This window comes from Nocardia grenadensis NBRC 108939 (genome assembly GCF_001613445.1).
Classification (GTDB): domain Bacteria; phylum Actinomycetota; class Actinomycetes; order Mycobacteriales; family Mycobacteriaceae; genus Nocardia; species Nocardia grenadensis.
The window spans coordinates 115,344-173,014 of record NZ_BDCJ01000025.1; the positions used below are offsets into that span (position 1 = coordinate 115,344).

At 68.2% G+C, this 57,671-nt stretch carries 52 protein-coding genes and 1 pseudogene (2 of these 53 cut by a window edge); 29 read left to right on the forward strand and 24 right to left on the reverse strand.

Features of this window, described 5'->3' with window-relative positions; translation table 11 throughout:
- Positions 1-556 carry the 3' portion of an NYN domain-containing protein gene (locus NGR01S_RS24930; protein ID WP_063040915.1) on the forward strand. 173 nt of this gene lie to the left of the window's left edge, so only the last 556 of its 729 coding nucleotides appear in the window; the start codon falls outside the window, past its left edge; it ends in the stop codon at positions 554-556.
- A complete protein-coding gene (locus NGR01S_RS24935) occupies positions 557-4,198 on the forward strand; it encodes an MMPL family transporter (protein WP_063040917.1) in 3,642 nt (1,213 codons plus the stop codon). It begins immediately after the preceding gene.
- Between the two features lie 18 nt (positions 4,199-4,216).
- On the opposite strand, the gene NGR01S_RS24940 is transcribed toward NGR01S_RS24935, so the two are convergent.
- Together NGR01S_RS24940 and NGR01S_RS24945 are read right to left on the reverse strand one after the other, a co-directional pair.
- Positions 4,217-4,867 (reverse strand): DUF1707 SHOCT-like domain-containing protein, encoded by a 651-nt coding sequence (locus tag NGR01S_RS24940; protein ID WP_157107433.1) that lies wholly within the window; start codon positions 4,865-4,867, stop codon positions 4,217-4,219.
- Positions 4,868-4,989: 122 nt separating this feature from the next.
- Positions 4,990-6,306, reverse strand: coding sequence for an AI-2E family transporter (locus NGR01S_RS24945; RefSeq protein ID WP_063040919.1), 1,317 nt, complete (start codon positions 6,304-6,306; stop codon positions 4,990-4,992).
- 335 nt (positions 6,307-6,641) lie between these two features.
- On the opposite strand from NGR01S_RS24945, the gene NGR01S_RS24950 reads away from it, so the two are divergent.
- The 3 genes from NGR01S_RS24950 (at position 6,642) to NGR01S_RS24960 (ending at position 9,790) form a co-directional block, all read left to right on the forward strand.
- The gene (locus NGR01S_RS24950) at positions 6,642-8,120 is read left to right on the forward strand and encodes an adenylate/guanylate cyclase domain-containing protein (RefSeq protein WP_063041033.1); all 1,479 of its coding nucleotides are present in this window, start codon (positions 6,642-6,644) and stop codon (positions 8,118-8,120) included.
- 143 nt (positions 8,121-8,263) lie between these two features.
- A complete protein-coding gene (locus tag NGR01S_RS24955) occupies positions 8,264-9,367 on the forward strand; it encodes a lysylphosphatidylglycerol synthase transmembrane domain-containing protein (RefSeq protein ID WP_063040921.1) in 1,104 nt (367 codons plus the stop codon).
- Between the two features lie 54 nt (positions 9,368-9,421).
- On the forward strand, positions 9,422-9,790 hold the full coding sequence (locus tag NGR01S_RS24960; RefSeq protein ID WP_063040923.1) for a DUF3054 domain-containing protein: 369 nt from the start codon (positions 9,422-9,424) through the stop codon (positions 9,788-9,790).
- A 15-nt stretch (positions 9,791-9,805) separates the two neighbouring features.
- Here the strand turns inward: NGR01S_RS24960 and NGR01S_RS24965 are convergent, their stop codons facing one another.
- A complete protein-coding gene (locus NGR01S_RS24965) occupies positions 9,806-11,401 on the reverse strand; it encodes an NTF2-like N-terminal transpeptidase domain-containing protein (protein WP_084481684.1) in 1,596 nt (531 codons plus the stop codon).
- 388 nt (positions 11,402-11,789) lie between these two features.
- Here NGR01S_RS24965 and aroQ point away from each other — a divergent pair, with 388 nt between their 5' ends.
- The gene (aroQ, locus tag NGR01S_RS24970; RefSeq protein ID WP_063040927.1) at positions 11,790-12,254 is read left to right on the forward strand and encodes a type II 3-dehydroquinate dehydratase; all 465 of its coding nucleotides are present in this window, start codon (positions 11,790-11,792) and stop codon (positions 12,252-12,254) included.
- A gap of 22 nt (positions 12,255-12,276) precedes the next feature.
- Here aroQ and NGR01S_RS24975 read toward each other — a convergent pair whose 3' ends face one another.
- The gene (locus tag NGR01S_RS24975; protein WP_063041035.1) at positions 12,277-12,732 is read right to left on the reverse strand and encodes a nitroreductase/quinone reductase family protein; all 456 of its coding nucleotides are present in this window, start codon (positions 12,730-12,732) and stop codon (positions 12,277-12,279) included.
- A 264-nt stretch (positions 12,733-12,996) separates the two neighbouring features.
- Between NGR01S_RS24975 and NGR01S_RS24980 the strand changes: the two genes are divergently transcribed.
- Together NGR01S_RS24980 and NGR01S_RS24985 are read left to right on the forward strand one after the other, a co-directional pair.
- Positions 12,997-14,094 (forward strand): zinc-binding dehydrogenase, encoded by a 1,098-nt coding sequence (locus NGR01S_RS24980; protein WP_063041037.1) that lies wholly within the window; start codon positions 12,997-12,999, stop codon positions 14,092-14,094.
- A 53-nt stretch (positions 14,095-14,147) separates the two neighbouring features.
- On the forward strand, positions 14,148-14,459 hold the full coding sequence (locus NGR01S_RS24985; protein WP_063040929.1) for a GNAT family N-acetyltransferase: 312 nt from the start codon (positions 14,148-14,150) through the stop codon (positions 14,457-14,459).
- A 505-nt stretch (positions 14,460-14,964) separates the two neighbouring features.
- Here NGR01S_RS24985 and NGR01S_RS24990 read toward each other — a convergent pair.
- Positions 14,965-15,726, reverse strand: coding sequence for a lysophospholipid acyltransferase family protein (locus NGR01S_RS24990; protein ID WP_063040931.1), 762 nt, complete (start codon positions 15,724-15,726; stop codon positions 14,965-14,967).
- 127 nt (positions 15,727-15,853) lie between these two features.
- Between NGR01S_RS24990 and NGR01S_RS24995 the strand changes: the two genes are divergently transcribed.
- A complete protein-coding gene (locus NGR01S_RS24995) occupies positions 15,854-16,513 on the forward strand; it encodes a YqgE/AlgH family protein (protein ID WP_063062330.1) in 660 nt (219 codons plus the stop codon).
- A gap of 35 nt (positions 16,514-16,548) precedes the next feature.
- On the opposite strand, the gene NGR01S_RS25000 is transcribed toward NGR01S_RS24995, so the two are convergent.
- The 3 genes from NGR01S_RS25000 to NGR01S_RS25010 form a co-directional block, all read right to left on the reverse strand.
- Positions 16,549-17,010 (reverse strand): nuclear transport factor 2 family protein, encoded by a 462-nt coding sequence (locus NGR01S_RS25000; RefSeq protein WP_063040933.1) that lies wholly within the window; start codon positions 17,008-17,010, stop codon positions 16,549-16,551.
- Between the two features lie 103 nt (positions 17,011-17,113).
- Positions 17,114-17,722: a pyridoxamine 5'-phosphate oxidase family protein gene (locus NGR01S_RS25005; RefSeq protein WP_063040935.1), complete on the reverse strand. Its 609-nt coding sequence runs from the start codon at positions 17,720-17,722 to the stop codon at positions 17,114-17,116.
- A gap of 2 nt (positions 17,723-17,724) precedes the next feature.
- A complete protein-coding gene (locus tag NGR01S_RS25010; RefSeq protein WP_063040937.1) occupies positions 17,725-18,114 on the reverse strand; it encodes a hypothetical protein in 390 nt (129 codons plus the stop codon).
- Positions 18,115-18,317: 203 nt separating this feature from the next.
- On the opposite strand from NGR01S_RS25010, the gene NGR01S_RS25015 reads away from it, so the two are divergent.
- Both NGR01S_RS25015 and NGR01S_RS25020 read left to right on the forward strand, forming a co-directional pair.
- Positions 18,318-18,860 carry a TetR/AcrR family transcriptional regulator gene (locus tag NGR01S_RS25015; protein WP_281179803.1) on the forward strand — a complete coding sequence of 181 codons (543 nt, stop codon included), beginning with the start codon at positions 18,318-18,320 and terminating at the stop codon, positions 18,858-18,860.
- A gap of 506 nt (positions 18,861-19,366) precedes the next feature.
- The gene (locus NGR01S_RS25020; RefSeq protein WP_063040941.1) at positions 19,367-19,864 is read left to right on the forward strand and encodes a hypothetical protein; all 498 of its coding nucleotides are present in this window, start codon (positions 19,367-19,369) and stop codon (positions 19,862-19,864) included.
- A 189-nt stretch (positions 19,865-20,053) separates the two neighbouring features.
- On the opposite strand, the gene NGR01S_RS25025 is transcribed toward NGR01S_RS25020, so the two are convergent.
- The 3 genes from NGR01S_RS25025 to NGR01S_RS25035 are packed head-to-tail and all read right to left on the reverse strand — an operon-like array spanning position 20,054 to position 22,176.
- The gene (locus tag NGR01S_RS25025) at positions 20,054-20,401 is read right to left on the reverse strand and encodes an SCO6045 C-terminal-like domain-containing protein (protein ID WP_174551746.1); all 348 of its coding nucleotides are present in this window, start codon (positions 20,399-20,401) and stop codon (positions 20,054-20,056) included.
- Positions 20,398-21,258, reverse strand: coding sequence for an MbnB/TglH/ChrH family RiPP precursor modification enzyme (locus tag NGR01S_RS25030; protein WP_063040943.1), 861 nt, complete (start codon positions 21,256-21,258; stop codon positions 20,398-20,400). Before NGR01S_RS25030 ends, NGR01S_RS25025 begins: the two co-directional genes overlap by 4 nt.
- 3 nt (positions 21,259-21,261) lie before the next feature.
- Complete coding sequence (locus NGR01S_RS25035) at positions 21,262-22,176, reverse strand: TIGR04222 domain-containing membrane protein (RefSeq protein ID WP_157107428.1); 915 nt, start codon at positions 22,174-22,176, stop codon at positions 21,262-21,264.
- 400 nt (positions 22,177-22,576) lie between these two features.
- On the opposite strand from NGR01S_RS25035, the gene NGR01S_RS25040 reads away from it, so the two are divergent.
- Positions 22,577-23,281: a glycoside hydrolase family 25 protein gene (locus tag NGR01S_RS25040; RefSeq protein WP_063041041.1), complete on the forward strand. Its 705-nt coding sequence runs from the start codon at positions 22,577-22,579 to the stop codon at positions 23,279-23,281.
- Positions 23,282-23,301: 20 nt separating this feature from the next.
- On the opposite strand, the gene NGR01S_RS25045 is transcribed toward NGR01S_RS25040, so the two are convergent.
- Entirely contained in the window at positions 23,302-25,341 is a 2,040-nt protein-coding gene (locus NGR01S_RS25045) for a PhoX family protein (protein ID WP_084481696.1), read from the reverse strand.
- Positions 25,342-25,471: 130 nt separating this feature from the next.
- Positions 25,472-28,366 (reverse strand): leucine--tRNA ligase, encoded by a 2,895-nt coding sequence (gene leuS, locus NGR01S_RS25050; RefSeq protein ID WP_063040949.1) that lies wholly within the window; start codon positions 28,364-28,366, stop codon positions 25,472-25,474.
- A 343-nt stretch (positions 28,367-28,709) separates the two neighbouring features.
- On the opposite strand from leuS, the gene NGR01S_RS25055 reads away from it, so the two are divergent.
- Positions 28,710-29,135, forward strand: a complete 426-nt coding sequence (locus NGR01S_RS25055; protein ID WP_063040951.1) for an SdpI family protein — start codon at positions 28,710-28,712, stop codon at positions 29,133-29,135.
- Positions 29,136-29,140: 5 nt separating this feature from the next.
- On the opposite strand, the gene ggh is transcribed toward NGR01S_RS25055, so the two are convergent.
- Entirely contained in the window at positions 29,141-30,478 is a 1,338-nt protein-coding gene (ggh, locus tag NGR01S_RS25060; RefSeq protein ID WP_063040953.1) for a glucosylglycerate hydrolase, read from the reverse strand.
- Positions 30,479-30,709: 231 nt separating this feature from the next.
- On the opposite strand from ggh, the gene NGR01S_RS25065 reads away from it, so the two are divergent.
- Positions 30,710-31,411 carry an SDR family oxidoreductase gene (locus tag NGR01S_RS25065; RefSeq protein WP_063040955.1) on the forward strand — a complete coding sequence of 234 codons (702 nt, stop codon included), beginning with the start codon at positions 30,710-30,712 and terminating at the stop codon, positions 31,409-31,411.
- Between the two features lie 204 nt (positions 31,412-31,615).
- Here the strand turns inward: NGR01S_RS25065 and NGR01S_RS25070 are convergent, their stop codons facing one another.
- Entirely contained in the window at positions 31,616-31,912 is a 297-nt protein-coding gene (locus NGR01S_RS25070; RefSeq protein ID WP_063040957.1) for a hypothetical protein, read from the reverse strand.
- A gap of 378 nt (positions 31,913-32,290) precedes the next feature.
- Here NGR01S_RS25070 and NGR01S_RS25075 point away from each other — a divergent pair, with 378 nt between their 5' ends.
- A complete protein-coding gene (locus tag NGR01S_RS25075) occupies positions 32,291-32,941 on the forward strand; it encodes a DUF8020 domain-containing protein (RefSeq protein WP_063040959.1) in 651 nt (216 codons plus the stop codon).
- 117 nt (positions 32,942-33,058) lie between these two features.
- Here the strand turns inward: NGR01S_RS25075 and NGR01S_RS25080 are convergent, their stop codons facing one another.
- The gene (locus NGR01S_RS25080; RefSeq protein ID WP_063040961.1) at positions 33,059-33,853 is read right to left on the reverse strand and encodes an LLM class F420-dependent oxidoreductase; all 795 of its coding nucleotides are present in this window, start codon (positions 33,851-33,853) and stop codon (positions 33,059-33,061) included.
- Between the two features lie 256 nt (positions 33,854-34,109).
- Between NGR01S_RS25080 and NGR01S_RS25085 the strand changes: the two genes are divergently transcribed.
- A complete protein-coding gene (locus tag NGR01S_RS25085; RefSeq protein ID WP_063040964.1) occupies positions 34,110-34,937 on the forward strand; it encodes an alpha/beta fold hydrolase in 828 nt (275 codons plus the stop codon).
- A gap of 71 nt (positions 34,938-35,008) precedes the next feature.
- Positions 35,009-35,983, forward strand: a complete 975-nt coding sequence (locus NGR01S_RS25090; protein ID WP_063040966.1) for a hypothetical protein — start codon at positions 35,009-35,011, stop codon at positions 35,981-35,983.
- Positions 35,984-36,215: 232 nt separating this feature from the next.
- Here NGR01S_RS25090 and NGR01S_RS25095 read toward each other — a convergent pair whose 3' ends face one another.
- From NGR01S_RS25095 to NGR01S_RS25110, 4 genes are read right to left on the reverse strand one after another with little or no spacing between them, the layout of a single operon-like run.
- A complete protein-coding gene (locus tag NGR01S_RS25095; protein WP_063040968.1) occupies positions 36,216-37,652 on the reverse strand; it encodes an MmgE/PrpD family protein in 1,437 nt (478 codons plus the stop codon).
- Complete coding sequence (locus NGR01S_RS25100) at positions 37,649-38,488, reverse strand: cyclase family protein (RefSeq protein WP_063040970.1); 840 nt, start codon at positions 38,486-38,488, stop codon at positions 37,649-37,651. The genes NGR01S_RS25095 and NGR01S_RS25100 overlap by 4 nt, the downstream gene beginning before the upstream one ends.
- A complete protein-coding gene (locus NGR01S_RS25105; RefSeq protein WP_063040972.1) occupies positions 38,485-39,327 on the reverse strand; it encodes an HpcH/HpaI aldolase/citrate lyase family protein in 843 nt (280 codons plus the stop codon). Before NGR01S_RS25105 ends, NGR01S_RS25100 begins: the two co-directional genes overlap by 4 nt.
- Positions 39,324-40,118 (reverse strand): IclR family transcriptional regulator, encoded by a 795-nt coding sequence (locus tag NGR01S_RS25110; RefSeq protein ID WP_063040974.1) that lies wholly within the window; start codon positions 40,116-40,118, stop codon positions 39,324-39,326. The genes NGR01S_RS25105 and NGR01S_RS25110 overlap by 4 nt, the downstream gene beginning before the upstream one ends.
- Before the next feature lie 243 nt (positions 40,119-40,361).
- Here NGR01S_RS25110 and NGR01S_RS25115 point away from each other — a divergent pair, with 243 nt between their 5' ends.
- The 4 genes from NGR01S_RS25115 to NGR01S_RS25130 are packed head-to-tail and all read left to right on the forward strand — an operon-like array spanning position 40,362 to position 45,784.
- Positions 40,362-41,729 carry an FAD-dependent oxidoreductase gene (locus NGR01S_RS25115; protein ID WP_063040975.1) on the forward strand — a complete coding sequence of 456 codons (1,368 nt, stop codon included), beginning with the start codon at positions 40,362-40,364 and terminating at the stop codon, positions 41,727-41,729.
- 38 nt (positions 41,730-41,767) lie between these two features.
- A complete protein-coding gene (locus NGR01S_RS25120) occupies positions 41,768-43,228 on the forward strand; it encodes a dihydroorotase (RefSeq protein WP_063040977.1) in 1,461 nt (486 codons plus the stop codon).
- An 11-nt stretch (positions 43,229-43,239) separates the two neighbouring features.
- Positions 43,240-44,448, forward strand: a complete 1,209-nt coding sequence (locus NGR01S_RS25125) for a CaiB/BaiF CoA transferase family protein (protein WP_063040979.1) — start codon at positions 43,240-43,242, stop codon at positions 44,446-44,448.
- A 31-nt stretch (positions 44,449-44,479) separates the two neighbouring features.
- A complete protein-coding gene (locus NGR01S_RS25130; RefSeq protein WP_063040981.1) occupies positions 44,480-45,784 on the forward strand; it encodes an MFS transporter in 1,305 nt (434 codons plus the stop codon).
- A 117-nt stretch (positions 45,785-45,901) separates the two neighbouring features.
- Here the strand turns inward: NGR01S_RS25130 and NGR01S_RS31190 are convergent, their stop codons facing one another.
- Together NGR01S_RS31190 and NGR01S_RS25140 are read right to left on the reverse strand one after the other, a co-directional pair.
- Positions 45,902-46,753 (reverse strand): class I SAM-dependent methyltransferase, encoded by an 852-nt coding sequence (locus tag NGR01S_RS31190; protein ID WP_157107429.1) that lies wholly within the window; start codon positions 46,751-46,753, stop codon positions 45,902-45,904.
- Positions 46,754-47,247: 494 nt separating this feature from the next.
- On the reverse strand, positions 47,248-47,991 hold the full coding sequence (locus tag NGR01S_RS25140) for a helix-turn-helix domain-containing protein (RefSeq protein ID WP_063040985.1): 744 nt from the start codon (positions 47,989-47,991) through the stop codon (positions 47,248-47,250).
- 565 nt (positions 47,992-48,556) lie between these two features.
- Between NGR01S_RS25140 and NGR01S_RS25145 the strand changes: the two genes are divergently transcribed.
- From NGR01S_RS25145 to NGR01S_RS25160, 5 genes and pseudogenes are all read left to right on the forward strand, one after another.
- Positions 48,557-49,630 carry an ABC transporter ATP-binding protein gene (locus tag NGR01S_RS25145; RefSeq protein ID WP_063040986.1) on the forward strand — a complete coding sequence of 358 codons (1,074 nt, stop codon included), beginning with the start codon at positions 48,557-48,559 and terminating at the stop codon, positions 49,628-49,630.
- Positions 49,631-49,777: 147 nt separating this feature from the next.
- Positions 49,778-49,896 (forward strand): annotated as a pseudogene (locus tag NGR01S_RS30515) (steroid 3-ketoacyl-CoA thiolase); the annotation flags it as partial.
- A 140-nt stretch (positions 49,897-50,036) separates the two neighbouring features.
- Positions 50,037-51,014 carry an o-succinylbenzoate synthase gene (locus NGR01S_RS25150; protein ID WP_373861462.1) on the forward strand — a complete coding sequence of 326 codons (978 nt, stop codon included), beginning with the start codon at positions 50,037-50,039 and terminating at the stop codon, positions 51,012-51,014.
- A gap of 204 nt (positions 51,015-51,218) precedes the next feature.
- A complete protein-coding gene (locus tag NGR01S_RS25155; RefSeq protein WP_157107430.1) occupies positions 51,219-51,458 on the forward strand; it encodes a hypothetical protein in 240 nt (79 codons plus the stop codon).
- A gap of 336 nt (positions 51,459-51,794) precedes the next feature.
- Positions 51,795-53,030, forward strand: coding sequence for an epoxide hydrolase family protein (locus NGR01S_RS25160; RefSeq protein WP_084481688.1), 1,236 nt, complete (start codon positions 51,795-51,797; stop codon positions 53,028-53,030).
- 112 nt (positions 53,031-53,142) lie between these two features.
- Here the strand turns inward: NGR01S_RS25160 and NGR01S_RS25165 are convergent, their stop codons facing one another.
- The gene (locus tag NGR01S_RS25165) at positions 53,143-53,664 is read right to left on the reverse strand and encodes a TIGR04338 family metallohydrolase (protein WP_063040990.1); all 522 of its coding nucleotides are present in this window, start codon (positions 53,662-53,664) and stop codon (positions 53,143-53,145) included.
- Positions 53,665-53,670: 6 nt separating this feature from the next.
- Positions 53,671-54,531, reverse strand: a complete 861-nt coding sequence (locus NGR01S_RS25170; RefSeq protein WP_063040992.1) for a DUF2786 domain-containing protein — start codon at positions 54,529-54,531, stop codon at positions 53,671-53,673.
- 263 nt (positions 54,532-54,794) lie between these two features.
- Here NGR01S_RS25170 and NGR01S_RS25175 point away from each other — a divergent pair, with 263 nt between their 5' ends.
- The 3 genes in view from NGR01S_RS25175 to NGR01S_RS25185 are tightly spaced (at most 44 nt apart) and all read left to right on the forward strand, a layout consistent with a single transcriptional unit that may run on beyond the window.
- Positions 54,795-56,078: an ABC transporter substrate-binding protein gene (locus NGR01S_RS25175; RefSeq protein WP_063040994.1), complete on the forward strand. Its 1,284-nt coding sequence runs from the start codon at positions 54,795-54,797 to the stop codon at positions 56,076-56,078.
- Positions 56,079-56,122: 44 nt separating this feature from the next.
- On the forward strand, positions 56,123-57,157 hold the full coding sequence (locus NGR01S_RS25180; RefSeq protein WP_373861463.1) for a carbohydrate ABC transporter permease: 1,035 nt from the start codon (positions 56,123-56,125) through the stop codon (positions 57,155-57,157).
- Positions 57,157-57,671: the 5' portion of a carbohydrate ABC transporter permease gene (locus tag NGR01S_RS25185; protein ID WP_084481689.1), read on the forward strand. The gene runs 370 nt beyond the window's last position; the window shows 515 of its 885 coding nt (coding positions 1-515); the start codon lies at positions 57,157-57,159; its stop codon lies beyond the right edge, outside the window. Before NGR01S_RS25180 ends, NGR01S_RS25185 begins: the two co-directional genes overlap by 1 nt.

Below are 57,671 nucleotides of genomic sequence, written 5' to 3' on the forward strand. Positions count from 1 at the left end.
CGCCTACCGGCCCCGCTTCGACGCACTCGGCCGGTGGCTGCTGGCCCGCACCGCCGAACTCTCGGCCGGCGAGAAGAACCGGCTGGAGCCCGAGGCGACCGTATTCACCAATATCGCCCCCGGCACCGCGGATGTGGTCCGGCCGTGGGTCGAAGCGCTACGTAATGTCGGTTACGCCGTTTTCGCCAAGCCGAAGATCGACGAGGATTCCGATGTCGATTCGGACATGCTCGGCCATATCGCCCAGCGCACCCGGGGCGCCGGCCTGGCCGGGATCATCGTGGCCTCGGCCGACGGCCAGGCCTTCCGCGAGCCGTTGGAGCAGCTCGCCGCCGACGGCATCCCGGTTCAAGTGCTCGGCTTCCGCGAGCACGCGAGTTGGGCAGTAACATCCGATACTCTCGAATTCGTCGACCTCGAGGACATCCCGGGAGTTTTCCGTGAACCGCTGCCGCGGGTGAGCCTCGACTCGCTGCCCGACGAGGGTGCCTGGCTGCAGCCGTTCCGGCCGCTGTCGGCGCTACTCACCTCTCGCCCCGCACAAGGAGTCGCTTAAGTGTTCACCCGCTGGGGCGATCTGGTCCATCGGTTGCGATTCGCCGTCATCGGAGTTGTCGTCGCCGGGATGCTGGGCCTGGGGGCCTACGGTCTCGGCCTGGCCGACCATCTGAGCTCCAGCGGTCTGTTCGATCCGAACTCCGAATCGGTGAAGGCCGCCGAACTGTCCGATGAGGCGTTCGGCCGCGACCACAATGCCGATGTGCTGGTGCTCTACACCGCACCCGAGGGCCAGACCGTCGACAGCGATCCGGCCTTCCGGGACAAGATCGTCGACAGCCTGAACCGGCTGCCCAGGGAACATCCGGACCATATCGCCAAGGTGAACGGCGCCTACTGGAAGACCGAGACCGGCGAAGCCCAGCCCGCGGTGTTCGGTTCGCAGGACAAGACCAAGACCTTCGCCTCCATCGCGATCGTCGGCGACAACGACACCGATATGGTCCGCAACTATCGCGCGGTCAAGGACGTCTTCGATATCGAGGGCGTGAATGTGCAGGTCGCGGGCCTGCAACCGGTGGCGGGCACCCTCAACGACACCATGGCCCACGACCAGCACCGGATGGAGATCCTGGCCATCCCCGCCGTGGGCATCCTGTTGTTCTTCATCTTCGGCGGCGTGGTCGCGGCGGCGCTGCCGCTGATCATCGGCGGCCTGACCATCATCAGCGCCAACGGCATCATCATGATGCTGACGAAGGTCACCGAGGTGAACACGTTCGTCGGCGCGGTGGTCTCCATGATCGGCCTGGGCCTGGCCATCGACTACGGCCTGTTCATCGTCAGCCGGTTCCGCGAGGAATTGGCCGAGGGTTACGACACCCGCGCCGCGGTCCGCCGCTCGGTGGTCACCGCCGGACGCACGGTCGTCTTCTCCGCGACCATGATCATCGCGAGCCTCGGCGGCCTGCTGCTGTTCCCCCAGGGCTTCCTGAAATCCATGGCCTACGGCACCATCGCGACCGTCGCGCTGGCCGCACTTGCGTCGATCACCCTGCTGCCCGCCATGCTGAGTGTGCTGGGCAAACGGGTGGACATGCTCAGCTTCAAGCAGATCCGCAAAACCAAATCCGCCGAGGAGGTGGAGGCCAGTTTCTGGGGCCGGGCCACCACCTGGGTCATGCAGCATCCGCTCAAGATCGCCATTCCGATCTGTGTGCTGCTCCTGCTGCTGATCATCCCGGTGAAGAACCTGGCCTTCGGCGGTATGAGCGAACGCTATCTGCCGCCGGACAATGCCACCCGCGTCGCGCAGGAGGAATTCGACAAAACTTTCCCGCTGCGCCAGTCCGACCCCATCCAGCTGGTGTTCGTCAGCGAGGACACCCGGGCCATCGCGAAGGTGGTCCGCGAGGCCGACAAGGCGCCGGGCCTGGCCGACGCGTCCGGTTTCTCGGTGCCGTCGGAATCCACGACCCATTCCGGGGTCTTCCGCAGCAGCGCGACACTCCTCGATTCCGAGGACTACCGGCCGACCGTGGAGTATCTGCGGGCGATCGACGTACCCGACGGCGTGACCATGTATGTCGGCGGGCAGCCGACCCTGCAGGGCGACAGCATCGACGCGCTGCTGGACCGGATGCCGCTGATGATCGCCCTGGTGCTGCTGGTCACCACGGTGCTGATGTTCCTCACCTTCGGCTCCCTGGTGTTGCCCATCAAGGCGGCGCTGATGAGCGCGCTCGGCCTCGGCTCCACCCTCGGCATCCTGACCTGGATCTTCGTCGACGGTCACGGTGCCGGCCTGCTGAACTTCACGCCCCAGCCGATCATGTCGCCGGTGCTGGTGCTGATCATCGCGATCATCTACGGCCTGTCGACCGACTACGAGGTGTTCCTGCTCTCGCGGATGGTCGAGGCCCGCGCCATGGGCGCCTCGACCACCGAGGCGGTGCGGATCGGCACCGCGCACACCGGACGCATCATCACCGCCGCGGCATTGATCCTGCTGGTGGTGACCGGCGCGTTCGCATTCTCCGATCTGGTGATGATGCAGTACATCGCCTACGGCATGATCGCGGCGCTCATCATCGACGCCACCATCCTGCGCATGCTGCTCGTGCCGGCGACCATGAAGCTGCTCGGTGACGACTGCTGGTGGGCCCCGGCCTGGATGAAGCGGATCCAGCAGAAGATCGGCCTGGGCGAACCGATCCTGGCCGATGAGCGTCCCGGCGGCGGCGATGTGGTCGACCTGGTCAAGACCACCCCGGTCACCGATCCGGTCACCATGCAGATGCCGGCGCTCGGCGCCGAGAAGCAGCGCAAGACGCCGGTGCTCAAACGCACCCGCGAGGAGATCGAGGCCGCCGCGCCCACCGCGCATATGCAAACGGTCTCGAAGGGCCCGCGCAAGGCCGCGGGCAAACAGTCATCCGCCGCACCGTCGGCACCCAAACAGCAGATGCCCACCCCGCCGGACCCGACCCGTCCGCGCGCCAACCCGCCCGCCGACGGCCCGGGCGAACCCGGCCGTGGAGCCGAGGAAACGCGCGGTCCGCGGCCCGCCGCGGCGCAACCGCCCACGGAGAGCCCGGCGTCGCCGAACCGGAACCCGCAACAGCCCGGCGCGGAATCCGGCCCGGCGCCGAGCCGTCTCCCGGGCCGGGCCCCCGAACTCGGTCGTGGTCCAGGCGGCCCCGCCCCCGATCCGGGCCGTGCTCCCGGCCCGCGCAACGACTTCCGGCCGCTGCCCGGCCGTACCCCCGGTAATCAGCCCGGACCCGGCCGCCCGCAACCGAGTCAACCGGGCCCGGAGCAGCCCACTCCGCCGCCGGAGGCGCAGCGCGCCCCGGGTGGCCCGGCCGGTTCGTCCCGGCCCGGTTTCGCCACCCCGAACCTACGTGGTCTGTTCGCCTCCGAACCGACCGAGGACGGCGAGCCGCAGAACGTCGGCGGCCGCACCGTCTACCCGAGCCCCGCCGACGCTCCCCCGGTACCGCCCACCTCGCAGCCGCCCCGGCCCACCGGTGGCGCGGCCCGCCCCCGGCCGGACAGTTCGACGCGGATCCCCGGCCAGCCCGGTGGCGCGGCCCGCCCGCCCGTACCGCCGCGTCCCGCGGCGCCCGAGGGCCGCCCGCCCGGCCGTCCCGGTCCCGGTCAGCCGGGCGGATGGGCAGGCGACGGTAACCGCCCGGCACCCGGCCAGGGCGCGGCGCGTCCGCCGGCCCCGCCGCGCCGCCCCGGACCGGACGGACAGCCGGGCCCGGCGGACCCACGTCTCCGCCAGGACCAGGGTTCGCAGCCGCGACCGATTCCCCGGACTCCCGAACCCGGTAACCCGGGCCCGGCCGGACGCGCCCAGGGCCTGCCCGAACTCCCGCGCCGGGTACCGGGCGCCCAGCCCCCGGCGGTGCCCGGCCTCTACCCCACGCCGGAACCGCCGACCCGGCCCGCCGAGCGTCCGGGCCCCACCGCAGCGCGACCCGACAGCTTGGCCCAGCAGTCCGCCGGTGGGGTCGGCCCGCAGCAGAACGCGGACCCGCGCGAACGCAACAGCATCGAATCGTGGATGGCGGGACTGCGGTCCGCGCGGCGTCAGCAGGCCGGGACACCGGTCGACGACTCCGGCCGTCACCAGCAGAGCGAGGGCCGTTCGGTCAGCGTGAACGAGCTGCTGCGCCGCCGCGAACAGGATTGACGCCGCCGGGAGGACCGCTCAATGCCCGAGCAACCGGCGCCAATGGGCGGCGAAGGGTTGTTTCGCGGTGACCGAGCCGAACCGGACCCGGCCGTGTACCAGCAGATGCAGCGGTCCGATCGGCGGGCCGCTGCGCACCTTGTTGTTCACGCTGGACCCGACCAGTTCGAGGCCGTCCAGGTCGACCGTGGCCTCTTGCGGCACCACCAGGGTCAGGGAACTCGCGTAGTCGTCGACCTGGATCTCCACCACCTGGGTGGTCATGGTCGCCTGGGTGAAATCCAGCGTCACCCCGGACAACCAGCTGTTGACCCGCAACATCGGGGCGACCTGCCAGTTGCCCCGGCGGTTCACCCCCGACATCCGCGGCCGGATGACCCCGCCCTGCACTACCCCGGACAGCCCCGTGCGGGCGGCGTCCCCGGGTTGCGGTAGCGGTACCGGCTTACCGTGACCGGCCCGCTCGGTGGTGGGTTCGCCGATCAACCGGACGCCGGGCAGGTCGACGAGCACCGAGTTCAGTTCGCCGCGGGTCCTGGCGGCCAGCGCGGTATCCATCCGCTCGGTGAACTCGCCCAGGGAGAGCATGCCCAGACCCACCGCGCGCTGCAGGAGTTGCCCGACATGTTCCCGTTCGGCGTCGGATACACGCAGGTTCCGGTCGCCCACTTGGCCACCGGAACCCGCACCGTCGAATACCGGATCGGGGCCGTTCATAGGACTGAGGTTACCCAGCACCGCCTGGAGCCCGCATCAGGGCATTCCCCGATGCGGGGGTGGCAGGCGCCACGTCAGACCTGCTCATCTCCGGTTTCCCGCCGGGTGGCGGAGACGCTCGGCCCGGGGTCCGTACCGTCGCGGCGCGGCTGCGGATCGGCGGGCCGGGCCAGCGGTAGCCGGCGCTGCGCCTCGGCGAGCAGGGCCCCGATATCGAAACGGCCCAGGATCTGGGGCCCGCCCAAGGTATGTTCGCCGTCCTCCGGCGCATCCGGTTCGGCGACATAGATTCCTTTACGGTCCGGTGCCGATTCGTCGAGCAGCTCCTCGGGATCCGCGGCGAGCAGCGAGCGAATGGCGGTGTTCAGCACCGCGACCAGCGGTACTGCCAGCAGACCGCCCGCGATCCCGCCCAGCACCACACCCGCGGCGATCGCGAGTACCACCGCCAGCGGATGGATCCGGACGGCCCGGCCGAGCAGCAACGGTTGCAGCACGTGCCCCTCCAGCTGCATCACCGCGACGATGATGCCGAGCACGATGAGCGCGGTCACGAAACCCTTGGTCACCAGCGCGATGAACACCGCCACGAAACCGGCCAGGAACGCACCGATGATCGGGATGAACGCGCTGATGAACACGAGCGAGCCCAGCGGCAGCGCGAGCGGCACACCGAGCAGAGCCAGCCCGGCCCCGATCCCGATCGCGTCCACGGCGGCGACCACGACGGTGGCCCGGACGAAGCCCACCAGCGAACCGAATCCGAGTTCCCCGGCGGTGCGCACCCGTTCGCGATGCTCGGTCGGCACGACACGGGTGACGAAACGCCAGATCTGGTCACCGCTGTAAAGCAGGAAGATGAGGATGAACAGGGTGAGGAAGGTGCCGGTCAGGATATGGCCGATCATGGTCGCGGTGGTCAGCGCACCGCTGGTGAGCGTGTCCTGATTGGACTGGATGGCGCGGACGGTGGCATCGCCGGCATTGCGGATCTGGTCGTCACTCAGGTGCATCGGACCGTTGATGGCCCAGTCCTGGACCTTGTGGATGCTGTTGGTGAACTCGTCGGACAGCTGCGGCACACCCACCACGAACTGCTCCACCACGAAGGTCACCACACCGGCGACCAACCCGAGCGAACCGACCAGCGCGACGAAAACCCCGAGCCCGCGCGGCACCCCGCGACGCTGCATCCAGTCCACCAGCGGTGCGAGCAGCGCGGCCGCCAACATGGCGATGGCCAGCGGGATCACCACGGTATCGAGTCGCCGCACCGCCGCCGCCAGCACCGCGACCAGGGCGAAGATCACCAGTAGCCGCCAGGCCCATTCGGCGGTCTGCCGGACGATGGGGTGAACGGCGTCTGCGGCAGTTGGTTTCGGCTCGGTCACCCGGCCGAGCCTAGTGAGCGCGGCCGGGCCGAGCCCACCAACAGGCCGCGTACGTCCGGAGCAAAGGCAGCGGCACACACAAACATGCACATCCGAACCGGCTGCGGAGGTGAGCAGTACATGCACGTCCGCAGCGAACGCGGAGGTCCGTAGTACGCGCCACGGCCGGAGCGGAGTCCAGCCGACGCGCCACGGCCGGAGACACGCCCAACACGCCACGCTCGCAGTGGACCTGGAGCGACGTCTATCACGCACAACCCGGGAACATGGGGCGGTCGGCACCGGGCGCTAGATTGGTACGCGTGTCAGCGCCATTGGAAGCGGTCAAACAGACCATGCATACGCGCTGGCCCCTGTATCTCACCTCGATGCTGCTCGCGAATGCTTTCGGTGCGGTATTGGTGTGGGCGTTCATCCAGTACGGACTGCCGGTGCCCGAAGGTGAGGAGCCCGGTACCCGGGAGATCGGACTGCTGGTCCCGGCCGTCGTCTTCCTCACCGGTGGTTTCCTCAGTGTGGCGGCCTCGGCCCTGATGCTCCGGCCGGTGATGCGCTGGCAGGTGCGCGGTGGCCCGCCCAGCCGGCAGGAACAGATGGCCGCCCTGCACGCGCCGCTGCGCCAGGCGATTCTGCATCTGGCCCTGTGGATCCTCGGCGGCGGGGTGCTGGGCGCGGCGATCATCTCCGAGACCCCGGCGCTGGCCGGCACTGTGATCATCACCGAATGTATGGCCGCGACCATTGTGTTCGGTTTCACCTACATGCTCGGTGAACGTATCCTACGACCGGTAGCGGCCGAGGCCCTGACCGCCGGGCGTTTCGACCACACCCTGACTCCCGGTGTCGGTACCCGCATGGCGATGACCTGGGGGATGGGCACGTTCGCCCCGACCATTGCCATCGTGCTGCTGTGTGTCACCCAGATCTCGTCGGATGTGAAGTTCTCCGCGCAGTCGCTGGCGGTATCGATCCTGCTGCTGTGCGGGGTGGTGATCATGCAGGCGCTGGCCCTGTCCATGCTCACGGCGAGCAGCATCTCCGACCCGGTCCGCCAGCTCAGCCAGGCCATCGACCAGGTGCAGAACGGTGCCCGGGATGTGCAGGTGGAGGTTTTCGACGGGAGCGAGATCGGGCTGCTGCAGGTCGGTTTCAATCGCATGATGGAGGAAGCGGCCACCCGGCAGCGGCTGCAGGAGTTGTTCGGCCAGCATGTGGGCGCCGAGGTGGCCCAGCGCGCCCTGGACTACGGCACCGAACTCGGCGGGGAAACACGATTCGTGGCAGTCCTGTTCGTGGATATGGTCGGCTCCACCGCGACCGCCGCCGAACACCCACCCACCGAAGTGGTGAGCCTGCTCAACGAATTCTTCCGGGTCGTGGTGGATGTGATCGACCGCCACCACGGGTTCGTCAACAAATTCGTCGGTGACGCCGCGCTCGCGATATTCGGCGCGCCGCTGGACCGTCCGGACGCACCGACGGCCGCGCTGGCCGCCGCCCGCGATCTGCGCGAGGCATTGCGCGCGGTCGCCGGACTGGATATCGGTATCGGAGTTTCGGCGGGATTGGCGGTCGCGGGGAATATCGGTGCCGCCAACCGCTTCGAATACACCGTTATCGGCGATCCGGTGAACGAGGCTTCCCGGCTCACCGAACTCGCCAAGGACCATCCGGGCCGGGTGCTGGCCTCCGGTTCGGCACTGTATTTCGCCGAGGACAGCGAGCAGCGGCACTGGACGGCCGGCGAAGAGGTGCAATTGCGCGGCCGGCGCCGCAAGACGCGGCTGTCCTGGCCCAGCGAAACCGTGGACTAGGCGTACCTCCGCATCCGCTCCGGCCGTGCGCGTCACCATGCCGACCCACCGCCCATCACACCGACCCGAGCCGACCTCGTCGGCCGCGGCGGTATCGGGCCAGGCAGCGGACTTCGGCGGAAGGTGTCCATTAGGCTGGGCCCGTGACGGCCAACGGTGAAGCAGCGGGCACCGCTGCTGTGCCCGGGGCCGGAGCGCCGGAACCCGCCGAGAATCGCCGCCACAAATTCCGCTGGCTCAAATGGCTGGCCGTTTCGATCGTGCTTCTCCTGCTGATAGGCGAAGCGATTTATCTGTGGCCGCGATTACACGAGTCATGGCACAAACTCACCGAAATCCATTGGGGCTGGGTCGCGCTGTGTATCGCGGCGCAAATGCTTTCCATGACCGGGTTCGGCCACATCCAGAAACAGCTGCTGCGGGCCGGCGGTGTCGAGGTGAGCCAGTATCGCTCGGTAGCGGTCGTTTACGGCGCCACCGCCATGTCGGTGACCCTGCCCGCCGGTCAGGTGTTCTCCACGGCGTTCACCTACCGGCAAACCCGGCGCTGGGGCGCCAGCCCGGTGGTCGCGTCCTGGCAGCTGGTCTTCTCCGGGGTGGTCTCCGCGGCGGGTCTGGCCCTGATCGGCGTGCTCGGCACCGTGCTCGCGGGTGGCCGGGTGGGTCCGGTGAACCTGATCGTCTCGGTGGCGGCGGTGATGGCGCTGGTCTGGGCGGGGAACTACGCCTCACGGCATCCGGGCACGCTCGAGAAGGTGCTGCATCGCGCGCTGCTCACGGTGAACCGGGTGCGCAAACGGTCCGCGGATACCGGTATCGACAAGATCCGGGAAATGCTCGACCAGGTCGAATCGGTGAAACTGGGCACCCGGGACGGCGCGTGGGTCACCTGGTGGGCGGTGATCCACCGGCTCGCCGATATCGTCTGCCTGGGCGCCGCCTGCTATGCCATCGGCGGCGACCCCCGGTGGGCGGGACTGCTGATCGCGTTCGCGGCGGGTAAGGCCGTCGGTTCGATCCCGTTCGCGCCGGGTGGGATCGTGTACGTGGACGCGACCCTGATCTACGGTCTCACTGCGGCTGCCGGACTGCCCGCGGCGCAGGCGGTCGCCGCCGCGTTCGTGTACCGGCTGGTTAGTTTCGTGCTGATCGCGATCATCGGCTGGATCGTCTTCGCGTTCCTGTTCCGTACCCGTAATGCCGAGGACGACGAGTACGAGAAGGAATTCTCCCAGCGCAACGCCTGAGCCGGCAGCGCACACCGTGGCCACGGTGTCGCGGCCGCGACTAGGCTGCTCGGAGTGAAATGGATCGTTGCGATCGGTGTCGACTTCCTCCTGGTGGTGTTGTTCTGCGCCATCGGCCGCCGCAGTCACGACGAGGCCGTGCTCACCGGTCTGCTGCATACGGCCTGGCCGTTCGTGGCCGGACTGGCCGCGGGCTGGGTCGTGGCGGTGCTGGTGGAGCGCGGCCGGACCGGCACCGAACCGCTCGACGGCTCGCGCCTGTGGCCCGCCGGTGTGGTGATCTGGTTGTGCACCCTGGTGATCGGCATGCTGTTGCGAATGGTCGCCGGTCAGGGCACCGCCGTCAGTTTCATCGTGGTCGCGGCGCTGGTGCTGGCGTTCTTCCTGCTGGGCTGGCGGGGGGCCGTCGCGGCGATCAGGTGACCACCCGGCCGCCGCTCATTCGTCCGGCTTGGCCAGCGCCTGCAACATCCGCTCGCCCATTCGGACGACCATATCGCCGCTGTCGACATCGGCGATATGGATGGCGAACGACAGATCACCCATACTCGCGATCAGCCAGCCGTCCTCACCGGCTTTCGCCGAGAACCCGGTGACGTCACGGAATCCGCGCAGCCGAGCCATCTGCGGCGCGTTCATCCCCTCGCGCATCGCCGCGCGCAGCGCCGCGTCGACGGGCCCGGGCAGTGGACCCATGGGCGCGTCGGTTTCGCTGGGCCGGCCCCGTTCGAGCATCGGCGGACGGGTAGTGCCGTTGGTGATGGCCGCCGCCGCGATCGCCATGCCGAACGGGCTGACCAGCAGCGCATCCGTACCACCGCCCTGGCGAACCGGTTCCGCGCCGCCCGCCCCGGCCGGGCGCCCGGTCACCTCCTCCAGCCCCGGGACCCGGAAGTCCACGCCGACGCCGAGCATGGCGGCCGCCTCGATCACCTCCTGGTCGGTGACGTCTTCGGGTGCTTTGCCCTTGGCCGCCCCGGCCGCCTTCTTGAACAGTTCGATGGCACCGCCCACCGGGTACAGCCCGGTGAACGCGACCGGCCCCTGCGCGCTCGAGTAGTTGTTCTGCGCCGCTGCCACCACGGCTCCGGTGGAGGGCTGGGTGACCACGATGGAGGCGGGTGAACCCACGCTGACCACCGCGTCCTCGGCGGCACGCTGCAACCGCTGGTCCATGGTGCCCGCGATATCGGGACCGGCCGGGCCCTGGTTGCCCGCCAGCTGTTTGATGAAGCGGCCGTTCTCGAACAGCTGCACCGCCCAGCCGGAATGCTGGTCCTGGCTCTGTTCCCAGACCTTCTTCATGGCGTCGAGCATCGGCGAGAAGATCCGGCGATCGGCGACGATGAGCCGCGGTTCCTGTTTCATCACCACGCCCGGGATCGGCGCCATCCGCGGTTCCAGGATCGCGAAATCGCCCTCGCGCAGGCTGACCGCCGTGATCGGCTTCCCGCCGGCGGCGGCCAGATCGTCGCGAAGCGAGGCGCCGGTGATGAGGGGCGCCACCGGTTCGATGGCACGGGCCAGCGCGTCGGTGGAGGCCACCGGGTCCGGCATCCGCGTCGGATCGAGTTCGACGACATTGATGATCTGCTGGGTCATCAGCGGTTTACCGATATTGTCGACGACCTTCGGCGGCGGATCCGGGGTGGTGCGCACCAGCTGCACGGTGCGGTTCTGGCTGAGTTCGGGCATGACCACGGCCGGGTCCCAGGAGATCCGCCAGCCGTTCGCGAGTTTGCGGACGGTGCCCTCCAGCCCGTAGGACCAGTTCTTCTGCTCGCCGAAGCTCCATTGCACATCGAGACTGAAGATGCCGGATTCGGCATCGAGTCCGATGAATTGCGCCTTCTCGTAGTCGACGGTGCCCGATTCGAGGCCCTCGAACATTTGCTGAAGGGTTGCCGAAGCCGCGGAGGGATAGGAGGTCAACTCCGCCGCGGCGGCGTAGTCGTGCTCGTCGAGTCGCTCGGTGAATCGGTCGACGACCGCTTCGGGTCCGGTTACCTCGGCCCCGGACCCACACGATCCCATCGCAATTGCCAGAGCCGCCACCCCCGTAAGGGCGATTGCGCCCCGGAAGCGAAAGCGGCGGGATCCCCTCACGTCCATGTCGCCCACTCTTCACTCTTGTCACACCGGTAACAAGACCACCGTACCTGAAAAATGCCTGCTTGCGAGTGATCGCAAACCCGAAACCATACCCTGCCCCACCGTGTGCGGTTGCGGCCGAGCCCAACTCGTCGCACAGCGGACCATGATCAATTATCGGGGCGCCCGAGAACACCCGGCGACGCTACGCTACCGATCGATCAGAAGCGGTGCGCCGTTACCCCGCAAGTCCGCATTCATCGAAGAGATACCCCGTCACGGTAGCTCAGAATCATCCGCCCGCGCGGGAGGTGTCGGTAGGGTTGCTGTCATGTCCGATGCCGCCGTCCCGCAAACCTCGAGCAGCCCGATTCTGGTCCTCAACGGGCCCAACCTGAACATGCTCGGCACTCGGCAACCCGAGATATACGGGTCGGAGACCCTCGATGATGTAATCGAATTGTGTCGTCGGGCCGCGGCGGCGCACGGGTGGGAGATAGCTCATTTCCAGTCGAATTCCGAGGGCGCGCTGATCGACCGGATCCATGAGGCGCGCGGCACCGTGTCGGCGCTCGTGATAAATCCCGGCGGCCTGACCCACACCTCGGTGGCGCTGCGCGATGCGCTGGTCATCCCGGAGGTGCCGATCGTCGAGGTGCACATCAGCAATGTGCACGCCCGCGAGGAGTTCCGCCGGCACTCCTACGTCTCCCCCATCGCGGACGCGGTCGTCGCCGGAATGGGTATCCAGGGCTATGCCGCCGCGATCGAATACCTGCTGACCCGGCGGTCCTGACACCCCCGCACCGGCCCCTGCCTCAACTCGCCTTCTCGATCCGGAAAACCGGGAAGCCCGGGGCGATCTCGGCGAGTTCGGCATCGGTCGAGTCCTTGGTGATGCCTCCGAAGAAGCGGCCGACCTCCCAGCCCCAGCGCTCGAGGTAGAGCCGCAGCAGCGGCACCTTGTCCGCGTCGGCGATCTCGACCGCGGTGAACACCTCGGTCCGCCGACCCAGCCGCAGCTCGCCGGTACCGGCGACCCGCAGATTGCGCACCCACTGCGTGTGCCCACGCGGAGCCACGAGATAACGCTGCCCGTCGGCGGCCGTCATCAGGTTGACCATGGTGGTCCGCCATTCCCCGGACTTGCGCCCGCGCACCGCCAGCAACCGGGAACCGGCGACGCTGATCCCGAGCTTGGGCAGCAGGTTGGCGAGCCGGTTGAAGATCGGGTCGAAACCGGTGGGGGCGAGGTAGCGGGTCGCGGCGGTCATCATCTTCTCCTTTGTGAGCGATGCTCTCTGTTGTGAACAACAATCGCACTCTTCGGGGCCCACGTCAAGAGCAGCGCTCTCTCTTTTTCGAATATGCAGGTAGATCTCGGTAACAGAGCACGCGAGTGCCCCAGGTCGGGCGGCGATTACCGGCCGGACGGCCGAACCCGCTCCCGACAGCACCTTTTTCTGAGACGGTGGTCGGGGCCCGGCTGCTCCGGACATCGGGCGCGAGTGCTGGAACGAATGACGGAGGAGAGTGGCGTGCGGGCCGCAGTTTTCCACGGAACCGAACCCCGACTGGTCATCGAGGACATCCCGGTGCCGGTCCCTCGGCGCGGTGAAGTCCTGTTACGCGTCACCGCCTGCGGGGTCTGCCACACCGACCTGCACGTCCTGCGGTCCGAGGTGAGATTCCCCGCACCCGCGGTACTCGGTCACGAGGTGTCCGGCGTAGTCGAACAACTCGGCGAAGGCGTGGAAGCCATTACGGTCGGCGACAAGGTGGTCTGCAGCTTCATCATGCCCTGCGGCGACTGCCGCCACTGTGTCCGCGGCGCCGAGGACCTGTGCGAGAAATTCTTCGCGCACAACCGGCTGAACGGCACCCTCTACGACGGCACGACCCGTCTCGCCCGGGCCGACGGCACCCCGCTGGCCATGTACTCGATGGGCGGACTCGCCGAATACTGCGTGGTACCCGCCTCCGATGTCTTTCCGGTACCCGCCGATGTCGGGCTCGAGGCCGTATCGATCCTCGGTTGTAGTTCCTTCACCGCCCTCGGCGCCGTGCACACCGCCGAACTCGGACTCGGCGACCGGATCGCGGTGGTCGCGGCCGGCGGCGTCGGGTCGTCGATCGTGCAGTTCGCGGCCGCGGCCGGGGTCGCCCGGATCATCGCCATCGACATCAGCGACGACAAACTCGCCGCGGTCGCGAAACTCGGTGCCACCCATACCATCAACTCCCGCACCGAAGACGTCGCGGCCCGGGTCCGGGAACTCACCGGCGGACATGGCGTGGACGTGGCGTTCGAAGCGCTGGGCAGCGCCGACACGTTCGCGACGGCCTTAAACGTGCTGGACGACGGCGGTCGGGCGGTGGTGGTGGGCATCGCGCCGGCCGGCGCCACCGGCGCGGTGGACCTGGCCCGGCTGGTGCGCCGCAAACTGCAGATCCGCGGCTCCTACGGCGCCAAAGCGCGCACCGATATGCCCGCCCTGCTGCGGATGGTCGCGGCGGATACGGTCCGGCCACAGGAAGTCATCACCCGCCGGTACCCGCTGGACCGGGCCGACGAGGCATACAGCGCACTGGCCCGCGGCGAGATCGTCGGACGGGCGATCATCGAGATGTACTGACCCGCCACGCGTACCGATGCGAAAATTCACCGCCGAACGAGTAACGTCGAGCCATGCCGACGGAGGTCCGCAACAACACCGCACTGGAACGCTTCGAGATCACGGTCGGGGGCGAGGTCGCGGGATACACCGAATATCAGGACACCGCCGGCGAGCGCGCATTCGTGCACACCGAGGTCGACCCGCGCTTCGACGGCCGGGGTTGTGCCCGGGCCCTCGTAGCGGCCGCCCTGGATGCTACCCGCGCCGAAGGGCTGGGTGTGCTGCCGATGTGCCGGATGGTACAGCACTTCATCGAGAGCAGCCCGCAGTATCTGTCGCTGGTGCCGCACTGGGCCCGGGATCGGCTGGGGTTGCCGCAATAGGCCGCGCGGCTACCTATACGGGATTGCGACAATCCAGCGCCTGAAGAGGCGGACTCCTCCGCGAAACATCCCCGCACAGGGCCGCGCAGCTACCTATACGGGATTGCGACAATCCAGCGCCTGAAGAGGCGGACTCCTCCGCGAAACACGCTACGCGGGTCCGGGTCTCCTTTTCGGAGAGGCGGCGCACAGGCCGCACGCACCTTCGCCGCGTACACATCCGCTCGGAAGAGGGACCGTTCAGCGCGTGTGAGGTGGATCTTCCTCGAGAACGCCCTTCCCCAGATCCCGCGGGGGCCGAGTGCGCCGCGCGCACACTTGCTCGGGAAAGCCGGCCGTCCAGCGTCACCGAGGTGAATCCCCTCCGGAACGGCCTCCACCACTGCCTCTGTAGGGGGCGCGCTGTTGCCTGTGCAAGAGGTCGATGGACCGGCGCCGCGGGAAGGGGGACTTTTCGCGGAGGAACACCGCCCACAGCACGCCCCACAGCGCCGCGGACGTGATCTCAGTAGGCGGCTACGGCGGCGTCGAGGGCCTGCTGCAGGTCGGTGCGGACCAGGCGGGCGATCTCCGCCGGTCGGGTCGGGAGTTCGGTTCGCGGCATTCCGAAGTGGAAGCTCGCGGCTTTCGCCTGTTCCTTGGTCGGCTCGACCGCGGGGTCGGCGCGCGGGCCGTAACTCAGGCCGAGACAGACCAGGGCGGGCCGGGCGCCGAGTTTGCCTGTCCGGAACGCGATATGTCCGATGCCCGTACCGATCGCCTGCACCTGTGCCGGGTCGACGTCGTTGCAGGTGCCCTCCGGGAAGATCGCCAGGCTGTCACCGCCGGACAGGCGTTCGGCGCAGATATCCATCATCTGCTGCCCGGCCGCGTTCACCGCCCGCAGCCCGTGGTCGCTGCCGCGGAACACGGGGATACCGCCCATCATGTCGATGCGGCGGCGCAATTTGGCCCCCTCGAACAGTTCATCCTTGGCCAGGACCCGGGTGCGGCCGATGATAGGCCGTAGTTCGCTGCGCCAGGCGGCGGCCGCGAGGGTATAGGGGTCCAGCCGGGACAGGTGGTTCACCGCGATCAGCAGCGGGGTACGGGAGCGGATGAGGGCACCGATCGCCTCACGCGCCCCGGTCGCGTAGCCGACCCGCGGCCGGTAGCGCCGCCCCAGCAGAGCGTAGGCGCCCATCGCCTGCAGGCGGTTCTGCCGGTGTACGCGATAGAAAGCGTACACATCGTCGCTGTTGTCCAGGAGCACCTCGGGGGGACGCATACGGCTGACTTTACGAGGCTGTCGCGGTATGTCCAGATGGCGCGAAAACGGCGGCCGGGCGAACTTCGCGCGAAGTGAACAGTTGATCAGAGCGGCACAGTCGGGCAATAACTGCGATGATGGCCAGGTGGCGCAGGCAGATGACCCCGATGATCGCAAGACCCGGGGCGGCCGCGGTGACGGGCACGAGCCCGAACCTGGTCGTCGCGGTAACCGGCAGGGTGAGCAGACGGTGCGTGCCGGGACACTACTGGTTTCCTCGACCGACCTGGCCGAGCCCACGTTCCGCCGCACGGTGGTCTACATCATCGAGCACAACGACGCGGGAACGCTCGGCGTGGTGCTGAACCGGCCCAGCGATACCCCGGTGCACGATGTGTTACCGCAGTGGGCGGAGCTGTCGGCACGGCCACACACCCTGTTCGTGGGCGGGCCCGTCAAACGGGACGCCGCGCTGTGCCTGGGCACTTTGCGGGTGGGCGCGTCGATCGACGGGGCGCCGGGGCTGCGCCGGGTGGACGGCCGGGTGGTGCTGGTCGATCTGGACGCCGAACCGGACCGGATAGGCCCACTGGTCGAGGGTGTCCGGATCTTCGCCGGGTACGCGGGCTGGACATTCGGCCAATTGGACAGCGAACTGGCCAACGACGACTGGATCGTCGTATCGGCCCTGCCCAGTGACCCGATCGCCGGGCGGCGCACCGATATGTGGGCGGAGGTGCTGCGCCGGCAGCCACTGCCGCTGTCGCTGCTGGCCACCCATCCGATCGAGGTCGAACGCAACTAGGCCTGGGGCCCGCCCTCACCACTCCGAGACACCGACTAGTGGAGCGGAATGTCCACTCCGTGTTCCTGCTCGGTCCGCGGCCCACGGATTCTGCGTTCGGAGTCGCGAATCGCGACGTCGTTGATGCTCGCTTCCCGGCGTCGCATCAGGCCACGATCGTCGAACTCCCACAGCTCGTTGCCATAGCTGCGCCACCACTGTCCGCTGGTGTCATGCCATTCGTACTGGAAACGGACCGCGATACGGTTGTCGTGGAAACTCCACAGGCTCTTGCGGAGTGCGTAGTCCAGCTCGCGCTCCCACTTGGCGGTCAGGAACGCGACGATCTCGTCGCGCCCGGTGACGAATTGATCGCGATTCCGCCACTCCGAGTCCGGTGTGTAGGCGAGGGCCACGCGCTGTGGGTCACGGGTGTTCCACGCGTCCTCGGCGGCCTGGACCTTACGGAGCGCGGTGTCTGCGGTGAAGGGCGGATACGGTGGTCGGGCGTCGGTCATGGCAACCTCTCATAGGGGTGGGGCGTTCTCGGCGGACGCTTCTCGATGACCCTCGATCGTTGTCGCGAGAGCAGGGCGCGAGGTATTCGTCCGGTCGACTCGGTCACGGGGAGAGCGGGACGGGAATTCCGTTGTCCGCCAGCGCGGTCTCGAGGTGGCGGATACGTTCCCTCAGTGGTTCGGTGGCAGCCCGCAATTCTTCTGCGGTGAAGCGTGGAGTGATGAACTTGGGACAGTTCCAGTCGAACGCGACGACCTCGACCGTCAGCAGGCCTTCGAGACGGCCGCTTATTCCGAGCTGTTCGAGCGTTTCGGGAGCGGGCTCCGGATCGAACCGCGCATGACCGAGAAGCTTGAGCCGTTTCCGGTTCGGGTAGTCCACGGCGATGACCGCGACCCGGTCGTCGTGGTCGAGGTGACCTGCGGTGATGTACTGACGGTTGCCGGTGCTCTCGGCCCACACCAACTGCGTCGGGCCGGTCACTTTCACAAAACCCGCCGGCCCGCCGCGGTGTTGCACGTAGGGCCAGCCGTTGCTGCCGGTGGAGGCGAGATAGAAACTGTCGCGGCGCTGGAGGAACTCGGCTTCCGCCGCGCCCATGCCGGTCGGCACGGGCGCGGCGGAAAGCGCATCGTAACGGTCGAACGAACCTCGCCGGCGCTGATGCGCCTGCTCGTCCGCGCCGAATGTGAGCGCGAAGAAATGTTCCATGGTCAGAAGGACAGGATGGAGTACCCGTTATCGACGAGGGTGCGTACGCTTGCCACCCCCGAGGTACCCGGCAGCGGGTTGTCCTTGATCAACTCCAGGCCGGAGGCCTGGGCGCCCTCCTTGCCGCCGAACAGATCGCCGCATCCACACGAGATCCCGGCGACCGTGTGCCGCACTGCCTGGTAGACGTCGTAGGCGGGGTGTCCGGGTGAGTTCAGGAGTTCGGGCCAGCGGGTTCCCGCGCCCTGGAATTGCAGCCGGACCTCGTCACCGGCCTGATCGAAATCGTAGGCGGCGGCGAGAGCGTTGAATACGCGGCCGAGTGCTTCGTCGCCGCCGTTGGGGTCGCTCAGCACGAGAACGGCGGTCTTGCTCGCGGTGTTTCCACTCATTTTCTGCTCCTCGAGAGGGGCGACCCCGGCCTGCGGTCGGGGGCACCCGGGCGCGACTCCTGGAACTGGGCGGGTCTGCTCAGACCGATGTCGTGCCGGTCGAACCGAGAGAACGGACGTTCTCACCGGTACCGGTAGTCTAGGAGAACGGAGGTTCTCAACGCAAGGAGGTCGCGGTGCCGGATGGACCCGAGGCGCTACAGGTGGTCGCCGCGGCCGATCGGCTGTTCAACGACCGAGGTGTGCAAGCGGTCGGAATGGACGACATCCGCGATGCCGCAAACGTGTCGCTTAAGCGGCTCTACCGCCATTTCCCTTCCAAAGCCGATCTGGTGTGCGCGGTGTTGGAGCAGCGCGACCGCGATGTGCGCGGTGCGATCGCCGAATACGTGGACGCACGGGCCGGGACGCCACAAGAACGGATCCTCGCCGTATTCGACTACTTGCTCGACTGGTTCGCTCAACCCGATTTCCGGGGCTGCCTGTTCATCAATACGATCGGGGAATTGGGCGGCACCTCCGACGACGTCGCTCGTATCGCGCGGCGCCACAAACTCGCCGTGCGCGACTATCTGGCCGAACTCGTCGCCGCAGGCTCGTTTCCCGCCGGCGTGGCCGATCAGCTCATGATTCTCGCCAATGGCGCCATGGTCACCGCGGCCATCCACGAGGACCCCCGGGCGGCACGCCACGCGCGCGACGCCGCCGAAACCTTGCTTTCGGCCATCGAGCGCAGCGCCGGGTAGAACTCCCCTTCCACTTGCCCGGACCCACCCCGACGGGGGCACCGCCCGCCCTGTGCGCGCCCGGCTCGCATCCCCCGTCGGCATGGTGCCGGTGGAGGCCGGGCCGCAGCCGACAGTTCGCCGGCGCTCTCCGGTTCGCTGCGATCAGCCCGCACACGACCGACAACCAGGTCTCGACACCCGCCCCCTTGTCGCGGTGCGGCGCTTCGGTATTGGTCAGGGCCGTTTTGGTTGCGACGGTTCAGATGTCGAGTTCTTCTACGGGCGGACAATCGGCGGTCCCGGCGACCCGCCGGTAAAGCCGGTCCCGAATCCGGCCCCGCAATTCTTCGAGGTTATCGACCACCGTGAAGACCGACACCGGGGGGCGATCACTCCCCTTGACGATTGCCTATTGAACGTACCGTTACATAGCGGTACGGTAGGTGTTGTTCCGATAAAGCACTCCAACGAGTGCGACCGCCCCGGATTCCACGCGAGGGGCGCGACCGAGTGAGGACCCGCCGATGAACCCGAACCCCGCACAGCGCACCCGCCGCCTCGCCGCGCGAATCGCCGCGATCGCGGTCATCGCCCTCGCACCACTGGCCGGCACCGCCGCTGCCCTCGCCGACCCCGGCCAGGCGTCCCAGATCAGCGATTCCCACGATTCCGGCAACAGCTTCGGCGATAGCGACAGCTGGAACGGCAACGGCGATTTTGGCTGGGACGACAACGGTCAGTACGGCTATGTCGATCACAACCGGCAGAACTACGACGGCTACGAAGACCACCTCAACAGTGGCGGGAACCAGTACCCCGGCCGCGACTCACACAACGACAACAGCTACGACCAGCCCGCGGATTGGGACCGGGCGGACCACGGCGGCGGCACCCAGAGCCCAGCCGTCTGGAACACGCCCAACCCCTACATCCCGGCGCCGGCCCCGAGCCTGCTGCCGGCGGTCCACCTGCCGCTGCCGCAACTGCCGTTCGCGCTGCCCGGCCTGCCGCCTCTCCCCTGAGCCGGCAGCACTGACATACACGTCAGTATGTTGCCGTTGGATAGCGGTTCATTGTCTGGTGAATCGTTGAGTCGAGACATTGACAGGTTTCCGCACCGGTGTGTCCGGCTCTGACACCGACCACGGACCGCGCGAACGGACCGGCCCGCCACACCGGACCACGCGCGTGGCGGGAACGATGACTTCGGATCACCGCGAGCGAAGTCGCCGTAACAGCCCGGACATCGCGGCGCGGAGACCTGGGCGCGACGGCGGCCAGGGGATACCGCACTCGCGAGCGAAACGCAGCGCGTCGGTAGCGGTTCCGTCCTTCGGGCGGTTCCGCGCCCATGCGACGAATCGCTCGGTGAAATCCGGGCCGGTGGCGTACACCAATTCGGGGTGCCGGGCGGCGACTTCCCGGGCCCGCTTGTGCCGCAGTGCGTGTGCCGCCGCGCCCACGGCAGCCGGATCGAAACCCGCCGGGACCGCTTCCCCCGTCACCAGGGCACGCACCAGAGCCGCCTGCCGATCCGCCAATCCGGGCGCGTCCGTCACCGCAATACCGCCCGGGCAGCCGCCGTGACCGGTGCCCGGGCCGCGGCGTTGGCTATCGCGTCCAGCTCGTCGAGCAGCTCGTGCCCAGGCGGGTAATTACCGTCCCGCTCGAGCATGAGCGGGACCGGGTGATCGTGTACGAACTCGGTGACCAGCGTGAGCACCTCCGCGGGTATCGGATGCAGATGGGTGTCGTAGTAGCGACCGCCGGATTCGTGGCCGCCGGCGATATGGCAGTAGGCGATCCGCTCGGTGGGCAGGCGCCGCAGCTCGGTACGCGGGTCACGGCCGCGGTTGCGCGCGTTCGCGTACACATTGGCGATATCCAGCAGCAGATACACTCCGGTGCGTTCGACGATCTCGGTCAGGAACTCCGCTTCGCTGAATTCGTCATCGGGCCAGTCGAACAGCGCCGCGATGTTCTCCACCGCGAGCGGGACATCCAAGCCGGCGCGGGTCCGGGTGATATTCGCGGACAGTACGTCGAGTGCTTCCCGGCTACGCGGTACCGGCAGCAGATGGCCGGCCTCGAGACCTCCGGCCCGCACGAAGGCGATGTGCTCGCTCACCAGCGGCGCCGATACCGCCCGCGCGCAGGCGGCCAGATGTTCGACGCGGCGCCCGTCCACCGGTTCGGCACCGCCCAGCGACAGCGAGATCCCGTGCGGTACCACCGCGGTACCCCGGTCGCGCAGTGCCGCCAGCTCTACCGGCACCTCGACGCCACCGTATGCGCCCGGACGTAGCGATTCCGCGATGACCTCACAGAAATCGAGCCGGTCCAGCCGGTCGATCACACCGCAGATCTCCGGTCGCCAGCCGATCCCGAGCGCGGTTTCCGGTAGCGGGCCGGTCACCGGTCAGCCACCGCAGCCGCCCCCGCCACAACCCCCACCGCAACCGCTACCACCACCGCAACCGCTGCCACCACCCGCGTCGCCCGCACCGGAATCGCCGCCGGACACACTTTCCGCGCTGTACCCGGACATGGCGGAGTTCAGCGCGGGATCGAGCAGCACCAGCGCCTGCACCCCGAACAGGGCCACCGCCAGACCGGCGGCCCCGGGCCCATAGGTCCGGTACGACGGCGAGTTCTCCGGGCGCAGATAGCGATTGCCGACGGTGGCCTCGGCCAATGCCGCCCGGCCCGCGGGCGTGACCCGCACCGGTGCCGCCACCCGCCATCCGGCGATACCCAGCGCGACCAGCGCGAGCAGGAGGAAGAGCACCGGCTTGCCGTCGACCAGACCGGTGACCAGCCGGGCCACCCCGAAAAGGGCGACGACCAGAATCGGCAGCGCGGCCTCCCGCAACTGCCGGGCGTATCGGCCGTCGGCCAGGTAGCCGCGATCGACGAGCGTCTTACGCATCCGGTCCAGTTCGGTCCGGAGCCGATGGGTCAGCAGGGTGATGCCCGCCGCCGACTCACCGAGCCGGTCGCGCACCGCAACGGTGAACGGATCCAGCGCGACCGTCGGGGCGGCGGATCCGACCGGGCCACCACCGGCATCGATGAGATCGTGCCCGCGCAACAGCGCGACCGAAGCCATCACCGCCCGCCGGTCGCTCGTCAGCAGACCGAGTTCGGGTGCGGTCAGTTCACCGGGCGGCGCCGACGCGGGCGTGTGCACGATCCGGTGCCGTAACCGCCATCCGATCACCACGGCGGCGACCGCGATCGGTATGTAGAGCAGCAGGAACGCGGGACCGGAGACACCCCAGGTCTCGTCCGCGAGAAGCTGTGATCCCGCGGCCGGCCATCCGACAGTGCGCATACCCACCTCCGGCTCCGCACAGTATTGAAACCAGTATCCGGACCGGATCCCGGCCGCGCCAGGACGATTCGAGGCCGGATCGTCGCGCCTACGCCGGGCGAGACCGGGACCTCGGTGGCCCGGGTCTTGCACGCCGAGCGGATATGCGGGGCCTCGGCCGTCAATGCCGACCACCCGGAGTAGCCGGAAGATGTACATGGATGTACACCTGAACCAACCTCGGTAGGGCCGCGGCGCATCACCTCCGGACACGGCGGCGCAATACCGGGTAGTGCCGGTCCGCGTGCCTAGGGTCGGGTCCATGAAAACTGCCCGATTGAGATCGACCGTGCGAAAGTCCGGCTCGCGCTTGGGGCCGGGCAGCTTCATTTCGACCCGCCGCCGGTCCACCGGCCTCACCATGCTGACGTTCGCGCTGGTGGCAGGCCTCGCGTTCGTTTCCGCACCCGCGCATGCCGAACCCACCGGCCCGGATGTCTCGTCCTGGCAACACGGCGGCGGACGACTCATCGACTGGTTCGCCGTCCGCGCGGCGGGTCACCGTTTCGCCATGGTCAAGGCCACCGAAGGCCTGGACTACATCAACCCGTACTTCGTTCCGGACAGTCTGCAGATGCGGTTGGCCGGGATGGCGCGCGGTACCTATCACTACGCCCGCCCGGAACTCCCGCCGGAACCGCAGGCGGCCCTCTACGCGACGATCGTCCTCGGCCAGAACGGGCCCCTGGACCTGCCGCCGGTACTGGATATCGAGCATTCCGGCGGTCTGGCGCCGGGCGCGCTGATCGACTGGACCCACCGTTACCTCAACACTGTGCAGGCCCTCACCGGACGCGTGCCGATCGTCTACACCTATCCGCGGTTCTGGCAGACCGCGATGGCCGACAGCGACCAGTTCCACCGCTACCCGCTGTGGATCGCCGACTATCGTGACCGCGCCGAACCGGAGGTACCCGGACGCTGGCCCGCGTGGACCTTCTGGCAGCAGACCGACTCCGGCTCGATCCCGGGTATCCACGGCAACACCGATATCAATGTGTACAGCGGCGCACAGGGCGATTTCGCTCGCTTCGCCCGGATGGGCGGGCTCACCGGCAGCGGATAGCCCAGTACGCCGCCCACCTGCTACACGCCGATCCGGCCGCCCCCGGACTTCCAGACCGCCACCACGGCCGGGCGCGGCTGGGCCGTTCCGCCGTCCGGCCAGTGCGAGGCCGGATTCTCCACCGAGGCATCGTCGGTTTCACCCGGATGCTGGACACACACCATGACCCGCTCCTCGGTGATCACCGGGCCGCAGGTCTCGGCGCCGATGGGCACCGACAGGAACTGTTTGGTCTCACCGCGCCGGTCACCGTCGAGTACCACCGCGAACAGACCGTCGTTGGCGTCGAGTGCATTGCCGTCGGTGCTGATCCACAGGTTGCCGTACGGATCGAAAGCGAGGTTGTCGGGGCAGGAGATGGGGCTGACCTCGGTTTTGTCATAGCCCGCGAAATAGGTGTCGGCGGCGACCGGGTCACCGCAGACGAGCAGCAGGGTCCAGGTGAACGAGGTGCCCGCGTGATCGTCGGTGAGCTCGAGCACCTGGCCGTTCTTGTTCTCGTTACGCGGGTTGGCCTCGTCGACCCCGGGTTTGCCGTCGGTGCCGCGCTTGCTGTTGTTGGTCAGCGCGACATAGACCTTGCCGGTTTTCGGGTTGGCCTCGAAATCCTCGGGGCGGTCCATCTTGGTGGCACCCGCCTTGTCGCCGGCGAGGCGGGTGAACACCGCGACCTCCTCGGCGGTCATCCCGTCCACCAGCGATTCGCCGCGGCCGTCCTCGGCCGTGCGCAGGATCGGGATCCACTGCCCGGTGCCGGTGAAACCCTGATCGGAGGGGACGGTGCCCGAGCCGTCGATCCGGTCCGGGTGATCGCCGGTGAGTTTCGCGACGTAGAGGGTTCCGGCGTCCAGGATGGTCATATTGTGCCGGCGGCTCGCGGCCCCGGTACCGGGCTCGATCTTGCGCGCGGAGACGAACTTGTACATGTAGTCGAACCGCTCGTCGTCACCGGTGTAGGAGACGACAGTGCCGTCGGCGGCGACGTGGATAGTGGCCGCCTCGTGCTTGAACCGGCCCAGCGCGGTGTGTTTGACCGGGGTGGACGTGGGATCCCACGGGTCTACCTCGACCACCCAGCCGAAGCGGTGCGATTCGTTGGGTTCGGCGGCGATATCGAAACGCTTGTCGAACTTCTCCCAGTAGTGCGGGGCGTCGGATTCGCCGATGCCGTACCGCTTCAGCCGCGCCGCCGCCACCGGATCGGCGGATTCGCCCACGAAGTAGGCGTTGAAGTTCTCCTCGCCGGACAGCACCGTGCCCCACGGGGTCACCCCGCCGGAGCAGTTGTTGACCGTACCCAGGACCTTCGTGCCGGTGGGGTCGGCGGAGGTCTTCAGCAGCGGGCTGCCGGCCGCGGGCCCGGTCAGCCGGAACTCGGTGGTCGCGGTGATGCGCCGGTTGTACTTCCCGAACGCGGGTTTCAACCGGCCGGTCCCGGGGTCGCCGTGCACCTCGACGACGGACAGGCCGTGGGCGGCCATCGCGATCTCGACCTGCTCCCGGGTGATCGCCTCGGGCTGGTATCCGGGGTACATGAACTGTTCGGTCGTGTACTCGTGGTTCACCACGAGCAGGTACTTGCCCGGCTGGCCCTCGATCGGCAGCAGGCCGGCGAAATCGTTGTTGTAACCGAACTGCCTGGCCTGCGCGGCCGGGGTCTGGCCGAAGAAATCGAACTCCGGCGCGTCCTCGAACAGCGGATCACCCCAGCGGATGACGACGCCCTGCTCGTACCCCTCCGGGATGACGAGCGCGTCCTCGCTGTTCGGCGCGACCGGCGCGAACCCGGTCCCCGTGCCCTCGGAGTTCGCGGCCGGGCCGACCTCGGTCCCGTCGCCGCAGGCGGCGAGCGCGCTCGCCGCGCCGATCGCGACCACCGCGGCCGCACTGCCCTGCAGCAGGCGCCGCCGGGAGATCCCCGCGACGATATCCCCGAAGTAGGTGTTCGACGAGGTGTTGGGTACCTCGTGGAAGCAGGCATTTCCGCATTTGTACTGACAGGTGACGCGAGCCCGCGACCCCGCGGGTTCGTGGGCGACAAAGAGCGCTAGAGGTTTCACAGTGGACTCCTGTTCCGGGCTGAACGCACGCACGCTAGCCCACCCAGGCAAGTCTCAGGAGACCGAAGGATTAACGACCGGCCAACACGGAGACCCGGGAAAACGCAGGCCACCGTGTCGACCGTCACCGCTACGCCACTATGTTGACCAAGCGTCCCGGGACCACGATCAGTTTGCGCGGGGCCTTGCCGTCGAGCAGGGCGGCGATCTTTTCGTCGGCCAGCGCGGCCGCCTCGATCGCGGCCCGGTCGGCCTCCGGATCGACCTGGATCCGGCTGCGGACCTTCCCGTTGACCTGGATCGGGTACTCCACCGTCTCCGCGGTGAGCAGCGCCGGGTCGGCAACCGGGAACGGCCCGTGGGCCAGTGAGCGGGTGTGCCCCAGCCGCTCCCACAGTTCCTCGGTCATATGCGGGGCCAGCGGTGCCAGCATGAGCACCACCGGTTCCACCGCCGAACGCGGTGCGCCACCGGGGTAGGCCTTGGTCAGATGGTTGGTCAGTTCGATCAGTTTGGCGCCCGCGGTGTTGTCGCGCATCGCCGCCAGGTCCTCGTCGACGCCGGCGATGGTCCGGTGCAGCAGGCGCAGCGTCTCATCGGCGGGATTGTCCTCGGTGACCCGGGTCGCGCCTGTTTCCTCGTCCACCACCAGCCGCCACACCCGCTGCAGGAACCGGTGCGCGCCGATGACGTCCTTGGTCGCCCACGGCCGGGAGGTGTCCAGCGGGCCCATCGCCATCTCGTAGAAGCGGAAGGTGTCGGCACCGTACAGATCGCAGATCTCGTCGGGGGCGATCGCGTTCTTCAGCGATTTTCCGATCTTGCCGTACTCCTGGTTCACCTCGACCTCGGTGCCCGTGGCGTCGGTCCAGTAGAACCGGCCGTCGCGTTCGGTCACCTCGGCGGCGGGCACGTAGGCGCCACGCGCGTCGGTATAGGCGAATGCCTGGATGTAGCCCTGGTTGAACAGCCGGCGATACGGTTCGCTACCGCTCACCTCACCCAGATCGAACAGGACCTTCTGCCAGAACCGCGCGTACAGCAGATGCAGTACCGCGTGCTCCACCCCACCGACGTACAGGTCGACACCGCCCGGATCGTCGGCGCCGTGCTCGGCGGGCCGCGGGCCCAGCCAGTACGTCTCGTTCTCCTTCGCGCAGAACTCCGCGGAATTGGTCGGGTCGGCGTAGCGCAGCTGATACCACGAGCTACCCGCCCAGTTGGGCATCACATTGGTGTCCCGGCGGTACCTGCGCGGACCGTCGCCCAGATCCAGCTCGACCTCCACCCAGTCGGTGGCCTTGGCCAGCGGCGGGGACGGTTCGGAGTTCGCGTCGTCGGGATCGAAGGTGACCGGCGCGAAATCGTCCAGTTCGGGCAGCCGCACCGGCAGCATGGACTCCGGCAGCGCGTGCGGCGCGCCGTCCTCGTCGTAGACGATCGGGAACGGTTCACCCCAGTACCGCTGCCGCGCGAACAGCCAGTCCCGCAGCTTGTACTGGACGGTGCCCGCGCCGTGGCCGTCGGCTTCCAGCCGGGCGATCACGGTGGCCTTGGCGTCGGCGATGTTCAGGCCGTCCAGATACTCGGAGTTGATCGCCGGCCCGTCACCCGCGTAGGCCTCGCCGTCGAAATCCGCGGGCGGTTGCACGGTCCGGATGATCGGCAGGCCGAAGGCGGTCGCGAAATCCCAGTCGCGCTGATCCTGGCCGGGCACCGCCATGATCGCGCCGGTGCCGTAGCCGCTCAGCACGTAGTCGGCGATGAAGATCGGGATCTGCGCGCCGTTGACCGGGTTGGTGGCGTAGGCCCCCAGGAAGACGCCGGTCTTCTCCTTGTTCTCCTGGCGTTCCAGATCCGATTTCGCGGCAATGGATTTGCGGTAGGCCGCCACCGCCTCGGCCGGTGTGGCACTACCGGCGGTCCAGCGCGGATCGGTGCCCTCCGGCCAAGCGGCGGCGACCAACCGGTCCACCGTCCCGTGTTCGGGGGCCAGCACCATATAGGTCGCGCCGAACAGGGTGTCGGGGCGCGTGGTGAAGACCTCCACATCACCGGCCGCGGTCGCGAACTCGACCCGCGCGCCGCGCGAGCGGCCGATCCAGTTGCGCTGCATGGCCTTGACGTTCTCCGGCCAGTCCACCCGGTCCAGATCGTCGATCAACCGATCGGAGTAGGCGGTGATCCGCATCATCCACTGCCACAGGCGTTTACGGAACACCGGGAAGTTGCCGCGTTCGCTGCGGCCGTCGGCGGTGACCTCCTCGTTGGACAGCACCGTGCCCAGCCCCGGGCACCAGTTCACCACCGAATCGGTCTGGTAGACCAGCCGGTACGAGTCGAGCACGGCATTGCGTTCGGCGGCGGGCATACTCGCCCAGTCCTTACCGTCCGGCGCCGGCCGGGCCCCCGTCGCGAACTGCTGTTCCAGCTCCGCGATCGGACGGGCGCGGCCGGCCTCCTGGTCGTACCAGGCGTTGTAGATGCGCAGGAAGATCCACTGGGTCCACCGGTAGTACTCGGGGTCGGTGGTCGCGAACGAACGCCGCCGGTCGTGCCCCAGGCCCAGCCGGTCCAGCTGCCGCTGCATGGTGGCGATATTGGATTCGGTGGTGTCGCGCGGATGCGCCCCCGTCTGCACCGCGTACTGCTCGGCGGGCAGACCGAACGCGTCGTACCCCAGCGCGTGCAGCACATTGCGGCCGTGCATCCGGTGGTAGCGGGCGAACACATCGGTGGCGATATAGCCGAGCGGATGGCCCACGTGCAGCCCCGCCCCCGACGGGTACGGGAACATGTCCTGGACGAACAGCTTGTCGGCCGGGACCTCGCCGGCCAGCGGACCGACCGGGTTCGGGGCGAAGAAGGTGCCGCGCTCGTTCCACCGCTGCTGCCACCGGCGCTCGATCTCCCCGGCGAGCTCGGCGGTGTACCGATGGGCGGGCGTATCACCGGAGCGACCCTGGGGTGCGCCGTGGTCTACCGAGCTCTGCCCGGCCGTCTCGGTTGCGCGGGAGTCCTGCACGGTCCTGCCTTCTCTAGCTGCTGGTGGAAAAATCCGTCTCGACAGCCTAAGACTTGCGGCTTGACAAGCCCAAAAAGGTAGGGAGGCGAGCCCTCGGACGGTTTATCTCCATGGTCGGGGCCTGCCCCCGATTCTGGACCGACGGAGCGAAGAAGCGCAGCGACTGAGCGTGTGCGGTCGTCCGTCCATGGATCGGCGACCATTGAGCACTTACAGTGACGTGAACCCACCCACGCTGGTCGAGGCGCACGACAGCCTGCACCTTCCGTCTGTTCCGGACGGTCTACCTCAGTGGTCGGGGCCCGCCGCAGGCGGGGCCAAATAACACAGCTAGGCTCGTCTGGTGTTCGTTGTCGCAATTCTCCTGTTCGTCCTGGCCGTGGTGGCCCTGACGACGGGTGTGCTCGGCCTCATCGGCCGTCTGCCCGGCAACCGCTATATCGGTGTCCACACCGAGGCCGCGCTGCGGGACGAGACCGCGTTCCGGGCCGCCAACCGGGTGGCCGCGCCCACCCTGATCATCTCTGCCGCGTTGCTGTCCGCGGGCGGCCTGGTGGTCATGGCCGCCGGCGGCTTCACCGGCGTCTTGGTGGCGGTGGGTGTGCTGGTCATCGCACTGTTCACCCTCGGTGCGGGGGCGAACGCCGGTGCCCGGGCGGCCGCGGCGATCGCACCGCCGCCGGAACCGGCCGAAGGTTGCGGAGGGTCCTGTGGCGGCTGCTCGCTCAAGGAGATGTGCGAACCGGCGGCCGGTTCCCAACCGGTCTGATCCGGTCAGCCCAGCCAATCCAGTACCGACGCGGCCGTCCACGACTGCTGCATACTGCCCAGCGGTTCCCCGGTGAACGGTTCGTAGTATTCGGCGAAACTGCCGTCGCTGGCCTGGCGCAGCGCTTCGGCCCGCAGCATGAACGAGCGTTCCGCCCAGCCGCGGTGGGCGAACACCCAGGAGAACAGCCAGCTCATCACCGGCCACACCGGGCCGCGCCAGTATTCGCGCGGCCGGAAATCCTTGGACACCGGCGAGGTGGAGGGCGGTAGCGCGTATCGCAGGTCCGGGTGGCCGCAGAAGCGGGGGCCCTCGAACAGGCGCAGTAGGTTGCGTTCGGTGGCCCGCGGCAGGCCGCCGCTGATCAGCGGCGCGAACATGGCCAGGGTCTCGGTGGTGATCCAGCGCTCCAGGCGGGTGTCGTAGTCGCGCGCCGCACCGGTGCGGGCATCGGTGGTGGCGATCACCCCGGCGCGGAACCGGTCGGCCCAGCCGAAGAGTTCGCGGATATCGGATTTGGCCTGGTGGTATTCCTCACCTATCTGTCCGAGGACCTCACAGGCCAGGGCGAAGATCGCGGTGACGAACACGTCCTCGACCGCGAAGTCCATCGTCGAACTGAGGGCGTCGTCGTCGTAGCGGGCGCGGCGCATCTGCTCCACCAGCCACAGATACCTGTCGTATTCGCGGTCGGTGGGCCGCTGGGTGGGGTCGGCGACGACGAGAACGTCCTCGCGCCGGTAGGGCGGCAGATCCCCGGGCACCACGTGCTCGTAGGCCCGGTCCCAGCGCGGAGAGTTGTCCATCCCCGATTCCCAGCCGTGGTAGAGCGTGATGCGCCCGCTGCCCAGGGGGTCGCGGGCGTGCGCCAGCCAGCGATGCCAGCGCACCAGATCGGCCCAGCGCCGATTGAGGAATTCTTCGGCGACCGCGCGGGTGCTGCGACCGTGCCGGCGCGAGTGGTCCAGGATCCGCTGGACGGCGATGGCGTGGACCGGCGGCTGGGTGATCCCGGAGGTATCCGGACCGTCGGGCGCGTTGGCGGCCAGCAGCCGGCATTCCCAGCGGGCCGGGCCGGGGAAGTAACCGTCCACTCCGTTGGCGAAGACGATATGGGGGATCATGCCGTTCTTCCACTGCGCAGAGAGCAGGGTGTCGAGCTCGATCACCGCGCGTTCCACGCTCAGCGGCGCCAGCCCCACCGCGACGAACGCCGCGTCCCAGCTCCACATATGCGGATAAAGGCGGGGCGCGGCGCTGGTCATGGTTCCCAAATCGTTGCCGCGCAGCAGATAGGCCGCGCGGGCGGCGAGCTGCGTGGGAGTGAAACCTGGGTGTGCCATCTCTATATCTTGCTGGTTCGGGCCGGGTGCACGCTTCCTCGGTGCGTGTGATCGCAATATCTACCGAGCTACGGTTTCGCTCCGGTGTGCGGCATATTTCGTATGCGCTACACGAACTCGCCCTCGCGCAGCGCCCGCGGCCGTGGTGCGGTGTGGCACGCTGTCCGGCGGACCGCCCGGCCACGCAGTGGACCGGTGGCGCGGCGGGGTGACGATACGAGGAGTGGCGATATGCAGCAGGAAGCCGACCGGGCACCCGGCGAGCGGCGGGTAGCGCTGGTCACCGGCGCCGGACGTGGGCTGGGCGCGGCGGTCGCCCGGGAGCTGGCGGCGGACCACCGGCTGCTGCTCGGCGCGCGCACCCCGGCCGGTCTGGAATCGATCCTGGCCGAGTTGCCCGGGGCCACCGGGTGGCCGGTGGAGCTCACCGATTACCCGGCGGTGGCGGCCGCGACGGAGTCGATCGACCGGCTGGACGTACTGGTCCACAATGCGGGTATCGCCGAGTTGGGCACCATCGCGGAATCCTCGGTGCGGCAGTGGCGCGAAACGCTCGAGGCCAACCTGATCGCCGTCGCGGAACTGACCCGCCTGCTGCTGCCGGCCCTGCGGGCGGCGGGCGGCCATGTGGTGCTCGTCAATTCGGGGGCGGGTCTGCGTGCCAATGCCGGCTGGGCCTCGTACGCGGCCAGCAAGTTCGGTCTGCGGGCGTTCGGCGATGCCCTGCGGCTGGAGGAGCCGACGCTGCGGGTGACCTCGATTCATCCGGGCCGTATCGATACCGATATGCAGCGCGCGATCATCGCCGGAGAGGGCCGGGCCTACGAACCGGACCAGTTCCTGCGTCCGGAGACGGTCGCTCGCGCCATCCGGACCGCGATCGATACCCCGCGCGACGCCCATCCCACCGAGATCGTGCTGCGCCCCTGGTGAACGCGGCTGCTCGCCGGCCCGATCGGCTGGTCCTGCGCCCCTGGCCCCCGGTTCCACGCGGTGTATCGGCGAAGTGGCGTTACGGCCGGCCGTGGCAGCTCGGTCGCGATCCGCGACGTGCGGGACGAAGTCGTCCGGCGGCTCCGACCCCCGGGATCGGCGGGCGCGCACCCGCGCCCGCCGATCCCGGCCGCGAACGCGTGGTCAGTGCTCGTCGTAGTGTCCGTCGTGGGCGGCGTGCCGGTGCCCGTCGTGGATGTAGTCGACGTGATCACCGTGCGGCACCGCGACATGCCCGCAGCCCTCACCGTGGACATGGTTGTGCGCGGTGACCTCGGTGTGCCCGTGGGTTTCACACTCGTCGAAGTGCCCCTCGTGCGCTCGGTGCAGGTGTCCGTCGTGGACATAGTCGACGTGATCACCGTGCGGGACCGCGACATGACCGCAGTCCGGCCCGTGTACATGCGTGTGGTCGGTATGCTGATCGTGTGCCGTTGTCATCGGTGTTCCCTCTTTTCTCGGAGCGGTTGCTCGGCTCGAAACGGTCACCTGGAACTACGCACTGAAATACATTACCAAGTGCGCATCAATGCAGGTAGCCACTGATGTGCCGAGCCCCGACGAGACGGCGATTCGCGGGAGCTTTTCCGCTTTCCCCGCTATAGCGAAACTTTATAAATACCCGAATCATCCTATCTTCAAACAGATTTGGGGAATTTCTGGCACGGTTTTCATGTCTTTCGGATACCAACCGCGTAACGTCGATGTGGTTCGAAACCGCCGGGCGGCAGCGTTTATGCCCGGCGGTCGATAGCTGCGCGAAGTTCTGGCTGGTTAATCCACTGGCAACACCGTGATGAAGATCGGACACAAGACCTCATGATGATCCGCAAGATCGTTGCGGCGGTAGTGCCGCTGCTCGCCACCACCACTGTGGGCGCGGCAGTCGTGCACGCGGAACCCGCGACCCCCGAGATCGGCTACCACGCCGAGCTCATCGGTAACAGGGTGGTCACCACTCTCACCAACGGGACATTCGAGATCGACGGCGAAACAGTCGAGATCCTGGACAAGTCGGGCGCCACCGTGATGGCATTGCCGCTCGCGGTCCGCGAGGGTGCCACCGAGTACCCGCTCCCGCACGCGGTGCGCGACGAGGGCCGGGTGCTCGAGCTGACGGCGGTCAAGGATGTCGCCGCGGCCCGGCCCGCCGCACAGCCGGTGGCCTCACCGCAGGAGAACCTCGCGGCCCAGGACAACTTCACCTCCCAGCTCGGTCTCGCCACCGCCATCGGCGGCTTCGTCGGTACCGCACTCGGCGCGGTCGTCGGACTGGCCGCGTGGGCCGGTGGGCCGGTGACCGGCATACCTGGAATCGTCACCGCGGCCGCTCTCGGCGGCATCATCGGGACCCTCGTCGTCGGCGGACCGACGCTGATCATCGCGGGCATCGACCTGATCAACACCCTGGTCGCTGCCCCCGGCACCACGCAGTGGGCGCCGCGTCAGCAGGTTCAGTCGGCGAACTGAACTCCCCTCCCCTCGACGGATCGGTGAACACGGGTCGGTGACCCGATCCGCTCGGCATACGAAACCCCACGGGTCCGGTCTGCGACGGCAGACCGGACCCGTTTTCCGTGCCGGTGGTCAGGCGATACCGCTGACCGGTGCCGGGTTGATCTCGTCGCGCCAGGCAATGGCCTCGCGGACCTGGGACAGCTCATAGTCCGGGCCGGTGATGCCGACCGTGAACAGGGTGGCCCCGGCCTTCAGGTAGTCCGGCGCCTGCGCCGTGCCCGGCCAGGACACCGAGCGCTCGATCCGGTCGGTATCGGTACCCACCCGCGCACAATGCTCGTCGAGAACCTGACTCTTGTGGGTGAACACGTCCAGCTCGCCGAAGCTGTGCCAGATATGGGCGTACTCGGCCACCAGGCGCAGCGTTTTCTTCTCCCCGCCGCCGCCGATGAGCACCGGGATCTCACGTACCGGCTGCGGGTTCAGTTTCGCCAGCCGGCCGGTGATGCGGGGCAGGTATTCCTTGAGCAGGTTCAGGCGGCTGCCCGCGGTACCGAAGTCGTACCCGTACTCGTCGTAGTCGCGCTCGAACCACCCCGATCCGATACCGAGGATGAGCCGGCCGCCACTGATCCGGTCCACGGTGCGGGCCATATCGGCGAGTAGATCCGGATTGCGGTAGCCGCCGCCGGTGACCAGCGCGCCGATCTCCACCCGTTCGGTCTGTTCGGCGAAGGCGCCGAGCATGGTCCAGCATTCGTAGTGCGCGCCGTCGGGGTCCCCGGACAGCGGGAAGAAGTGGTCCCAGTTGAAGACGATGTCCACACCCGCGTCCTCGGCCCGCAATACGGCGTCGCGGATGAGTCCGTAATCGGGCGCGTGCTGGGGCTGGAGTTGGACTCCGATCCGAACTGGTCGGCTCATCTTGTTTGACTCCTCGTCGTCGGGTTGTCTCCCGACCCCGAGGCTACCGGGGCCGGGTAGGCTGGGCCGTACGGAAACAGCGGCCGCGGACCGATCGGCTACGTGGGTATCGGTGCCGATTCCGGACGCGCATGGATTTCGTAACGGAGTGATACAGCCCCTTTTCCACACCGTTTCGTCGGTAGCATTTCGGACGGCGTCTCGTTGTCACGGCCCGCTCCCGGTCGGCGAATCACGCACAGAAGGAGGCTCCGCCATGCCTGTGTGCACGACACGCGACAAAGTGAACATCTTCTACAAGGATTGGGGTAGTGGCCGCCCGGTCGTATTCATCCACGGCTGGCCGTTGAACGCCGACGCCTGGGAAGACCAGATGAAATTCGTCGCCGACAACGGGTACCGCGGTATCGCCCACGACCGGCGCGGGCACGGCCGCTCGGATCAGCCGTGGGACGGTTACGATTTCGATACCTTCGCCGACGACCTGAACGATCTGCTGACGAGCCTCGATGTCCAGGACGCGACGCTGGTGGCACACAGTATGGGTGGCGGTGAGCTCGCCCGCTATATCGGCCGGCACGGCACCGGGCGAGTACATTCCGCGGTACTGCTCTCGGCCATCCCGCCGCTGATGAGCAGGACCGAGAGCAACCCCGAAGGTGTGCCGGACGAGGTTTTCGACCAGATCAAATCCGGGATCCTCGCCGAGCGTTCGCAATTCTGGAAGGACACATCGGAAGGTTTCTTCAGCGCGAATCGCCCGGGCAACAAAGTGACCCAGGGAAATCGCGACGCGTTCTGGTTCATGGGTATGCAGGAGAGCATCCAGGCCGGAGTGAAATGCGTGGACGCGTTCGCGTACACCGATTTCACCGAGGATCTGAAGAAGTTCGATATCCCCACGCTGATCGTGCACGGGGACGACGATCAAGTGGTGCCGATCGATGCGACCGGGCGTAAAACCGCCGAGATCATTCCGGATTCGACCTTGAAGGTGTATGAGGGCGGCTCGCACGGCATCGCCCTCGTCCCGGGGGACAAGGAGAAGTTCAACGCCGACCTGCTGGAGTTCCTCGACCGCTGATACGCCGACCTGCCGGGCACCGGGCAGTCGAAGCGGTCCCGGCCCCGGGCGGGGATTGCCATAATGAGCGTGTGTACCGCAGAATCGCCGACACATTCGTGGATATCGGGCACCGGATCATGTACTCGGGCAAGATGGTCGGCGACTGTCTCGATCGCGATATCAGGAATGTCAGCAGCGGTCTGCCAGGGCACGGCGGCACCCTGCCCCGGGCAGACGAGCAGGGCTCGGACCTCATCGGTGGGATCGCCGCCGATACCGATTTCTACTCCGGCCTGCGCGCATGGAACGAAAGCAGCGACCCCTACACGCTGCGTTCGGGGCTGGACAGTGGCCGGATCAAGTTCCACGACTTCTACAAGTACGTGGAGCACAACGAGTTGCCGGAACATATCGGCCCACTGACATCGGAAGGGTCTGATTGGACCATCAATCGCGCGTGGGGGCGCGCGATAGCCGCCAAGCGAGACCATCTCCACGAACAGGGGATAGCGGGGCGGGACTTCTCCCAGGCCATGTGGAAGTGGCAGGACGATATGGAACGCCAGGCCCGCGAGCTGGACGGCGAGCTCGATTTCCCGGCCGAGACAAGAAGTCGCGAGCCGCATTTCGGGAGGCTCTACCGGGGCGACTCCCGGCCCAAGGAAACGATCTTCGAGGAAGGCTTCCGACCACGCAGCACGATCGACGAACCGACGTGGTCGTGGACCGGTCACGACGGTCCGGGCGCGGATGACCGGGTATGTACTTCGCGAGCCCCGGCTCAGGCCGCCCGCTTCCCACTCGGTGACGACGGCGAAACGTTCGTGGTCCGAGATACGCGGAACGCTCACGATCGAGGAGAGGACGGCAAGGGAGCCCGAGAGCAGCTCGTGGTGGTCGATGGTGGGATACCGGCGGACAAGGTCGAGGGCGTGCTGATCGATCGGCACGACCCCGACAAGGGCTTCATCCCCAACCCGAACTTCCGGCCAGAGGAACCGACACCGGTCAGGCCTCCGCGCGAGGACAGCGGCTGGGACAACATGGTCGTCGAACCATCGTGATCGACGTTCTGATGCCGCAGGCGGGCCCGGCCGGTACTCGGCGACGATCTCGCCCCGGCGCGCGCACCCGTCGACATCTCCCGGAAACGGCACGGTCGTCGTAGTCCTCTCGTATCGAGGATTACGACGACCGCGCGAACCCACGTTCGAGGGCTCTTCCGTTTTCCTGCGACGAAGACCGGCGGCCCGGTTCACGACGCGACCCGATCGCGCGTCGCCGGATCGGGAAGGATCAGCCCCGGACGAGTGACATGAGACCGTCCAGCGATCCGGCCGACGGCAGGGCGAGCGCGCGCTCGGCGACCGTCCCCGCCTGCACCGCGGAGAGGTGGCCTTCCACGTTCAGATCGAACTTCAGTGTGAGTTCGTCGTCGGAGAGCGGGTTCGCCGGGCCGCCGCGGTTGTGGTCGATACGCGCCTCGTGCCACTGCCCGTCACGGGTGCGCACCCGCAGCACGGCCGGGAACTGATGCGGGTAGATCTCGTCGCAGCGGGCGTCGGCGTGGGCGACCACGAGCGCGGCCAACTCCAGCGTGCGCGGATCGCGCGCCGCTTCGTCGGTGAAGTCGGCATGGCCCACACCCAGGCCGGAACCGCCCAGCAGCGACCGGGCCACCGTGAACGGCCCGGAGAAGGCCGCGTGATAGCCCGACTCCGGGGCAGCCTTGGCGGCGGGCGGTTCGGCAATGGTGCGCAGCACCGGTGTCGGCACGCCGAGGTCGATCTCCACGATCGCGTCCGGATCGACGCCGTCCGCTCGCAGCGCGCGGGCGGCATCGATACCGGCGTGGGTGAAGTGGTTGCACGGGTACGGCTTGAAGAAGATCCCGGGTAGTTCCCAGTGCTCGCCCAGCCGGTCCACGACCTTGGCCGTATCCGCGCGGTCCCCGCAGAAGGCGTGCAGGAATCCGAACCGGCCCTCGATCACGGTGGGCGGTCCGGTGAGCCCGTGCCGGGCGAATTCCGCCGCGGTGACCCCCGAATGCGCGGCCCACCCGCAGTGCGCGCGCTTCACCGTGCCGCCGGTCCGGTTGGCCTCCAGCAGTCCGGCACCGAAGCTGGCGGCGATACCCATCGCGTCCGCGATACCTTCGGTGTCGAGGTCGTAGAGCATGGCCGCCGCGGCGGCGGAGCCGACGGCGCCGCAGATGGACGTCGCGTGCTGGCCGCGTTCGAAGAATTCGGAATTACCCAGCTCTTCGTCGTAGCCGCCCATGCCCAGGCGCACCGCGATCTCGATACCCACGCCCGCCGCGTCCAGGACCGCGGCGCCGGACGCGCCGGTGGCCTCACCGACCGCGAGAGCGGCCGGGACCACGGATGCCGACGGATGCAGTACCGACGGCAGATGGGTGTCGTCGGAGTCCATCGAATGCGCGAGAGTGCCATTCACCAGCGCGGCGGTGGCGGCGGGGAACCGTTCCCCGGTGCCGATACCGGTGGCCGCGGCGGCGCCGGCCCAGCCGCGTGCCACGGCCGTGACGGCCCGGGCCGACGGCTGTCCCTGGGCGGCGAGGGAGTTGCCGAATACATCGAGGACGCGGCGCGCAACGTCCTTGCGGAGTTCGGCGGTGAGCCCGGTGGCGCGGGTATCCGCGGCGAGCGCGGCGAGCCGACCGACCACGGTACCGGTGAGGTCGTGGCGGGCGGCGGGGGCGGCGGCGGTCACTTGGCCACCACCGCGACCGGGCGCACCGGCGAACCGGTACCGCCGGTGATACGTAGCGGTGCCATCACGAAGGTGAACTCGGTCAGGCCGCGGGCGCTCGCGTCCTCCAGGTTCAGGTGCTCGATGATGTGGATGCCGTTCTCCACCAGCAACACCCGGTGCACCGGCAACACACTGTGCCCCTTACCGGGCGGAATGTGTTCGAAGGCGGTGGTATCCGCGCCCGCGGCCACGATCCCGGCGGCGGCCAGCCACTGCGCCGCGCCCACATCGGCGCCCGGCACCCCGTCCTGCTGGCCGAGGTAGCGCTGGGCGTCGTCGAAATGCCGGGCCCAGCCGGTACGGATGAGAACGACATCTCCGCGCCGCGGCGCCACCCCGGCCGCGTCGGCGGCGTCGCGCAGATCCTGTTCGGTGACGGCCTGGCCGGCCTCGAGGGCTGCCACGCCGCGCACCCGCGGCACGTCCAGCAGCAGTCCGCGCCGGAGCATGAAGGGGATCGTTTCCGCGCCCAACTGCGAGAACCGCCCACCGCGCTGTGCTTCCTCGGCATCGATATCGCCGTGCAGTTTGCCGCAGTGGCTGACATGGGACAGGGCGTCGACATGAGTGCCGACGTGCCCGCCGGTCACGATGATCTCGTTGGACGCCGATCCGCCGTCCGGGCGGACCATATCCCCGTGCCGGCGGATCAGGGTCATCCGGAACCCGGGGTGGTTGGGCGAGCAGGGCATTCCCGTCGTATACGGATGCCCGAGCTCGACGACGTCGACATCGCTGCTCACCACGGCGTGCAACAGCGCGTCCGGCACGGCGGAAACGGTCTGTTCGGTCATGCTTTCACTCCTCGTACTGCGGTGGCCTCTGCCCGGTCGAGCACCACGCGGGCGTTCGCGACGACGGCGGGGTCGATGAATCTGCCGTTCTCGTCGAGAACCGCGGATTCCCCCGCCGCCTGGGACGCGGCCGCGCACTCCACGATTCGCCGGGCTCGGCTCTGTTCCTCCGGCGACGGTGTAAAGGCCTGGTTGACGATGCCGATCTGATTGGGATGGATGACCGAACGCCCGAAGAAGCCCTGGGCCCGGCCGGTGCGTGAGGTCTCCGCCAGTCCCGCCGAATCCTCGACCGCGGTCCAGACGCTTTGGACCGGTGAGGACAGTCCGGCGGCCCGCGCCGCGGTGACGATCCAGCCGCGCGCCCACGCCAGGCCGTCGGCTTCGGTGCGCAGGTCGGCGGCCAGATCCGCTTCGCCCAGCGCGATCCCGGTGACCCGCGGATGACATTTCGCGATTGCGGGCGCCGCGAGCAGGCCCGCGGCGGATTCGATGATGGCGTGCACCTGGCAGGTGAGCCGGTCGGTCGTGGCCGCCACCGATTCGGGCGTTTCGGCCTTGGGCAGCCGTACCCCCGAGGGCGGGGTCTGCGCGGTGGCCAGTCCGGCGAGCTCGTTGTCCAGCCAGGACGACCCGATGGCATTGAGCCGCAACCAGATCCGACGCTCCGGTGGCGCCGTGCGCAGGGCGGCGAGGGCATTGGCCAGTGCGCGTTCCTTCGCGTGGACCGGTACGGCGTCCTCCAGGTCGATCACCACGGCGTCGGCGGCGCTGCCGATCGCCTTGCCGATCCGGTCGTCGCGGTGTCCGGGCACGTAGAGCCAGCTGCGCGGGGTCATTTCGCCTCCACCGCGACGGGAGCCGGCGCCCGATGGCCCAGTGCTCGCGAAACCCGCTGCGCCGCCTCGACCAGTGCGCTCTCGTGGCGATCGCACGCTTCCTCGGTCATCCGGTAGCTCGGTCCGCAGACCGAGACCGAGCCGATCACCGCTCCGTCGGCCCCGAACACCGGGGCGGCGATCGAACCCGCGCCCTCCTGGCGTTCGCCGGTCGACCGGCACACTCCCCGTTCCCGCGCCTCCCGCAACGCCGCGCGCAGCGACGCGGGGTCGACGATCGTGGTGGCGGTCAGCCGGGGCAGCGGTCGCGACAGCACATCGTCCTGTTCCTCCTCGGAGAGGTACGCCAGGATGATGCGCCCCGACGAGCCGCTGTGCAGGTCGAACCGGCGACCCAGCTCGACGGTCATCTTGATTTCCTGAGTACTCTCGACCTGATCGAGGTAGACGCGACCTCCTGGTAACCGGCCGGTGACGGTCGCCGTCTCGCCGGTGGCGCGCTGCAGGTCCACCAGGGCCTCGCGGGCCATCCGCCGCAGCGGGGATACGTCCAGTGCGCGGGCGCCGAGCGTCGCCGCCGCCGGGCCGAGCAGGTACCGGCGGGTCGTGGGCTCGTAGAGCAGCAGACCGCATTCGACGAAGGTCGTCAGGATGCGGTGGGCGACCGCCTTCGACATACCGGTCGAGCGGGCGATCTCCGAGACGCCGAGCGCGCTCGACCGGCGGCCGAACTCGAGCAGCACATCGGCTGCCCGGGCGGCAGACGTGGTGCCTCCACTGGAGGACTCCATCGTGGCTCCGTTTCTGCGGGGTTTCCGTTGTTCCGACGGCGACGCTACCGGCGCGACCGACGTACATCTGAACAAATTTGTACCGCTTAGCGAAACGATTGTCCAGGCCGCTCGACCGGCTCATGCATGGGTTTCGTCCGCGTTAATCGTTTATACAGGCACTTGTGTCCGGATTGTCGAACGTGCATAGTGCAGGGGACCACATTCTTGCGTTCCGCTAAGCGGAACAGACTAGGAGGAAGCGTGGACGGTCCGGATTTCGATCTCGTCGTCGCCGGTGCGGGCGGCGGCCTGGTCGCTGCGCTGCGCGCCGCCGAACTCGGCGCGAATGTGCTCCTGATCGACGCCGACGAGTACTTCCAGCGCGGGAACAACACCTCGATGTGCACCGCGATGATCCCGGCCGCCGGCACCCGCTGGCAGCAGGCCGCGGGCGTCGTGGACAGCCCGGACCGGTTCCTCGCCGATATCGACCGCAAAACCGGCGGCACGGCCGATCACCGCCTGGCCCGGGCACTGGCCGAGTCGAGCGCGCGGCTGGTCACCTGGCTGGCCGACGCCCAGGAACTCGACCTCGAACTGGTCACCGACTTCCGCTACCCCGGCCACAGTGCCGACCGCTGCCACACCATCCCCGGCCGCCACGGCTCCAAGCTGCTCCGCCACCTGGTCGAACGCACCCGGGCCCACCCGCGGATCGAACTCATCGCCCCGATGATCCTGCGGGAGGTGCATACCACCGACGGCCGGGTCACCGGGGTCGAGATCGCCACCCCGGACGGGAACGCCGAACAGCTGACCACACCCGCCGTCCTGCTCGCGACCAACGGCTTCGGCGCCGACAGCGACCTGGTGCGCCGCTGGATCCCCGAGATCGCCGACGCCCACTATCACGGCGGCCAGTTCAGCCGGGGCGACGCGTTGCGGATCGGGCAGGGTCTGGGGGCCGACACCGGTTTCCTCGACGCCTACCAGGGGCACGCGGCGCTCTCCTCGCGCAGCAAGACCCTCATCGGCTGGGCCACCGTCGTCCACGGCGGCGTCATCGTGAACAGCGAGGGCCGCCGGTTCGCACCCGAGACCACGGGTTATTCGGAATTCGCCGCCATCCTCGCGGCCCAGCCCGGCAGTGCCGGATGGATCGTCATCGACGAGCACATCGAAGCACTGTGCTCGGTGTTCGATGATTTCCGCGCGGTCGCCGAGAGCGGTTCGCTGATCCGCGCCGCCTCGGCGGCCGAACTGGCCGAACGGATCGGTGTACCGCCCGCGGCGCTGGAGGACGAACTCGGTGCCGCCCACCGGGCCGCGGCGGGCACGGAACCGGATCGGCAGGGTCGCACCGACGACCGCCACCCCCTCACCGCGCCCTATGTCGCCATCGCCGTGACCCCCGCCCTGTTCCACACCCAGGGCGGTCTCGTCGTGGACGAACACGCGCGGGTACTGGCCGGCGGTGTGCCGGTCCCCGGCCTCTACGCCTCGGGCGGCGCGGCCATCGGCATCTCTGGTCACGGCGCGGGGGGCTATCTCGCCGGTAACGGCCTCATCACCGCGCTCGGGCTGGCGTTCCTCGCCGCCGAGCACGGACACGGCCCGGTCGACGCGTGACCCAGATTTCACCTATCGGATATTCGCCAGGAGAAGAAATGACCTCGTACCTGATCAAGAACGGCACCGTGGTGCGCACCGACAACTCGGCTCCCGAGGAGGGCGAGGCCGCGGACATCCTGATCGTCGACGGCAAAATCGCCGCCATCGGCGCGAACCTGGAGTCCGCGGATGCCGAGATCGTCGACGCGTCCGGCAAGCTGATCTTCCCCGGCGTGGTGGACGCCCACCAGCACTGGGGTATCTACAACCCGCTGGCCGAGGACACGCAGACCGAATCCCGCGCGAGCGCCCAGGGCGGTGTCACCACCGCGCTGACCTATATGCGGACCGGGCAGTACTACCTGAACAAGGGCGGCGCCTACGCCGACTTCTTCCCGGAGGTGCTGGACGCCGCGGCCGGTCGCAGCTATATCGACTACGCGTTCCACCTGGCGCCCATGTCCAAGGAGCATATCGGCGAGATCCCGGATCTGGCCTCCGACCAGGGCGTGACCTCGTTCAAGATCTTCATGTTCTACGGCAGCCACGGCCTGCACGGACGGTCCACCTCGCAGAGCGATTTCCTCATGATCCCCTCCGACGAGCGCTATGACATCGCGCATTTCGAGTTCGTGATGCGCGGGGTGCAGAAGGCGCGCGAACAGTTCCCCGAACTCGCCGAGCACATCTCGCTGTCCCTGCACTGTGAGACCGCCGAGATCATGAGCGCCTACACCAAGATCGTCGAGCAGGAGGGCGAGCTCAGCGGTCTCGCCGCCTACAGCGCGTCCCGCCCGCAGCATTCCGAGGGCCTGGCCGTGACCATCGCGTCCTTCCTGGCCGACGAGACCGGCCTGCCGAATATCAACCTGCTGCACCTGAGCTCGGCCAAGGCGCTGAAGGCCGCCATGAAGATGGCCGAGGCGTTCCCGCACGTGAACTTCCGCCGCGAGGTCACCATCGGTCATCTGCTCACCGATATCGACAACGCGAACGGCTTGGGCGCCAAGGTGAATCCGCCGATCCGCCCGCGCGAGGACGTCGAGGCGCTGTGGGAGCACCTGCTCGCCGGCAATATCGACTGGGTCGTCTCCGACCACGCCTGCTGCAAGGACGAGGTGAAGTTCGGCGAGGACCGCGACGATGTGTTCGCCGCCAAGTCCGGTTTCGGCGGCACCGAGTACCTGCTACCCGGGCTGGTCACCGAGGGCCGCAAGCGCGGTCTGTCGCTGCGCCGGATCGCTCAGCTCACCGCGTCCAACCCGGCCGACCGCTACGGCCTGCCCGGCAAGGGCCGCCTGACCGAGGGCGTCGACGCCGATATCGCGATCGTCGACCCGAACCGCACCTGGACCGTACGCGCCGCGGACTCCGAATCCACTCAGGAGTACACGCCGTTCGAGGGCTTCGAGCTGACTGCCGCGGTCACCGACACCTTCGTGCGCGGTAACCGGGTCCTGGCCGACGGCGTGGTCACCGGCGAGCCCGCGGGCCGCTACATCTCGCGCCCGTACTGAGGAGTTCGTAGGTGAACGACGAGTTGCAGCCGACCGGCCCGCTGCGCGGAATCAAGGTCCTGGATGCCTCCACCATCCTGGCCGGACCGCTGACCGCCCAGATCCTGGGTGATTTCGGCGCCGAGGTCATCAAGATCGAGCATCCGCAGAAGCCGGATGGGATGCGGGGCCACGGCCTCGAGAAGGACGGAATCCCGCTGTGGTGGAAGATGGTCGCCCGCAACAAGCAGACGATCACGCTGAACCTCGGCACCCCCGACGGTCAGCAGATCTTCCGGGATCTGGCCGCCGAAGCGGATGTGGTGATCGAGAACTTCCGGCCCGGCACCTTCGAGCGCTGGGGCCTGTCCTACGCGGAGCTGTCGTCACATAACCCCGGGCTGATCATGCTGCGCGTCACCGGTTTCGGGCAGCACGGCCCCTACGCCAAACGTCCCGCGTTCGGGACGCTGGTCGAATCGATGAGCGGGTTCGCCCACCTCACCGGGCAGCCCGACGGGCCGCCCACCCTGCCGGCCTTCGGGCTCGCCGATTCCATCGCCGGTGTCGCCGGCTCGTCGGCGATCTCGATGGCGCTGTTCGAACGCGAACGCAACGACGGCACCGGCCAGGAGGTCGACCTCGACCTGCTCACCCCCATCATGACCGCGGTCGGCCCCGGGGTGATCTACGCCGATCAGCTCGGGATCGACCAGCAGCGGACCGGTAACCGGTCGCAGAACAACGCGCCCCGGAACCTGTACCGCACCAAGGACGACCACTGGGTCGCGATCTCCACCAGCGCCCAGGCCATCGCCGAACGGGTGATGCGGCTGGTGGGGCATCCCGAGGTGATCGACGAGGAATGGTTCGCGACCGGGCGCACCCGCGCCCAGCACGCGGATCTGCTCGACACATACGTCGGCGGCTGGATCGCCGAACGAACCCGTGACGAGGTCACGAGTGTTTTCGAAGAAGCCGGCGCGGCCGTCGCGCCGGTCTACCGTCCGAGCGACCTGCTCACCGATCCGCAGGTCGTCGCCACCGACATGGTCACCACCGTGGAGGACAGCGAGCTCGGCCCCATGCGCATGCAGAACGTGATGTGGCGCATGACCCGATCGCCCGGGGCGATCCGGCACACCGGGCGACCCGCCGGTGCCGACACCGACAAGGTCCTCACTCAGCTCGGGCGCAGTCCCGAGGACATCGACGACCTGCGGGCACGCGGCGTCATCTGACCCCGCGGCAGCTTTATCTCAGGAGTTCGCTATGAAATCGCGTTGGTGGACAATCGCCATCATCTTGGGCCTGGTGGTGGTGAATTATGTCGATCGCAGCGCCATCTCGTTCGCAGCCAGCCATCTGCGGGACGAGTTCGGAATCACGACCGGCCAGTACGGCGTCATCAGTTCCGCATTCTCGATCGGCTATATGCTTTTCGCCCTGCTGTCGGGGCCGCTGGTCGACCGGTACGGTTCGCGCCGCGTCCTCATCGTGGGGATGTTCATCTGGGCCGCGGCCACCGCGCTGACCCCGTTCGCGGGCGGGTTCATCGGCCTGATCCTGCTGCGTATCCTCCTCGGAGCCGGTGAAGCGCCCTGCTTCCCGGCGGCGACGCGGATCGCCAGCCGGTGGCTGCCGGCGCACGAACGCGGGAAGGCGCTCGCCCTCATCGGCGGCGTCGCCGTCTCCGGCAGCCTGCTGATCGGCGGACCGATCCTCACTCAGCTCATCGCACTGGTCAGCTGGAAGGGCATGTTCTTCGTGCTCGCGGTCGCCGGACTGGTCTGGGTGGTCGTGGCCTACCCGTTCCTGAAGAACTCGCCGAGCGAAGCGTCCTTCGTCTCGGACAAGGAACTGCGCTACATCCGGTCCGGCCAGACCGACGGCGAGGACAGCGGGCACGAGGAGAAGGTCGACTGGGGCGAGATCCTGCGCAACCGGAACCTGTGGCTGGTCGGACTCGGCTACTTCGCCTGGGGATTCATGTTCTGGGCCTTCATGTACTGGCTCCCCCAGTACCTGGAACACGAATTCGGTCTTTCCATCAAGGAGGTCGGCGGCTTCTCGGTGGCGCCGTGGGCGGCCGGTGTGGTCGGCGCCCTCGCCGGCGGCATCCTGGTGGACCGCGTGTACAAACGCACCGAGAGCATCCGGTCGCGATTCCTCATCATCGGCGTGGCGCTCCTGCTCGCCGGTGCCTCGATCGCCCCGATCCTGTTCTTCCCCGGCAACCTCACCGTCGCCCTGATCTGCATCTCCGCGGGTGTCGGTTTCGGCTTCATCACCGGCGGCATCTGGTGGGTGGCCTCGATCGACGCCGCCCCGACCCAGCCCGGTACCGCGGCCGGTTTCGCCGACGCGTGCTTCGCCCTCTCCGGGATCGTGGCCCCGTCGGTAATGGGCTTCATCGTCTCCGAAACCGGCACCTACGACGGCGGCTTCATCGTCATGACGGTCCTGTGCCTCATCGGTTCGGCGGCGATGCTGTTCTTCACGAAGGAACCGGAGCGGCCGACGCACCCGCCGGTCCACCCGGGAGAACCGGAGGGCGAACTCACCGCCACGAGTTAGCCTCCGCCGGATTCGTCCGGGGTGTGCCCGCGACGCACCGCGTAACCCGATGAGGGGGTTACGCGGTGCGTCATGTGGTGGCGCGCAGGGCCTCCGACAGTGAGTGACTGCCGCGGACTATTTCGACGGCGCTCCATCCGGGTCCGCTTTGATGGCGACCATTTCGTACCAGTCGCTGAAACGTTCATCGGCATCCATCATGTCGTCCCGGGCCGCGACGACATCGATATCACGAAACCCCGCAGCCTCCAGTGCACGGACATTGGCAGCTCGTTCTGTGGCAGGCGCGATGTTCGCCAACCCTGTGCCGATGACCAGTCGACCGTCGTTCTTCAGAACTCTATGGATCTCGGCCGCGCCGCCCTCCTCCAGCGTGTTCAGCAATGGCACACGCTCGAGGTTGACCTCGTCGAAAACCGAGTCGGGAAAGACCGAAAGATCACGGAAGTCCGCGAGCACGTCCGGGTTGGCATTCGGATTGACATTCGCGAAGATTTCGCCCGGCTCGGCGGGACGGTATCTATGACCACCGCCTATCACGAGCCGGGCACCACCGTCGGCCGTACGAGCCTGATCCAGCAGGGCCTTCAGATCAGTCGCCGGTTTGCCGCGAAGCGGGCGCCCGGTGAAGTCGGCACGCTCGGTACCCAAGGGCCGGTTGCCCAGACCATAGCGGTTCTCATGGATATCGTCGATTTGACGCCTATCTCTGGAACGCACCTCCCGAATATCGGCGCCCTGGTATTCAGGTGGCAGTCCCGCGCGTGTCCTGACCTCCCGAACCAGAACGTCATCGACCGTGGCCGCACCCCCCGAGTCCGTGGCAGCCTGATGCTTCGCGCCCGACGTAGTTGGATGGACGGCACCACCCCGATAAAACTTGTTCGCGATCAACTCAGCGGCTTTGTTGAAGCTTCGAGTCAAGGCTTCGACTGCCTCGAGGGCCGCCTTGCCGATACCGTTGCTCATACGGGCCTCACGACAGTAGAAGGCAGAAGCCACGAATCGCAACGAACGGCGTCCTGCCACCGCCGCGTCTCCTGATCATCGCACCGTACCCACCGTTGTTTACCAGGTACAACACCTCGGCCCAATGGCGCGACAGCTGCCCGTGCCCGTCCGGACGGCTCCGGCACCGGTCTCTGGACGGCGTTTGTATTCACTCTGCTCAGCCCTCGGTGCAAGTCCGACGACCCGGGCGAACGTGAGATGCGGGGATGGATCTCCCGACTGACCGGCGAACTGAGGGATCCGGCCGGATTCCCGGCCGGATCCCTTCGCTCACGCTGCGTCGAGAGCTGCCGGGGGACGAATGTCCGTACGTGTCCGGGGCAGTATCCGGGCGTCCGATCGTCCAGAGCAGGCCACGGTAGGTCGTGTGCGTCCGCAACAAGACCGGAGCCGCCGCCGTGGCTCAGCGACCCGGGGTCGCCGGGCCGAGCGGCGCCTTCGGAGGCATCGGATCAATTCTCGCCGCGGCGCTGCCCGTCCGGCTTGTAGAGCAGGCGGTTCACCTTCACCAGGACGTCGATCTGGGCCGGGTTGTACAGATCCCGCAGGGCCTTGCCGACCGTCTCCGCCGCCCGCTTCGCGCCCACCGGTGAATCGGTGGCCGGGCCATTGATCTCGGGATACTCGGAGGTCACCGCGTGCACGTAGGGAGCCAGCCGTTCGGCCAGCTCGGCTCGGGTGGATTCATCGGCGTCGGCGGACAGGTTGTCGAACTCCGCCGTGGCGGGGTCGTCGCGCTGGTCGTTCAGCATCCCCCGCAGCGCGTCCATACCGGACGGTCCCAGGACGCGGGTGAGGATGACGGTGAAGGCACGGTCGGCGTCGGTGAGTACATGGGCGGCCGAACCGATATCGGGTGGGAGATCGGTGGATGTGCCCTGTCGCAGGATGAGGGCCAGTTCCACCCGGATGCGCTGCAACCGTTCGATGGTGGAGGCCAGTTCGGCATCCAGGGTCTGGAGCGCGTCGCGGGGGAAATCGTCCCCGTCGCCCATTTCGGCGATCTGCGACAGCGGTATGCCGAGGTCGGCGAGTCGTTTGATGCGCAGCACCCGCAGCAGATGCGCGACGCCGTACCGCTTGTAGCCGTTGGAGGCGCGTTCGGGCTCGGCGAGCAGTCCGATGTCGTGGTAGTGGCGTACCGCCCGCACGCTCGTGCCGGCGAGTTCCGCCAGCTGACGGGTACTCCACGTCATATCCGACTCCTCCGCTACGGTTCGGCCGCCGCGAACGCGCCGGCCCTATAAACCAGCCTGAACCGTGCCGCAGCGGCACAGTCAAGTGTCCCCGCAGTCCCGGTCCATATCCCCTACCCGGATGTGATGCCGGCAGGGTGTTGACCGTGCCGTCGCGGCCGGTCGTGTCCTGACATCGAGAATGGGCCCGGCGCCGGCACGAGAGCCGTGACCGAGCGCCCGGCGCCCGCCGGACGGAAGGATCGACATGGCCTGCCCGACGCGGCACCGGAGGCGACGGCGGTATTCGTATCCCCGGGCCGCCGGTCGACCGGCGGCCGCACCGGTCGGGCGCAGGACACCGCGGCTCGGTCGGGGCTGCCTCGCGGGCAGCCGACGCCGGATGTCTCGGGGGCGTCGACGGGGTGGACAGTCGATGCGTTCACTGGCACGATACGCACCGAAAACGTATAGACCATGCGGAGCTCGAGAACACCAGCGGTAGCCTCTGACGCCATGACCACGCACATGTTGCGAATTCGCTCCACTTCGCGTGTTCCAACCGGTGAAGGGAAGTGAACAAGCCGTGGCCACGGTGACCTTCGATCGCGCCACCCGGCAGTATCCGGGGGCCAAGACGCCCGCTGTAGATCAGTTGCAACTCGAGATCGCCGATGGTGAGTTCCTGGTGCTGGTCGGCCCCTCCGGATGCGGGAAATCGACTTCGCTGCGCATGCTCGCCGGACTCGAGGAAGTATCGGACGGCCGCATCCTGATCGGTGACCGCGATGTCACCCATTCCGACCCCAAGGATCGCGATATCGCGATGGTCTTCCAGAACTATGCGCTGTACCCGCATATGACGGTGGCCGAGAACATGGGTTTCGCACTCAAACTGGCGAAGGTCGGCAAGGACGAGCAGCAGCGCCGGGTGCGCGAGGCGGCCCGTCTGCTCGATCTGGAACCGCTGCTGGACCGCCTGCCCAAGGCGCTGTCGGGTGGTCAGCGGCAGCGGGTGGCCATGGGCCGGGCCATCGTGCGCGACCCGCAGGTCTTCCTGATGGACGAACCGCTGTCCAATCTGGACGCGAAACTGCGGGTGCAGACCCGCACCCAGATCGCGCAGTTGCAGCGCCGGCTGGCGACGACGACCGTCTACGTGACCCACGACCAGGTCGAGGCCATGACCATGGGCGACCGGGTCGCGGTGATGCGCGACGGGCTGCTGCAGCAGTGCGCCGCGCCGCGCGACCTCTACCGGAATCCGGCGAATGTGTTCGTCGCCGGGTTCATGGGGTCACCGGCGATGAATCTGTTCACGCTCCCGGTCACCGACGGTGCGGTGCGCATCGGCGGGTTCTCGCTGCCGCTGCCGCGATCGGTGGCCGATGCCGCGGGCGCGACGGTGACGGTAGGGATCCGCCCCGAGCATCTGGAAGCCGGTGATTCCGGGATCGAGATCGAGGTGGACGTGGTCGAGGAACTCGGTTCCGACGCCTTCATCTACGGCCGCCCCACCGAGGACACCCAGGGCGCGGACACGATCGTGGCACGTACCGATTGGCGTAACCCGCCGGCGAAGGGCGGCCGGGTGCGGCTGGCCACGGCCCCCGAGCACGTCTACTTCTTCGCCCCCGACGACGGCCGCCGCCTGAGCTGACCCGGATCCCCCGCATCCTTGTGTCACGCCGTACCGGCGGGAAGGTCCGGTGTCGCCACTACGGCCGATCGGGCGCCGCGCTCCCGGCCGTCCGCCGCCGGGTCGCGCGCCATTGTTCGTTGAGCCCCGCGCCCTCGGCCTGCGCAGCGGGTCGATGTCCACGGCGGCGTGATCGCCCTCGGCCACCCGCTCGGCGCCTCCGGGGCCCGGCTGATGCCCCCCTCGTGCACGCCATGCACGACCGCGGCGCCCGCTACGGCCTATAGACCATGTTCGAGGCGGGCGGCCTGGCCAACGCCACGATTCTCGAACGGCTCTGATCGGCGGTGTACGACCCGGTGGCGGCCGCGCGCCGCCATTGGATCGGCTCGGGCCGGGCGCGCGAACCTGGCCTAGTGTGGTTCGGGTGAGCGAACTGCCCCGGATCGACGAGGTGCACGTCTACGCGATCCCACTGCGATCGAAGTTCCGCGGCATCACCGTGCGCGAAGGGGTGCTGCTGCGCGGACCCCGCGGCTGGGGCGAATTCTGCCCGTTCGCCGAATACGCCGACCACGAGGCCGCGCACTGGCTGGACACCACCCTCGAGCAGATAACCGTCGGCTGGCCGGAACCGGTGCGGGACCGGATACCGGTCAACTGCACGGTTCCCGCCGTCGGCCCGGACCGGGCACACGATCTCGTCGCCGGATCCGGTTGCCGCACGGCCAAGGTGAAGATCGCCGACCATCCCGGTTCACTGCCGGAGGACCTGGCCAGGGTGGAGGCCGTACGGTCGGCGCTGGGCCCGGGCGGCGCGATCCGCGTCGATGCCAACGCCGTCTGGGATGTTCCCACCGCGGTCCGGCACATCCGCGAGATCGATCGCGCCGCGGGCGGGCTGGAATACGTCGAGCAACCGTGCCGCACGGTCGACGAGCTCGCCGACGTACGCCGCCGGGTCGAAGTCCCCATCGCCGCCGACGAATCCATTCGCCGCGCCGAGGACCCGCTACGGGTCGCGGTGGCCGGGGCCGCGGATATCGCCGTCCTCAAATGCACCCCGCTCGGCGGCGTGCGGCGGGCCCTGCGGGTCGCCGCGGCCGCCGGACTACCGTGCGTGATCTCCTCGGCTCTGGAGACCAGCGTCGGACTGGCCGCCCAGCTGGCCCTGGCCGGCGCCCTCCCGGAACTCGGGCACGCGTGCGGTCTCGGCACGGTGAACCTGTTCGAAGGCGATATCGTCACCGAATCCCTGCGCCCGGTGGACGGTTTCCTTCCGGTCCCGCGTAGCGCCCCCGAGCCGGATCCCGAACTGCTGGAGAAGTACCGCCACCCGGACCCGGAGCGCACCGCATGGTGGATCGCCCGCATGCGACGGTTGCTGGAGTCGCGGTCCACATAAGCCTGAGGTCCGCCGAGCGCCGCCACACGGACCCGCTGCCCGCGCCGGTCGGTCACGGCCGAGCCGGGCGGCCTCGGAGAGCGACCTCCGGCGGCATCCCGCGCAGCCCGGTACGCGAACGATGCGTCTCCGCCTGGCGCCCTGCCGACCGAACACGGACAAATCACCGACGCCCGTTCCGGTGGTCTGCTTATCGTGGCGTTCATGGCAGAGAAAGCGTTTGTATATCTCACCGGAGAGGCACTCCGGCACCTCCCGGACCGCTTCCCTTTCGCCGCCGGTGGCGAGATATCTCGTCATATCGAGGCCGGGCACGTCACCATCCTCGAGAACGGCTGGGTAAGCCTGGAGGCGGTCCCGCACGACGGGAGCCTCGAAAACCAGGGCAGTTGGGTCACGGTCACCTTGCCACCCACGTCCGTGGCCGCGATCGTTCGTTCCTAGCCACCGGACCCGAGACAGCGCGCAGCCCCTGACGCGTGATGGCGTCGTCAGGGGCTGCGCGCTGTCCGAGTTCTCGACCACATACCGGTCCATTCGGTGTGCGCTTCCCGGCGGGCGGCCGCGCGGACCCGGCTCGGCTGCCGGTGCCGCGGTACGGCGTGGGGGACCGGTTCCCGCGACTATCTCGGAGCTACATACGCGGCCCGCTCATCCGCGACTGCCCGGACCGAGGCGTCGACGGGTGCCGGCGGTCCACCCGCCGACCACGAAATCTTCTCCATCTTGTTGGTTACACCAACGTTTGATATCGTTGGTTACACCAACAAAAGGAGCCATATGGACGGTCCCGTTCGATACGCCGCCCTCGCCGCGATCGCCCTCACCCTCGCCGTCACGGGGTGTACGGCCCCCTCGCCGGCTGCCGACCGTCAGCCCACTGCCGCCCAGGAGACCACCGTGAACCCCACCGCCATCACTCCCTTCAAGATCGATATCCCGCAGGCCGACCTCGACGATCTGACCGATCGCCTCGCCCGCACCCGCTGGCCCAACGAAATCGCCGACGCCGGAACGGATTACGGGTTCCCGCTGGCCCGGCTGCGGGAACTCGCCGAATACTGGCGCACCGGCTACGACTGGCGCGCACACGAAGCCGAACTCAACGAACTCCCGCACTTCACCACCGAGATCGACGGGCAGAACATCCACTTCGTCCATATCCGGTCGGCGAAACCGGACGCGCTGCCACTGATACTGACCCACGGCTGGCCCGGTTCGTTCCTGGAGTTCCTCGACGTGATCGAACCGCTCTCCCGCGATTTCCATCTGGTGATCCCCTCCATCCCGGGCTTCGGTTTCTCCGGCCCCACCCATGAGCGCGGCTGGGACATCACCCGGGTCGCGGGGGCCTGGGCCGAACTGATGCACCGCCTCGGGTACGAACGCTACGGCGCGCAGGGCGGCGATTTCGGTTCCGGTATCTCCCAGGCGCTCGGCGCGCTGGCACCCGGACACGTGGTCGGCGTGCACGTCAACTACCTGCCGACCCGGCCCGACCCCGCCGCCGGCCTCGAACTGTCCGAAACCGATCGCGCCCGGCTCGACAAGGTGCAGTACCTGATGGCCAACCGGCCCCCGTACCAGGCGTTGCAGGCCACCGCCCCGCAAACCCTCGGCTACGCGCTGACCGACTCGCCGGTCGGCCAGCTGGCCTGGATCGCGGAGCGCTTCGCCCAGTGGACCGACCCCCGCACACCCGTCGGCGACGAGCAAATACTCACCGATGTCTCGCTGTACTGGCTGACCGCCACCGCGGCCTCCTCGGCACGATTGACCCGCGAGTCCACCCGGGGGTCGAACCCATGCCCGGTGCCGCTCGGGGTGGCGGTGTTCGCGCACGACATCACCCAGTCGGTACGGCCGCTGGCGGAACGGCTCTACGACATCCGGCACTGGTCGGAGTTCGACCGCGGCGGTCACTTCGCCGCCATGGAGGTCCCCGAGCTGCTCGCCGCGGACATCCGGACCTTCTTCCTCACCGCTCTCCGGGCCGGACCGGACGCAGCGCGCTGAAATCACCGCCCGCGAACACCCGGGCCACACCAGGACTCGGACCGAGAGCGCGTTCGGCTTCACCGTCCGCGGCCGTGTGGCCGGGGCCGACCGCGAACGAATGGGGTCGCTGTCAGCCCATCCGCACACCCATATCGTGGAAGGTCAGGCGCAACAGTAGCCCCGCTTCCGGCCCGATCACCCCGTCGGCCAATTCCACATACGTCGAACAGAATTCGGGCCCGTGCGCGGCCACCGTATGCGGCCGCGGTTCGAGGTGATGTGCCAATTCGTGCAGCACGACCAGTTCCCGCAGCGCCCATGCGGCCCGCCCGCGCGCCGATGCCTCCGCGTGCAGAGGTACCGCCAGAACCGCGCTTCCGGATTCGTAATGAGCGGCAATATTTCCGGCGCGGGCACGCACCCGGATCGGCACACCCGCCCGCTCCCAGGTAGCCGCGACCCAGCCGAGCGCGAGTACCCGGTCGCAGTACCGCTGCACCGAATCCACCGAGGCGAATTTCCGCTCCACCGGCAGGGTCAGCCGCGACCCGTGCACTTCGACCGTATGCTGCCCGGCTTGCGCCACCCGGTCGAAGATCGAGCGCACCAGTTGCTCGGCGTCGTACACCCGGGCACGCTGCGTATCCCGCACGGCCGGCTACCCGGGTAGCTGCCCGCGCGCCCCGTCCAGCTCCCGTGCCGGGCCGAGCCGGGCCACCCGCCCGGCCCGGTCCCCCGCGCGCCGGGCGTCCGGGGCGTAGCCGGTGGAGGTGCGCGGTCCGCGCCAGGTGCCGCGGGCCTCCGAGTTACGGGTGTAGAAATCGGAGAGTTCGATCTCCTTGCCGCGCAATGCCAGCGCGGTCTCCGCGGCTCGGTCCGCAGCGCCCGGCGCGGCGGTCCGGTGGTCGTGGCCGGTCGCGGACCGTTCCACCTCCGCGCTGGCCGCGGCGAGCCGGATTCCGATGCGTTCGGCGAACGCCAGCTGGAAATTCAGCCTGGCCGTCACCCCGGCCACCGGCACCCGCATCACCCGGCGCACCCGCCGCCCCGCCCGGCGCTCGATGACGACCTTCTCCATGGTCGCGGCCCGGTGCTCGCCGGATTTGATGTACCGATCCGACGCCCGCACCATCTGCACCAGCAGGCTGGAGTAGAGCGCCTCGCAGACGGCGATATCCGCCGCGAACCCGTAGGCGTAGACCTGGGTCGAGGTGCGGGCCACGTCACAGCGCACATCGTTGGCGGCGGCGATGGCCACGAACAGCTGCACATAGGTGCGCAGCCCCTTACGGCCGGGTTCACCGATCGGGACCATCCGCTGGATCGGCGCGGTGGACTGTTCCCGGCCCCGGGTGTGCGCCCGCGCCACCGCCAGATCGATCGAAGACCGGGTCGCCAGCCGCTGCGCGGCGGCCAGGAACGCCTCTGCCTCGTGCTCGTTGTCGGTGGATTCCGCTTTGCGCAGCAGTCCACCGATCCTGGTGAGCAGGCGATCGGAGACCGAGTTGGCGGAGGACATCGGGCATCAGCCTAACCGGCGCGGCCGGGCCGGGCCCGCCCCGGCCCGCCTCGACCACAGCGCAGGCGGAGGTACGCCTACCAGTCGTTATATCTGTAACGACGCCGACCGGCCGCCCCTCCGGCCCGTCCCGGCGGACTCATGGACGACCCCGGGCCCGCGAGCTTCCGCTCACTTCGATACGGGAGTATCCGACACCGAGCGTGCACACCATGTATGTTGCGTTGTGCTGCCGCTCACTGTGTCGACCCTGGAGTTCCGCGATGGCTTTCAAGAAGGCGCCGTCTCTACGTGCCGCGCTCGTCCTATGGCCGATCGCGCTGCTGACCGTGACCTTTGCCACCGCCTGCAACACGAGCGACACCGATGAACAGCTCGGCATGAACCAGGACGGCCGCGGCCCGATCACCTACGTCGAAGGCAAGGACACCACCGAGACCGGTGCGGTCAAGCAGGTCATCGACCGCTGGAACGCCACCCACCCCGACGAGCAGGTCACCTACAAGGAACAGTCCAACGACGCCTCGGCCCAGTACGACGATCTGGTCGAGCACATGCGCGCGAAATCGACCGACTACGACGTGGTCGCTCTGGACGTGCCGTGGACCGCGGAATTCGCGGCCAAGGGCTGGATCCAGCCGCTGGAGGACCAGTTCGCCATCGACACCTCGCCGCTGCTGTCGCCGCCGGTGGCCAGCGCCACCTACAACGGCACCCTGTACGCAGCGCCCCGCAACACCAACGGTGGCCTGCTGTTCTACCGTAAGGACCTGGTGCCCGACGCCCCGCTCACCTGGGCCGAGATGCGCGCCAGCTGCCCGCTGGCGCGGGACAACCAGATCGGCTGCTACGCGGGCCAGTTCGCGCCCTACGAGGGCCTGACGGTGAACACCGCCGAGGTGATCAACGCGTTCGGCGGGACCTTCGTCGGCACCGACGGCCGCACCCCGACGGTCAACAGCCCGCAGTCGCGGGCCGGGCTCGAGCAGCTGGTGGACGCCTACCGGGTCGGCGATATCCCCCGCGAAGCCGTCACCTTCCAGGAACCGACGAGCGGCGCCGCGTTCACCCAGGGCAAACTCATGTTCCTGCGCAGCTGGCCCTCCACCTACGGTGACGCCTCCTCGGAGGCCTCGGCGGTCAAGGACAAGTTCGGGGTCGCGCCGCTGCCCGGGGACACCGGGATCGGTGCCTCGACCCTCGGCGGCTACAACGCCGCGATCAGCGCCTATTCCGAGAACAAAGCCACGGCACTGGATTTCCTGAAGTTCCTGATCAGCGAGGAAGCCCAGCACATAATCGCCTCCGGGGCGCTGCCGTCGGTACGGGCCTCGATCTACGACGATCCGGCGCTCATCGCCAAGATGCCGTACCTGCCCGCCTTGAAGGATTCCATCGCCAGCGCGGTGCCCCGACCGGTCACCCCGTTCTATCCGGCGGTGTCCAAAGCCATTCAGGACAACGCATATGCTGCCCTGACCGGAACCAAGTCCGTGAACGACGCGATCATCGGCATGCAGAAGGGCATCGAGACGGCCGGATCGTAGAAATTGTTCAACCGGACCCGGCGAGCCCGTAGGAGAGAGTAACGGTGTCGGATCCTTCCGGAACGGACGCGCAGGCGTCGGTCCGTACAGAAAAGCCCGCGAACGCGACCAACGATCGTGGGACGTCCAGCAGGCTTCGCGACGAAGTCCGTATGTCGGGCCGGGCGTGGCTGTTCGTCGCGCCGGTGCTGATAGCGCTCACCGTGGTGATCGGCTATCCGGTGCTGCGGGCGCTGTGGATGTCGTTCACCTACGACGATCGGCTCGACGAGACAACCGGTCGCTTCGTCGACAGCGGCGAGAGCACTTTCTACAACTACCTGCACTGGATCCTCGGCCAATGCCAGGTCATCACCGGCGGCGTCACCGAATGCCCCACCGGTAACCTGGGCGCCGAGTTCTGGGGGGCCGTCGGCGTCACACTGTTCTTCGCGGTCGTCACGGTGACGCTCGAGGTGGCGATCGGGCTCGGTATGGCCATCGTCATGGGCAAAACCTTCAAGGGCCGGGCGCTGCTGCGCGCGGCGGTGCTGATCCCATGGGCGATCCCGACCGCGGTGACGGCCCGGCTCTGGGAGTTCATGTTCCAGTACGACGGTGTGGTCAACACCGTGTTCGGCACCGAGATCCTGTGGACCTCCGACGCGTGGCCGGCCCGTTTCGCGGTCATCGCCGCCGATGTGTGGAAGACGGCCCCGTTCGTGGCGCTGCTGCTGCTGGCCGGGCTGCAGATCATCCCCGACGACGTCTACGAGGCGGCCCGGGTGGACGGCGCCTCGGCCTGGCAGCGGTTCACCCAGATCACCATGCCGCTGCTCAAACCGGCGCTGCTGGTCGCGGTGCTGTTCCGCACCATGGACGCGCTGCGTATGTACGACCTCCCCGCCATCATGACCAATAATCTCCCGGCCACCCGGACACTGTCGATCCTGGTCGTCGAGCAGACACGACAGGGACCCAACAGTGCGGCCGCACTGTCGACGATCACTTTCCTGTTGATCTTCGCGGCGGCGTTCGTACTGGTGAAGATATTGGGCGCGAACGCGGTGCGGACGCAGGAAGAACAGCGGAAGGCGTGATGGCCGCGGTGGCAACTCAGCAAATCGGTACCGTCGGACCGGCGTCGGAGTGGCGGCGCAGGCTCGGCTCGGCCCGCATCTACGTGGGCGCCCTGATCGTGCTCGTCTGGGGACTGGGCCCGTTCTATTGGATGGCGGTGACCGCCTTCCGCGATCCCGACCACACCTTCGATTCCACTCCGTGGCCCACGCACATCACCCTGGACAACTTCCGGGACGCGTTCGACACCAGCCGCGGTAACAATTTCGCCCACGCCCTGCTCAACAGCGTGATCATCGGCGCGGCCAGTACCGCTATCGCGCTGGTCATCGGGATCATGGCGGCCTACGCCCTGGCCCGGCTCACCTTCAAGGGCCGCTACCTGGTGTCCGGCGTGATCCTGAGCGCGTCGATGTTCCCGGTGGTCGTCCTGGTGACCCCGCTGTTCCAGCTGTTCACCGAAATCGGCTGGATCGGCAAATACCAGGCGCTGATCCTGCCGAACATCTCCTTCGTGCTGCCGCTGACGGTGTA

Bases quoted from the DNA above. Each gene is read 5' to 3' on its own strand.
- NGR01S_RS24950 (WP_063041033.1), top strand. From the start codon at position 6,642: ATGCATACGCGCTGGCCCCTGTATCTCACCTCGATGCTGCTCGCGAAT.
- NGR01S_RS24965 (WP_084481684.1), bottom strand. From the start codon at position 11,401: ATGGGATCGTGTGGGTCCGGGGCCGAGGTAACCGGACCCGAAGCGGTC.
- aroQ (WP_063040927.1), top strand. From the start codon at position 11,790: ATGTCCGATGCCGCCGTCCCGCAAACCTCGAGCAGCCCGATTCTGGTC.
- NGR01S_RS24975 (WP_063041035.1), bottom strand. From the start codon at position 12,732: ATGACCGCCGCGACCCGCTACCTCGCCCCCACCGGTTTCGACCCGATC.
- NGR01S_RS24985 (WP_063040929.1), top strand. From the start codon at position 14,148: ATGCCGACGGAGGTCCGCAACAACACCGCACTGGAACGCTTCGAGATC.
- NGR01S_RS24990 (WP_063040931.1), bottom strand. From the start codon at position 15,726: ATGCGTCCCCCCGAGGTGCTCCTGGACAACAGCGACGATGTGTACGCT.
- NGR01S_RS25000 (WP_063040933.1), bottom strand. From the start codon at position 17,010: ATGACCGACGCCCGACCACCGTATCCGCCCTTCACCGCAGACACCGCG.
- NGR01S_RS25005 (WP_063040935.1), bottom strand. From the start codon at position 17,722: ATGGAACATTTCTTCGCGCTCACATTCGGCGCGGACGAGCAGGCGCAT.
- NGR01S_RS25010 (WP_063040937.1), bottom strand. From the start codon at position 18,114: ATGAGTGGAAACACCGCGAGCAAGACCGCCGTTCTCGTGCTGAGCGAC.
- NGR01S_RS25020 (WP_063040941.1), top strand. From the start codon at position 19,367: ATGAACCCGAACCCCGCACAGCGCACCCGCCGCCTCGCCGCGCGAATC.
- NGR01S_RS25035 (WP_157107428.1), bottom strand. From the start codon at position 22,176: ATGCGCACTGTCGGATGGCCGGCCGCGGGATCACAGCTTCTCGCGGAC.
- NGR01S_RS25040 (WP_063041041.1), top strand. From the start codon at position 22,577: ATGCTGACGTTCGCGCTGGTGGCAGGCCTCGCGTTCGTTTCCGCACCC.
- ggh (WP_063040953.1), bottom strand. From the start codon at position 30,478: ATGGCACACCCAGGTTTCACTCCCACGCAGCTCGCCGCCCGCGCGGCC.
- NGR01S_RS25065 (WP_063040955.1), top strand. From the start codon at position 30,710: ATGCAGCAGGAAGCCGACCGGGCACCCGGCGAGCGGCGGGTAGCGCTG.
- NGR01S_RS25070 (WP_063040957.1), bottom strand. From the start codon at position 31,912: ATGACAACGGCACACGATCAGCATACCGACCACACGCATGTACACGGG.
- NGR01S_RS25075 (WP_063040959.1), top strand. From the start codon at position 32,291: ATGATGATCCGCAAGATCGTTGCGGCGGTAGTGCCGCTGCTCGCCACC.
- NGR01S_RS25080 (WP_063040961.1), bottom strand. From the start codon at position 33,853: ATGAGCCGACCAGTTCGGATCGGAGTCCAACTCCAGCCCCAGCACGCG.
- NGR01S_RS25085 (WP_063040964.1), top strand. From the start codon at position 34,110: ATGCCTGTGTGCACGACACGCGACAAAGTGAACATCTTCTACAAGGAT.
- NGR01S_RS25100 (WP_063040970.1), bottom strand. From the start codon at position 38,488: ATGACCGAACAGACCGTTTCCGCCGTGCCGGACGCGCTGTTGCACGCC.
- NGR01S_RS25105 (WP_063040972.1), bottom strand. From the start codon at position 39,327: ATGACCCCGCGCAGCTGGCTCTACGTGCCCGGACACCGCGACGACCGG.
- NGR01S_RS25110 (WP_063040974.1), bottom strand. From the start codon at position 40,118: ATGGAGTCCTCCAGTGGAGGCACCACGTCTGCCGCCCGGGCAGCCGAT.
- NGR01S_RS25120 (WP_063040977.1), top strand. From the start codon at position 41,768: ATGACCTCGTACCTGATCAAGAACGGCACCGTGGTGCGCACCGACAAC.
- NGR01S_RS25130 (WP_063040981.1), top strand. From the start codon at position 44,480: ATGAAATCGCGTTGGTGGACAATCGCCATCATCTTGGGCCTGGTGGTG.
- NGR01S_RS31190 (WP_157107429.1), bottom strand. From the start codon at position 46,753: ATGAGCAACGGTATCGGCAAGGCGGCCCTCGAGGCAGTCGAAGCCTTG.
- NGR01S_RS25140 (WP_063040985.1), bottom strand. From the start codon at position 47,991: ATGACGTGGAGTACCCGTCAGCTGGCGGAACTCGCCGGCACGAGCGTG.
- NGR01S_RS25155 (WP_157107430.1), top strand. From the start codon at position 51,219: ATGGCAGAGAAAGCGTTTGTATATCTCACCGGAGAGGCACTCCGGCAC.
- NGR01S_RS25160 (WP_084481688.1), top strand. From the start codon at position 51,795: ATGGACGGTCCCGTTCGATACGCCGCCCTCGCCGCGATCGCCCTCACC.
- NGR01S_RS25170 (WP_063040992.1), bottom strand. From the start codon at position 54,531: ATGTCCTCCGCCAACTCGGTCTCCGATCGCCTGCTCACCAGGATCGGT.
- NGR01S_RS25175 (WP_063040994.1), top strand. From the start codon at position 54,795: ATGGCTTTCAAGAAGGCGCCGTCTCTACGTGCCGCGCTCGTCCTATGG.